The 56856-nt window shown below is 71.3% G+C and carries 48 protein-coding genes and 3 pseudogenes (1 of these 51 only partly in view); 25 read left to right on the forward strand and 26 right to left on the reverse strand.

The genetic code is table 11. The annotated features are described in order from the left end of the window. Positions 1-337 precede the first annotated feature (337 nt). From ACIBJF_RS32585 to ACIBJF_RS32600, 4 genes and pseudogenes are all read right to left on the reverse strand, one after another. Positions 338-475: pseudogene (locus tag ACIBJF_RS32585) on the reverse strand (universal stress protein); the annotation flags it as partial. A 127-nt stretch (positions 476-602) separates the two neighbouring features. Next, positions 603-1382: a pyruvate formate-lyase-activating protein gene (gene pflA / locus ACIBJF_RS32590; RefSeq protein WP_399179127.1), complete on the reverse strand. Its 780-nt coding sequence runs from the start codon at positions 1380-1382 to the stop codon at positions 603-605. Continuing rightward, complete coding sequence (gene pflB, locus ACIBJF_RS32595) at positions 1379-3640, reverse strand: formate C-acetyltransferase (protein ID WP_399179129.1); 2262 nt, start codon at positions 3638-3640, stop codon at positions 1379-1381. The genes pflA and pflB overlap by 4 nt, the downstream gene beginning before the upstream one ends. A 175-nt stretch (positions 3641-3815) precedes the next feature. Beyond that, positions 3816-4256: a pyridoxamine 5'-phosphate oxidase family protein gene (locus ACIBJF_RS32600; protein WP_399179131.1), complete on the reverse strand. Its 441-nt coding sequence runs from the start codon at positions 4254-4256 to the stop codon at positions 3816-3818. 175 nt (positions 4257-4431) lie between these two features. Between ACIBJF_RS32600 and ACIBJF_RS32605 the strand changes: the two genes are divergently transcribed. The 4 genes from ACIBJF_RS32605 to ACIBJF_RS32620 all read left to right on the forward strand — a co-directional run bounded on the left by ACIBJF_RS32605 (position 4432) and on the right by ACIBJF_RS32620 (position 8558). Beyond that, entirely contained in the window at positions 4432-4821 is a 390-nt protein-coding gene (locus ACIBJF_RS32605; protein WP_399179133.1) for an STAS domain-containing protein, read from the forward strand. 318 nt (positions 4822-5139) lie between these two features. Continuing rightward, a complete protein-coding gene (locus tag ACIBJF_RS32610; protein WP_399179135.1) occupies positions 5140-5739 on the forward strand; it encodes a hypothetical protein in 600 nt (199 codons plus the stop codon). A 481-nt stretch (positions 5740-6220) separates the two neighbouring features. Next, positions 6221-6361, forward strand: coding sequence for a hypothetical protein (locus ACIBJF_RS32615; protein ID WP_399179137.1), 141 nt, complete (start codon positions 6221-6223; stop codon positions 6359-6361). Between the two features lie 817 nt (positions 6362-7178). Continuing rightward, positions 7179-8558 carry an MFS transporter gene (locus tag ACIBJF_RS32620; RefSeq protein WP_399179139.1) on the forward strand — a complete coding sequence of 460 codons (1380 nt, stop codon included), beginning with the start codon at positions 7179-7181 and terminating at the stop codon, positions 8556-8558. Between the two features lie 287 nt (positions 8559-8845). On the opposite strand, the gene ACIBJF_RS32625 is transcribed toward ACIBJF_RS32620, so the two are convergent. The 4 genes from ACIBJF_RS32625 to lnt all read right to left on the reverse strand — a co-directional run bounded on the left by ACIBJF_RS32625 (position 8846) and on the right by lnt (position 13891). Further along, a complete protein-coding gene (locus tag ACIBJF_RS32625) occupies positions 8846-10765 on the reverse strand; it encodes a helix-turn-helix domain-containing protein (RefSeq protein ID WP_399179140.1) in 1920 nt (639 codons plus the stop codon). Between the two features lie 76 nt (positions 10766-10841). Further along, entirely contained in the window at positions 10842-11657 is an 816-nt protein-coding gene (locus ACIBJF_RS32630) for a 3-hydroxybutyrate dehydrogenase (protein ID WP_399179142.1), read from the reverse strand. A gap of 54 nt (positions 11658-11711) precedes the next feature. Beyond that, positions 11712-12191 carry an NUDIX domain-containing protein gene (locus ACIBJF_RS32635; protein ID WP_356314745.1) on the reverse strand — a complete coding sequence of 160 codons (480 nt, stop codon included), beginning with the start codon at positions 12189-12191 and terminating at the stop codon, positions 11712-11714. An 89-nt stretch (positions 12192-12280) separates the two neighbouring features. Next, positions 12281-13891 (reverse strand): apolipoprotein N-acyltransferase, encoded by a 1611-nt coding sequence (gene lnt / locus ACIBJF_RS32640; protein WP_399179144.1) that lies wholly within the window; start codon positions 13889-13891, stop codon positions 12281-12283. A gap of 397 nt (positions 13892-14288) precedes the next feature. Between lnt and ACIBJF_RS32645 the strand changes: the two genes are divergently transcribed. Continuing rightward, complete coding sequence (locus ACIBJF_RS32645; protein WP_399179146.1) at positions 14289-15260, forward strand: O-antigen ligase family protein; 972 nt, start codon at positions 14289-14291, stop codon at positions 15258-15260. Between the two features lie 48 nt (positions 15261-15308). Here ACIBJF_RS32645 and ACIBJF_RS32650 read toward each other — a convergent pair whose 3' ends face one another. Together ACIBJF_RS32650 and ACIBJF_RS32655 are read right to left on the reverse strand one after the other, a co-directional pair. Next, positions 15309-15854: a hypothetical protein gene (locus ACIBJF_RS32650; RefSeq protein ID WP_399179147.1), complete on the reverse strand. Its 546-nt coding sequence runs from the start codon at positions 15852-15854 to the stop codon at positions 15309-15311. Positions 15855-15959: 105 nt separating this feature from the next. Then, positions 15960-16745: a glutamate racemase gene (locus tag ACIBJF_RS32655; protein WP_399179148.1), complete on the reverse strand. Its 786-nt coding sequence runs from the start codon at positions 16743-16745 to the stop codon at positions 15960-15962. A gap of 39 nt (positions 16746-16784) precedes the next feature. On the opposite strand from ACIBJF_RS32655, the gene ACIBJF_RS32660 reads away from it, so the two are divergent. Beyond that, complete coding sequence (locus ACIBJF_RS32660) at positions 16785-17978, forward strand: glycosyltransferase (protein WP_399179217.1); 1194 nt, start codon at positions 16785-16787, stop codon at positions 17976-17978. Between the two features lie 6 nt (positions 17979-17984). Here the strand turns inward: ACIBJF_RS32660 and ACIBJF_RS32665 are convergent, their stop codons facing one another. After that, positions 17985-19310, reverse strand: a complete 1326-nt coding sequence (locus ACIBJF_RS32665) for a TerD family protein (protein WP_399179219.1) — start codon at positions 19308-19310, stop codon at positions 17985-17987. A 293-nt stretch (positions 19311-19603) separates the two neighbouring features. Between ACIBJF_RS32665 and ACIBJF_RS32670 the strand changes: the two genes are divergently transcribed. The 4 genes from ACIBJF_RS32670 to ACIBJF_RS32685 all read left to right on the forward strand — a co-directional run bounded on the left by ACIBJF_RS32670 (position 19604) and on the right by ACIBJF_RS32685 (position 24369). Then, positions 19604-20041 carry a DUF6643 family protein gene (locus ACIBJF_RS32670; protein WP_399179150.1) on the forward strand — a complete coding sequence of 146 codons (438 nt, stop codon included), beginning with the start codon at positions 19604-19606 and terminating at the stop codon, positions 20039-20041. 44 nt (positions 20042-20085) lie between these two features. After that, positions 20086-20910 carry an MOSC domain-containing protein gene (locus ACIBJF_RS32675; protein ID WP_399179151.1) on the forward strand — a complete coding sequence of 275 codons (825 nt, stop codon included), beginning with the start codon at positions 20086-20088 and terminating at the stop codon, positions 20908-20910. 185 nt (positions 20911-21095) lie between these two features. After that, complete coding sequence (locus tag ACIBJF_RS32680; protein ID WP_399179153.1) at positions 21096-21701, forward strand: hypothetical protein; 606 nt, start codon at positions 21096-21098, stop codon at positions 21699-21701. 232 nt (positions 21702-21933) lie between these two features. Next, on the forward strand, positions 21934-24369 hold the full coding sequence (locus tag ACIBJF_RS32685; RefSeq protein WP_399179155.1) for a right-handed parallel beta-helix repeat-containing protein: 2436 nt from the start codon (positions 21934-21936) through the stop codon (positions 24367-24369). Between the two features lie 39 nt (positions 24370-24408). On the opposite strand, the pseudogene ACIBJF_RS32690 reads toward ACIBJF_RS32685, so the two are convergent. Continuing rightward, positions 24409-26747 (reverse strand): annotated as a pseudogene (locus ACIBJF_RS32690) (hypothetical protein). Positions 26748-27038: 291 nt separating this feature from the next. Between ACIBJF_RS32690 and ACIBJF_RS32695 the strand changes: the two are divergent. Both ACIBJF_RS32695 and ACIBJF_RS32700 read left to right on the forward strand, forming a co-directional pair. Next, entirely contained in the window at positions 27039-27872 is an 834-nt protein-coding gene (locus ACIBJF_RS32695; protein WP_399179157.1) for a DeoR/GlpR family DNA-binding transcription regulator, read from the forward strand. 67 nt (positions 27873-27939) lie between these two features. Continuing rightward, positions 27940-28413 (forward strand): SRPBCC family protein, encoded by a 474-nt coding sequence (locus ACIBJF_RS32700; RefSeq protein ID WP_399179159.1) that lies wholly within the window; start codon positions 27940-27942, stop codon positions 28411-28413. Here the strand turns inward: ACIBJF_RS32700 and ACIBJF_RS32705 are convergent, their stop codons facing one another. The 8 genes from ACIBJF_RS32705 to ACIBJF_RS32740 form a co-directional block, all read right to left on the reverse strand. Continuing rightward, positions 28414-29205 (reverse strand): enoyl-CoA hydratase/isomerase family protein, encoded by a 792-nt coding sequence (locus tag ACIBJF_RS32705; RefSeq protein WP_399179161.1) that lies wholly within the window; start codon positions 29203-29205, stop codon positions 28414-28416. Next, complete coding sequence (locus ACIBJF_RS32710; protein WP_399179162.1) at positions 29202-30464, reverse strand: cytochrome P450; 1263 nt, start codon at positions 30462-30464, stop codon at positions 29202-29204. The genes ACIBJF_RS32705 and ACIBJF_RS32710 overlap by 4 nt, the downstream gene beginning before the upstream one ends. Before the next feature lie 126 nt (positions 30465-30590). Then, complete coding sequence (locus ACIBJF_RS32715; RefSeq protein ID WP_399179220.1) at positions 30591-31898, reverse strand: cytochrome P450; 1308 nt, start codon at positions 31896-31898, stop codon at positions 30591-30593. A 109-nt stretch (positions 31899-32007) separates the two neighbouring features. Beyond that, complete coding sequence (locus ACIBJF_RS32720) at positions 32008-32610, reverse strand: GTP-binding protein (protein ID WP_399179164.1); 603 nt, start codon at positions 32608-32610, stop codon at positions 32008-32010. Further along, positions 32585-32959 (reverse strand): DUF742 domain-containing protein, encoded by a 375-nt coding sequence (locus ACIBJF_RS32725; RefSeq protein WP_399179165.1) that lies wholly within the window; start codon positions 32957-32959, stop codon positions 32585-32587. The genes ACIBJF_RS32720 and ACIBJF_RS32725 overlap by 26 nt, the downstream gene beginning before the upstream one ends. After that, on the reverse strand, positions 32956-33357 hold the full coding sequence (locus tag ACIBJF_RS32730; protein ID WP_399179167.1) for a roadblock/LC7 domain-containing protein: 402 nt from the start codon (positions 33355-33357) through the stop codon (positions 32956-32958). The genes ACIBJF_RS32725 and ACIBJF_RS32730 overlap by 4 nt, the downstream gene beginning before the upstream one ends. After that, positions 33354-34556 (reverse strand): ATP-binding protein, encoded by a 1203-nt coding sequence (locus ACIBJF_RS32735; RefSeq protein WP_399179169.1) that lies wholly within the window; start codon positions 34554-34556, stop codon positions 33354-33356. The genes ACIBJF_RS32730 and ACIBJF_RS32735 overlap by 4 nt, the downstream gene beginning before the upstream one ends. 232 nt (positions 34557-34788) lie before the next feature. Next, positions 34789-35913, reverse strand: coding sequence for a PLP-dependent cysteine synthase family protein (locus ACIBJF_RS32740; protein ID WP_356314790.1), 1125 nt, complete (start codon positions 35911-35913; stop codon positions 34789-34791). Positions 35914-36263: 350 nt separating this feature from the next. Here ACIBJF_RS32740 and ACIBJF_RS32745 point away from each other — a divergent pair, with 350 nt between their 5' ends. Both ACIBJF_RS32745 and ACIBJF_RS32750 read left to right on the forward strand, forming a co-directional pair. Next, complete coding sequence (locus ACIBJF_RS32745; RefSeq protein WP_330341538.1) at positions 36264-36587, forward strand: hypothetical protein; 324 nt, start codon at positions 36264-36266, stop codon at positions 36585-36587. Positions 36588-36842: 255 nt separating this feature from the next. Further along, positions 36843-37445, forward strand: a complete 603-nt coding sequence (locus ACIBJF_RS32750; protein WP_399179171.1) for an ATP-binding protein — start codon at positions 36843-36845, stop codon at positions 37443-37445. Between the two features lie 580 nt (positions 37446-38025). Here ACIBJF_RS32750 and ACIBJF_RS32755 read toward each other — a convergent pair. The 3 genes from ACIBJF_RS32755 to ACIBJF_RS32765 are packed head-to-tail and all read right to left on the reverse strand — an operon-like array spanning position 38026 to position 41620. Beyond that, positions 38026-40587 (reverse strand): ABC transporter permease, encoded by a 2562-nt coding sequence (locus ACIBJF_RS32755; RefSeq protein ID WP_399179173.1) that lies wholly within the window; start codon positions 40585-40587, stop codon positions 38026-38028. Continuing rightward, complete coding sequence (locus tag ACIBJF_RS32760) at positions 40584-41330, reverse strand: ABC transporter ATP-binding protein (protein ID WP_351804735.1); 747 nt, start codon at positions 41328-41330, stop codon at positions 40584-40586. Before ACIBJF_RS32760 ends, ACIBJF_RS32755 begins: the two co-directional genes overlap by 4 nt. Further along, complete coding sequence (locus ACIBJF_RS32765; protein WP_399179175.1) at positions 41327-41620, reverse strand: SHOCT domain-containing protein; 294 nt, start codon at positions 41618-41620, stop codon at positions 41327-41329. The genes ACIBJF_RS32760 and ACIBJF_RS32765 overlap by 4 nt, the downstream gene beginning before the upstream one ends. 185 nt (positions 41621-41805) lie before the next feature. Between ACIBJF_RS32765 and ACIBJF_RS32770 the strand changes: the two genes are divergently transcribed. Continuing rightward, positions 41806-42396 (forward strand): TetR/AcrR family transcriptional regulator, encoded by a 591-nt coding sequence (locus tag ACIBJF_RS32770; RefSeq protein WP_399179177.1) that lies wholly within the window; start codon positions 41806-41808, stop codon positions 42394-42396. Positions 42397-42400: 4 nt separating this feature from the next. Next, positions 42401-42790, forward strand: a complete 390-nt coding sequence (locus ACIBJF_RS32775) for a cupin domain-containing protein (RefSeq protein WP_399179178.1) — start codon at positions 42401-42403, stop codon at positions 42788-42790. Between the two features lie 166 nt (positions 42791-42956). Here the strand turns inward: ACIBJF_RS32775 and ACIBJF_RS32780 are convergent, their stop codons facing one another. Beyond that, positions 42957-43358, reverse strand: a complete 402-nt coding sequence (locus ACIBJF_RS32780; protein ID WP_399179180.1) for a hypothetical protein — start codon at positions 43356-43358, stop codon at positions 42957-42959. 312 nt (positions 43359-43670) lie between these two features. On the opposite strand from ACIBJF_RS32780, the gene ACIBJF_RS32785 reads away from it, so the two are divergent. Next, complete coding sequence (locus ACIBJF_RS32785; protein ID WP_399179182.1) at positions 43671-44567, forward strand: IS5 family transposase; 897 nt, start codon at positions 43671-43673, stop codon at positions 44565-44567. After that, positions 44521-44925 (forward strand): type IV toxin-antitoxin system AbiEi family antitoxin domain-containing protein, encoded by a 405-nt coding sequence (locus ACIBJF_RS32790; RefSeq protein ID WP_399179184.1) that lies wholly within the window; start codon positions 44521-44523, stop codon positions 44923-44925. The genes ACIBJF_RS32785 and ACIBJF_RS32790 overlap by 47 nt, the downstream gene beginning before the upstream one ends. A gap of 260 nt (positions 44926-45185) precedes the next feature. Here ACIBJF_RS32790 and ACIBJF_RS32795 read toward each other — a convergent pair whose 3' ends face one another. Then, on the reverse strand, positions 45186-46403 hold the full coding sequence (locus ACIBJF_RS32795; protein WP_399179186.1) for an ROK family protein: 1218 nt from the start codon (positions 46401-46403) through the stop codon (positions 45186-45188). 240 nt (positions 46404-46643) lie between these two features. Between ACIBJF_RS32795 and ACIBJF_RS32800 the strand changes: the two genes are divergently transcribed. The 6 genes and pseudogenes from ACIBJF_RS32800 (at position 46644) to ACIBJF_RS32825 (ending at position 55001) form a co-directional block, all read left to right on the forward strand. After that, positions 46644-47993 (forward strand): ABC transporter substrate-binding protein, encoded by a 1350-nt coding sequence (locus ACIBJF_RS32800; RefSeq protein WP_399179187.1) that lies wholly within the window; start codon positions 46644-46646, stop codon positions 47991-47993. Beyond that, positions 47990-48973: a sugar ABC transporter permease gene (locus tag ACIBJF_RS32805; RefSeq protein ID WP_356314054.1), complete on the forward strand. Its 984-nt coding sequence runs from the start codon at positions 47990-47992 to the stop codon at positions 48971-48973. The genes ACIBJF_RS32800 and ACIBJF_RS32805 overlap by 4 nt, the downstream gene beginning before the upstream one ends. Beyond that, entirely contained in the window at positions 48973-49857 is an 885-nt protein-coding gene (locus ACIBJF_RS32810; RefSeq protein ID WP_399179189.1) for a carbohydrate ABC transporter permease, read from the forward strand. Before ACIBJF_RS32805 ends, ACIBJF_RS32810 begins: the two co-directional genes overlap by 1 nt. A gap of 186 nt (positions 49858-50043) precedes the next feature. Continuing rightward, entirely contained in the window at positions 50044-53040 is a 2997-nt protein-coding gene (locus tag ACIBJF_RS32815; RefSeq protein WP_399179222.1) for an alpha-mannosidase, read from the forward strand. 107 nt (positions 53041-53147) lie between these two features. Then, a pseudogene (locus tag ACIBJF_RS32820) lies at positions 53148-53734 on the forward strand (sugar-binding domain-containing protein); the annotation flags it as partial. Positions 53735-54068: 334 nt separating this feature from the next. Further along, complete coding sequence (locus ACIBJF_RS32825; protein ID WP_399179191.1) at positions 54069-55001, forward strand: phosphotransferase enzyme family protein; 933 nt, start codon at positions 54069-54071, stop codon at positions 54999-55001. A 25-nt stretch (positions 55002-55026) separates the two neighbouring features. On the opposite strand, the gene ACIBJF_RS32830 is transcribed toward ACIBJF_RS32825, so the two are convergent. After that, a complete protein-coding gene (locus ACIBJF_RS32830; RefSeq protein ID WP_399179193.1) occupies positions 55027-56406 on the reverse strand; it encodes a helix-turn-helix domain-containing protein in 1380 nt (459 codons plus the stop codon). Between the two features lie 279 nt (positions 56407-56685). On the opposite strand from ACIBJF_RS32830, the gene ACIBJF_RS32835 reads away from it, so the two are divergent. Further along, positions 56686-56856, forward strand: partial view of a bifunctional DNA primase/polymerase gene (locus ACIBJF_RS32835; RefSeq protein WP_399179223.1) — the 5' end (the start) only. The gene runs 378 nt beyond the window's last position; the window shows 171 of its 549 coding nt (coding positions 1-171); the start codon lies at positions 56686-56688; the stop codon falls past the right edge of the window.

Raw genomic sequence — 56856 nt, forward strand, 5'->3', positions numbered from 1 at the left:
TTCCATCTCCACGCTCATGCGTCCCCGCCCAGGTGGGCAGAACCCGTGTCAGACCTCACGGTCCGCACGGGATCGCTTAGCTGATTAGAGACGCTGTGCCTCGGCCGTCAGCCCCTCCTTGCACAGGACCTGGGCGACGGCTTCGGCGATCTGCGCGGTCGATCCGTTCGTCGTCGCGTACGCGACCAGGACCTCGCCGGTCACGGCGGTCCGCCTCCCCTCACAGTTTGCGCAGCCAGTCATCGACCTAGCCGTGCAGGGCCTGTTCGGCAGGCTGGACGTGGCTGTCGTCCAGGCGGTAGGTGAGGTTGTCGACCACCGCGACCACGCCGTCCAGGGGCGCGTAGAGCTGCCGTCCAAGGGCGTGGACCAAGTGCAGCGGGAGGTCTCGGAGCAGGGCTTCCCTGGCCGCCCATTCGGCGGCGGTCAGGCTCTCCGAGGATCCGTCCAGGCCTGCGGTGATGGTGCGGGGCATCCCGGCCTCCTTCAAAGTCTCGAATTCAGTGTCGAGGCCGTGTACTTGGGACAGGAGAGGCCTCAGGTCCCTGTGCGGAGGCCGTGTGGCCCACGCGTGGGTGAACGCGCGCAGGAGATGGGCCTACTCACAACGCCCGCAGCCCGTGCTCCCGGAACTGCTCGCGCACGCGTTCCGTCAGCTCCGGATCGGGCACGGGCGTGTCGCGTAGCGGGAAGTCGATACCCAGAGCGTCGTACTTGTGGGCGCCGAGTTTGTGGAAGGGCAGGACGTCCACCCGGTCGACGTTGCTCAGCCCGGCCAGGAAGGCGCCGAGAGCGTCCACGGCGGACGGGTCGTCTGTCCAGCCTGGGACGAGGACGTAACGGATGTACACGGGGACGGCCAGCCGGTCCAGGTGGGTGGCGAAGTTGAGCGTGGGGGCCAGCCGGCCGCCGGTGAGCTCGCGGTAAGTGGCGGCGTCGAACGACTTGATGTCCAGTAGCACCAGGTCTGTGTCGGCGAGGAGTTCGTCGGAGGCACGCGTGCCGAGGAAGCCGGAGGTGTCCAGGGCCGTGTGAAGTCCGGCCTCCTTGCAGCGGTGCAGGAGGGAGCCGGTGAATGCCGGCTGGAGCAGCGGCTCCCCGCCGGTGAAGGTCACCCCTCCCCCGGCAGTGGCCAGGAAACCCCGGTACTTCTCGATCTCCCCCATGACCTTGTCGACCGAGGTCTCCCGGCCGTCGCGCATGTGCCAGGTGTCCGGATTGGCGCAGTACAGGCAGCGCAGCGGGCAGCCGCTGACGAACAGGACGAACCGGGTCCCGGGACCGTCCACGCCGGTGGACAGGTCCCAGGAGTGCACCCGGCCCGTGAGCGGTCCCGTCGCCGGGACCGCCTGCCGTGCCGCTGAGGTCGCCGCGGTGTTCACAGCGACCCGTGGAAGGTGCGGCTGATCACGTCGAGCTGCTGCTCACGCGTGAGCCGGACGAAATTGACCGCGTATCCGGAGACCCGGATCGTCAGCTCGGGGTACTTCTCAGGGTGTTCCATGGCGTCCTCGAGCGTCGCCCGGTTCAGCACGTTGACGTTCATGTGGAAACCACCGAAGGTCATGTACCCGTCGAGGATGCCGACCAGGTTTCCGGCCCGCTCCGTGGGATTGTGGCCCAGTCCCTCGGGTGTGATGGTCGTGGTCAGCGAGATGCCGTCCCGGGCCTCCTCGTACGGCAGCTTCGCCACGGACAGGGCCGAGGCGACGACACCGTGCCGGTCGCGGCCGTTCATCGGGTTGGCTCCGGGGGCGAAGGGCTGTCCGGCACGCCGCCCGTCGGGGGTGTTGCCCGTGTGCTTGCCGTAGACCACGTTCGAGGTGATCGTCAGTACCGACTGGGTGTGCTCGGCGTCCCGGTAGGTGGGGTGCCTGCGCACCTTGGCCATGAAGGATTCCACCAGGCCGACGGCGAGGCGGTCGGCGCGGTCGTCGTTGTTGCCGTACGCCGGGTAGGCGCCCTCGACCTTGTAGTCCACGGCCAGCCCGGTGTCGTCCCGGACCACCTTCACGCGGGCGTACTTGACGGCTGACAGGCTGTCGGCGGCCACGGAGAGCCCGGCGATGCCGCATGCCATGTAGCGGTGGACGGGGTGGTTGTGCAGGGCCATCTCGATGCGCTCGTAGGCGTACTTGTCGTGCATGTAGTGGATGACGTTGAGCGTGTTGACGTACGTCTTCGCCAGCCAGTCCAGCATCCGGTCGTACGCCGCCGACAGTTCCTCGTAGTCCAGGTACCCCCCTGCCAGGGCGGGCATCTCGGGTGCGATCTGCTCTCCGGTCATCTCGTCCCGACCGCCGTTGATCGCGTACAGGAGCGCCTTGGCGAGGTTGACCCGGGCGCCGAAGAACTGCATCTGCCTGCCCACCGCCATCGCCGACACGCAGCAGGCGATGGCGGTGTCATCGCCGGTGCGCGGGCGCATCAGGTCGTCGGACTCGTACTGAATGGAGCTCGTGTCGATCGAGACCTGGGCGCAGAACCGCTTGAAGTCCTCGGGCAGCTGCGGCGACCACAGCACCGTGAGGTTCGGCTCCGGCGCGGGCCCGAGGTTGTAGAGGGTCTGCAGGAAGCGGAAGGAGCTGCGGGTGACGAGTGTGCGGCCGTCGGTGCCGATGCCGCCGATGGACTCCGTCACCCAGGTGGGGTCGCCGGAGAACAGTTGGTCGTACTCGGGTGTGCGCAGGAAGCGCACGATCCGCAGCTTGATCACGAAGTCGTCGATCAGCTCCTGGGCCCGGGTCTCGTCGATACGCCCCTCATCGAGGTCGCGCTGGAGGTAGATGTCCAGGAAGGTCGAGGTGCGGCCGAGCGACATCGCGGCGCCGTTCTGCTCCTTCACCGCGGCCAGGAAGCCGAGGTAGAGCCACTGCACGGCCTCGTGGGCGGTGGACGCGGGGCGGGTGACGTCACAGCCGTAGGAGGCTGCCATCCGCGCCAGCTCTCCCAACGCTCTTATCTGCTCCGCGAGTTCCTCGCGGTCACGGATGATGTGCGGGGCGGAGGGCCGGCCGTCCAGCAGGGCGCGCTCGGCCCGCTTGGCCTCGATCAGCCGGTCGGTGCCGTACAGAGCGACGCGCCGGTAGTCGCCGATGATCCGGCCCCGGCCGTAGGCGTCCGGGAGCCCGGTGATGATGCCGGCCTTGCGGGCGGCTCGCATCTCGGGGGTGTAGGCGTCGAAGACGCCGTCGTTGTGGGTCTTGCGGTGGGTACCGAAGACCTTGGTCACGAACGGGTCGGGCTCGTAGCCGTACGCCTTCAGGCCGTTCTCGACCATCCGGAGCCCGCCGTTCGGCATGATCGCGCGCTTCAACGGGGCGTCGGTCTGGAGTCCGACGATCAGCTCGCGCTCCCGGTCGATGTAGCCAGGGGCGTGCGAGGTGATCGTGGAAGGGGTGGCGGTGTCCACGTCGAGGATGCCCTTGCGGCGCTCCTCGGGGAACAGGGCGCTGACCTTGTGCCAGACGGCGAGCGTGCGCTCGGTCGGGCCGGTCAGGAACTCCGGACCGCCTTCGTACGGCGTATAGTTGGCCTGGATGAAGTCGCGTACGTCGATCCGTTCGCGCCAGCGCCGGCCGGCGAATCCACGCCAGGCCTCGGCGGGTGCGTCCACGTCCGGACGGGTTGCCACGGTCATCACTGCCTCCGCATCGTTCGCGACACCGCACACGGACGGTTCCGTGAGCGGCTCCACTGACGATGCTCCTCGCGTGCCACCGCGCCGGGCAGGGTCGGCGGGAACCCGTCGCCGCGCCGTCCGGCCCCGCACCGTTGGGCCCTTCGGGCCAGGTCACGGCGCAGATGACCAGCAGTCAGGCGGAGAGGTTGAGGCCGTACATCGTGCGGCCCCCGACGAGTTCGCGCCCGGTGACCAGTTCAGGCTCGATGCGCACGAAGACCTCCTCGGGCGAGGGAGCCCAGGAGCGCGGGCCGATCCGCTCCAGGCGGGCCGCCTCGGCCGCATCCGTCACGGTCTCGGCCCGGCCGGTGACGACGACGCTCCAGCCGGAGTGCGTCTCCACATCGGTCGCGTCCGCCTCGAACGCGACGACCGCGCCGTCGACTGCGCGGGCCAGCTCGGAGGCCATCGAGGTGCGCAGCAGTACCGCTCCGTCGGCGTCCAGGCCGAAGTTGACCGGCACGACCGCGGGCAGCGCCTTGCGCGTGTAGACGATGCGGCCGATGGGCGCCGTCGCCAGCAGGCGCAGGCACTCGTGACGACCGAGTTCGCGGAAACCATCGTTCGGGTACATGAGTCAGGCCGTCCTTCGCCCGGTGAGGGGATCACACTCCATGCTGAGCCCGCCGGCAGCCGCGGGTGAGGGCCACGGGTCCCGCCTTGGCCGGAGAGCGGCCCGAGGAAGCGTGGCGGCGAAGGGGGCCGGACGGCCCTTCCGACACGCACATCGGCCCGGATTTCCTCTGACCATGGTCGAAACCCTCATCTCGTTCGCACCCCGCCACACCGAGCGTGCCGTCGGCGGGACGACCGTCCTGGAGCTGCGCGGTGAGATCGACATCCTCACGGCAGCGCCCCTTGGAGCACGCTTGGACGATCTGACGGCCGTCGTTCTCCCCGACCTCGTGCTGGACCTCCGTGCCGTGTCCTTCGTCGACTGTGCCGGACTCGGGATGCTGTGCCGGGCGCGGAACAGGGTCATGGAACGGCACGGTCGGCTGCGGCTTGTCACTGACAGCAACCAGTTCCTTCGAATTCTTCGTGGTGCGGGGCTGGATGGCGTGTTCGAGATGTACGACCACCTGCCCGAAGCCTTGGCCGCTGTGCTCGGCGGGGTCCTCACCGCCTCAGTGGGCTGATAATTCTGAGGGCGCAACCCGCAACCGCACGAGGCCATCGGAGTGGCCGCGGCTCCAGGATCACGGCTACTCAAGCGGCCCGGTCGTTGAGCGTCACCCCACCTGATCCCGTGCACGCCGCGGAGTGGCCGGGCCTCCGGGCCGTACCCGAGGACAGCACCACGGCGGGTCAACGAGCCGTACGGGTGCTGGGCCGAACGGCCCACCATCGGCCTGGGCTTGGCCCGATCGGCCCTTCGCCTCCACCTGACCGGCCCATGTCACCGCAAGGCCGCCGCTGTCACCTTCGTGTGTGTGACGACGAGGAGGTGCGGAGAGATGCGCGAGGACAAGCCCGCGAACAGGAAGCGCAAGCGAACGAGGGTACCGCTGTGGCGATGGCGGAGTAACCCGGTCCGGCGTCGCGACGACGTCCTCGAGGCATGGCTCATGCTGGCCGTATGGGTGCTCATCGCGGTGGGTGGCACGGCGGTCGGTGTGGTGACGGCCCATGCAGCCGACCAGGTCTTCGCCCAGCAACGGGCCGAACGGACCCCCCTCCGCGCCGTTCTCCTCGATGACGTCCCGCGCACCGCGACCTCGAGGATGGGCAGAGACCTGGCATCGGCAAGGGTCCGCTGGACGAACTTCGACGGCTCCACGCGCAGCGGCATGACGCTGGTGACCACCGGGAAGAAGGCCGGCTCCACGGTCAGGATCTGGATCGATACCCGGGGGAGGCTGAGCACACAGCCCCCGACGCCCGGCAAGGCGGCGGTCGAGGCGGGGCTCTTTGGAGCCTCCGCCGCCCTCGCCCTGAGCGGCGTGGTGTTCGGGATCGGGAGCGTCGGCCGTGGGTACCTCGACCGTCGGCGCATCAAGGAGTGGGACAGGGAGTGGACCCTGGTCGGGCCGCAGTGGGGCCACAAGACCAGTTGACCGTCGAACCCCATGCTCGAGCGACCTCGGTCATGCCGTCGGAGAGGGACACCACCGCCGAGGTGGCGTCCCTCCGGGTGTTACCGCGGGGCACTCGGAAGTTCTGCCGCCAGCGCCGGCACGGTCGCCACGTCGAGGCCCGGGGAGGCGCCATCCACTACGCCTCCTGCACTCCACGGCCCTCCCGCCGATGCGAAGACTGCGGTGAGGTGATGAAAGTGAAGACGACCCGGCCCCTCGACACCCTCTGCCGCACCTGCTACCAGCCCCGCCACCGCAACCCGACCATGTTCGCGCTGCGGCACCAACCAAGGTCCGGTCGGTCGCACCGGGGACACGCCTCCCCTGGCGGCCAGCGGGCCGACGCGGAAGCACGCTTCCTCCTGCCAGGGCGGCCACCGAGTCGGCCCGGAAACGCCGCATCGATCCACTCGCTCAAGAACCAGTACGGGCTGCCCGTCCTCAGTGCGGCAACACCGCCATGATCGAGGCCGTCGCCGACCTCCCACCCATCGTCGTCAGCGACCTGTTCGGCATCCACTCCAACACCGTGCGTGCCTGGACTCGGTACGCGCAGGACAGCTGGGCGGACTATCTCGCCGCCTGCCGGGATGAGGAGTAGGGCCTCGGAGCTCTGCCTCAGACGAGTTCGGCAGGCTTGAAAGCCGGGAGGCAGGAAGTGAGGCAGAAGCAAATCGCACTCCGTAATGGTCAAGCACCTTCACCAGCACAGCCCAGAGCGCTTTCACGCCCAAGGCGACTGCAACCCGTGAAGCCGCCTTACGTAACTGGCCAGATCTCACCTGGCCAGACTCCGTAGCGACCGTTCCTGCACCTCATCTCGCTGGGCCGGAACCTACACGGACTACGCAGGCTCCCCCTAGAGCCGGGCCGATGTCATTCCACGCGTCCATAGGCCCCGGCTGCCCCTCGACCAGTCGGGAACGCGAGCGAGTTCGGCAAGGCCGGCGCTTCCGGCATCGACGGCGTGCTGCGTGCTGCGTGCTGCGTGCTGCGTACTGCCGAGCCGGAGAGGGTTCAGACACCGCTTGGCCGGCTCCTCCCAGCCAGGGGCAGACGACGTACAGACAGCACATCGACTCTCAGCCCAAGATCCGGACCGTTGCCGGTCCAGCAACTCGCCACTCGCCTCAATCATTGCTAGTTGACGTGGGCTTTCAGTCAGCCCCAAACCAGCACGGGAGTCAGCACGGGAGTCAGCACCCGCACCATCAAGTCACCCTGAACTGCGCGTCTCGGACAGTGCCGGTTTCGATCACTTGCGAGCCCCTGAACCGCTCTTCCCTGTGCCGGCATGGTGGCCACGCGCATAGTCGACCCACGAACTATGGTGGCCCACCACATGTGCCCTTGACCTGCATCTTCCTACCGTGTGCCGACACGTACCCGTCCCCACCGCACACGAGGAAGTGGCGCACATGGCATCCGAAGCAACATCCGCTCCCCCAACCCCCGCCAGTCTCCCCCGTATCGTCGCCGCCAGCCTCATCGGCACCACCATCGAGTGGTACGACTTCTTCCTCTACGGCTCCGCCGCCGCGCTGGTGTTCAACAAGCTGTTCTTCCCGGACTCCGATCCGCTCGTCGGGACGCTGCTGTCGTTCCTGACGTATGCCGTCGGTTTCGCCGCCCGCCCGCTGGGGGCGCTCGTGTTCGGGCACTACGGTGACCGGCTGGGGCGCAAGAAGCTGCTGGTGCTGAGCCTGGTGATGATGGGCGGGGCGACGTTCGCCATCGGGCTGTTGCCCACGCACGCCACGGTCGGGGCCGCCGCGCCCGTGCTGCTGACCGCGTTGCGGCTCGTCCAGGGCTTCGCGCTCGGCGGCGAGTGGGGCGGTGCCGTCCTGCTGGTGTCGGAGCACGGGGACGCGCGGCGGCGCGGTTTCTGGGCCTCGTGGCCGCAGACCGGCGCGCCGGCGGGGCAGTTGCTCGCCACCGGTGTGCTCTCGCTGCTGACCGCCGTGCTCTCCGACGACGCCTTCGGCACCTGGGGCTGGCGAATTCCGTTCCTGCTCTCCGGGGTGCTCGTGATCGTCGGTCTGTGGATCCGGCTGTCCGTCGACGAATCGCCCGTGTTCAAGGAGGCGCTGGCGCGGGCGGAGTCCCGGCGGACGCAGGAGGCGGAGAAGCTGCCGCTCGTCTCCGTGCTGCGCAACCACTGGCGGGACGTGCTGGTGGCCATGGGCGCCCGCATGGCGGAGAACATCAGCTACTACGTCATCACCGCCTTCATCCTCGTCTACGCCACCACCTCGGCCGGAGTGTCCAAGCAGACCGCGCTCAACGCCGTACTCATCGGCTCCGCCGTGCACTTCGCCGTCATCCCGGCCTGGGGCGCGCTGTCCGACCGGGTCGGGCGGCGGCCCGTGTACCTGCTCGGCGCGGCCGGTGTCGGCCTGTGGATGTTCCCGTTCTTCTCGCTCGTGGACACCGGGTCGTTCGGCTACCTGATCCTCGCCGTGACCGTCGGGCTCGTGCTGCACGGCGCGATGTACGCGCCCCAGGCCGCCTTCTTCGCCGAGATGTTCGCCACGAGGATGCGGTATTCGGGCGCGTCCATCGGCGCCCAGTTCGCCTCCGTGGCGGCCGGCGCGCCGGCCCCGCTCATCGCCACCGCACTGCTCGACGACTACGGCAGCTCCACCCCGATCGCCCTGTATGTGATCGCCGCAGCGGTACTGACCCTGATCGCCGTGGGCGTGGCGCGGGAGACGCGGCACCGGGACCTCGCCCGCGTCGAGGCCGAGGGCGGCGAGTCCGCCGCTGCCGGGCAGACCGCGCAGGCACGCACGGTCTGACCCGAAGCAACTCCGCCCGGCCGGGCGCGGCTCCGCCCAACCAGCGCGGCTCCGCCCGGCCGGCAACCCCGCCGGAACGGCACTGCTCCGCCCGACCGGCACAGCTCCGCCCGACCGGCGCAGCCCGGCACGGCTCCATCCGACCGGAGCGCGGCTCCATCGGACCAGCCCCGCTCCGCCCGGCCGGTGCGGGGCTTGGCCCGGCCGGCGCAGGGCTCCGCCGGCCGCCGTGGCTCTCCGTGAACACATCCGCTCCCCTGCCCCCGCACGGCGGGCCCGTGCGGGGGTCAGCGTCTGTTCGGGGCCGCCAACCGGTGCAGTCGCAGGGCGAGTTGGATCTCCAAGGCGCGGGCCGGGGTCTGCCAGTCCTCGCCCAGCAGCCGGCCCACCCGCTCCAGCCGCTGGGCGACCGTGTTCACGTGGACGTGCAGCGCGTCCTTGGTCCGGGCCGGGCTCATCCCGCAGTCGAAGTACGCGTCGAGGGTGCGCAGCAGTTCCGTACCCCGTCGCTCGTCGTAGGACACGACCGGGCCGATGGTGCGGTCGACGAAACCGGCGACGTCCCGATCGCCGGCGAGGAGGAGGCCGAGGAAGCCGAAGTCCTCGGCCGCCGCGCCGTCCCCGGCCCGGCCCAGCAGGTGCAGCGCGTCCAGGCAGCGGCGGCCCTCGGCATAGGCGGTGGCGATGGTCTCGGGGTGGGTGGTGAGCTCGGTGACGGGGGCGGAGGCGCCGACCGTGACCGGCTGGTGGACGGCCGTGCCCAGCTGGCGGGCGGTGCGCCGGGCCAGCTCCGTGGCGGTGTGGCCGGCGGCGAGCGGCAGCAGCAGCACGGTGCCGCCGTCACGCGCGGCGGCCAGGCCGTGCCGGGTCGCGGCGAGGTGGGAGGCGGCCGACCACAGGCGCCGGCGGGCCGCGGCCTCTTCGTCGGCGTCGGCCGCCGGGCCGTCGAGACGTGCGGCGAGGACGACATGGGTGGCGTCCAGGTCGGCGTGCAGCCGGGCGGCGCGCTCGCGCAGCAGGCGCGGATCCCGGTCGCGTGCGTCCAGCAGGTCGTCCAGCAGTTCGCCCCGCACTCGCCGTTCGGCCTCGGCCGCCGAGCGACGGGCGAGCAGCAGCAGCGAGGTGACCATGGCCGCGCGCTCCAGGGTGCGCTGGTCGACGGGGTCGAGACCGGGATGCCCGCGCAGCACCAGCGCGCCGAGGAGTTCACCGCCCGCGGCGACCGCGGCGATCCAGTCGTCGCCGTGCCGTACGGCGTGTCCCTCGGCGCGGGACGCCTCCAGCGCCTCGGCCGGTGCCGCGTCGGCCTCGCAGAACTCCACGGTGCCGTCGAGGACTTCGGAGACGGCGGCGGCCACGTCGTGCACCCCGCCGCCGCGCAGCACGAGTTCGGCGAGCCGGTCGTGGACGTCGGAGGCGCGCTCGATGACCGCGCTGCGGTCCCGGATGATCTCGTTGGCGCGCTCCAGACCGGCCAGGGCGGCCCGGGTCTCGGTGAGCAGGTTGGCGGTGTCGATCGCGGCCGCGGCGAGCGCGGCGAAGGAGCCGACCAGGGCGATCTGCTCGCGTTCGAAGACGCGTGCCCTGCGGTCGGCGGCGAAGAGGACGCCGATCACGTGCGGGCCGAGCATGAGGGGGACGCCGAGGATGGCGACCAGGCCCTCGTCGCGGACGCCGGCGTCGATGGTGCGGGTGTGCTGGAAGCGGGCGTCCTTGAAGTAGTCGTCCGTGACGTACGGCCGGGTCGTCTGGGCGACCAGTCCACCGAGGCCCTCGCCCATGCCGAGGCGCAGCTGCTGGAAGCGGGCGGAGACCGAACCCTCCGTCACGCGCATGTAGGTGTCGCCGCGCGCCGGGTCGTTCAGGGTGAGGTAGGCGACGTCCGTGCCGAGCAGGGAGCGAGCGCGCTGCACGATGGCCTGCAGGACGGCGTCGAGATCGCGCAGGCCCGCGAGGTCGTGAGCGGTCTCGAACAGTGCGGACAGCTCCGCCTCGCGGCGCCGACGCCCCTCCAGCTCGGCCCGGACCCGCAGGGCGAGCAGCTTGGCCCGCTCCAGCGCGGCGATCCGGTCGGCGAGGCCGCCCTCGGCGCGGGCGAGCAGCACCGGCTGCTCGTACGCCTCCGCGGAGGCGTCGCGGGCCAGCAGCTCGAGGTAGGCGGCCTCGGCGCTGCCGATGGGTGCCGACTGAACGTGATCGCGAGACATGGTCACAGGATTCCGCATCGGCCGGGCGGCCCGTCAGGCCTGTGGAAAACTCCCGGGCCCGGCGCCGCCGGGCGCTTCAGTGGGCCGTCCACCCGCCGTCGAGCACCAGCGAGGTGCCGGTGACGAAGGAGGCCTGCGGGCTGCACAGGTAGGCCACGGCCTCGGCGACCTCCTCCGGTTCGATGAGCCGCCGCAGCGCGCTGTCCTTCAGCAGGACCTCGGACAGCACACGCTCCTCTGGGATGCCGTGCGCCTGCGCCTGGTCGGCGATCTGCTTCTCCACCAGGGGCGTGCGCACATAGGCCGGGTTCACACAGTTCGAGGTCACCCCATGGGCGGCGCCTTCCAGCGCGGCCGTCTTCGACAGTCCCTCCAGACCATGTTTGGCGGCCACATACGCCGCCTTGAAGGCAGAGGCGCGCAGACCATGCACGGAGGACACATTGACGATCCGGCCCCAGCCCTGCGCGTACATGTGCGGCAGGGCGCCGCGGATGAGGCGGAACGGCGCCTCCAGCATCACGGTCAGCACGGTGTGGAAGACCTCGGGCGGGAACTCCTCGATGGGGCGCACCAGTTGCAGGCCGGCGTTGTTGACGAGCACATCGGCGTCGGCGGCGGCGCGTTCGGCGGCGTCGAGGTCGGTGAGGTCCACGACGTGCGGTTCGACGGTTCCCGGCAGGTCACCGGCCCGTTCCGCGTGCTGGGCCAGTTCGGCCAGACCGGCGGCGTCCCGGTCGACGGCCCGCACCTTCGCTCCGGCGGCCGCGAGCCGCAGCGCGCAGGCGCGGCCGATGCCGCTTGCGGCGCCGGTGACGAGGGCGGTACGGCCGCCGAGGTCGAGGGCGAGGGGCTGGGGGCCGAGGCCGGGCGGGAGGCTGGACGAGGTCATGTGCCGACCCTAAGCGGAGCCCACCCGCCACTACATGTGGTGACCACCCATACTTCAGCCGACAGTCGTAGGGTCAAACCATGTGGGTGCCTCGGACATCGCCTGCTTGATCCGGAAGCGGCCGAACTCGTGGAGCTCGGGCAGGGCGTCCACCGTGAACCAGCCCACTTCCAGGGACTCGTCGTCGTTGACCCGGGCCTCGCCGCCGACGGCCCGGCAGCGGATGGTGATGTCCATGTACTGGCACTGGTCACCGTTGGGGTAGGTGACCGGCTGCAGGGCCTGGACGAGGACGACCCGTTCGGCCACGCAGTGCACCGCCGTCTCCTCGAAGACCTCCCGCACGGCACAGGCCGCGGGCTGCTCACCGGGCTCCGGAATGCCCCCGATCACCGACCACTTGCGGGTGTCGGCCCGCCGGCCCAGGAGCACTCTGCCCTCGTCGTCGAAGACGATCGCGGTGACCCCGGGAAGCCAGAGCAGTTGCCGGCCGGCGGAGGCCCGGAGCGTGCGGATGAAGTCAGGAGTAGCCATGGGCCCGACCCTAACGGGCCGGACCCATGTCCTCCTGGCGGCTCAGCGGGCGTACGCACCATTTCAGGGGGCGTATGCCGGTCGTACGGCTACGCGCCACCGGCGCGCCGACGGCGCAGTCCGGACCCGATCGCCCAGCCGACGCCGCCCGCGGCGACCAGCACCAGGGCGATCTCCGGGAGGATGCCCAGCTCGGTGGCGGGGGTCTTGGACGTGCGCAGCGGCACCTTCTGGACGAGGTAGGCGGGCACGAACATGCCGGTCCGCTGGGTGATCTTCCCGTCCGGCATGATGACCGCGCTGACGCCGCTGGTCACCGGCACGGTGACGGTGCGGCTGTGCTCGACGGCGCGGATCCGGGACATGGCGAGCTGCTGGTAGGTCATCTCGCTGCGGTCGAAGGTCGCGTTGTTGCTCGGCACGGAGATCATCTCCGCGCCATGGGTGACCGTGTCCCGCACGGCCCAGTCGAACGCGGCCTCGTAGCAGGTGGCGAGGCCCACCTTGGCGCCGTCGATGTCGAACACGCCCGGGGTGCTGCCGCGGCTGAAGTCCTGCCGGACCATGCCGGTCCAGTTCTTGTTGACCGCGCCGACGAGCCCGCGCAGCGGGAGGTACTCGCCGAACGGCTGGATCTGCCGCTTGTCGTAGGTCTGCGTGGGTCCCTTGACCGGGTCCCACAGGACCTGCTCGTTGAGCAGCTTGCCGTCCTTCTCGACGACCGCGCCCACCGAGATGGGCACGCCGACCGCCTTGGCGGCGCCGTAGATGACCGTGGCGGCGTCGGGGTTGCTGAAGGGGTCGATGTCGGAGGAGTTCTCCGGCCACAGCACGTAGTCGGGCTTCGGGGCCTTGCCCGCCTTGATGTCGGCGGCGAGCCTGAGCGTCTCGCGCACGTGGTAGTCGAGCACGGCCCGCCGCTGGGCGCTGAACTCGAGCCCGGAGCGCGGCACGTTGCCCTGGATGACCGCGACGGTCCGGGTGCCTTCCTCGGCCTTGTCGCTGACCAGCGGCCGGGCCGCGACCGCGCCCGCCACCGGGACGGCCACGCTCAGCAGCGCGGCGGCGGCCGCACCGCGCCGTACGGCGTGCGTCCGGCGCCGTTCGGCGATCAGCCGGCCGGCCTCGTACAGCCCGAATCCGCACAGCACGACCGCGAAGCCCAGCACGGGCGTGCCTCCCACCGCGGCGAGCGGCAGGAAGACGCCGTCGGCCTGTCCGAAGGCGATCTTGCCCCACGGGAATCCCCGGAAGGGTACACGCGCGCGTACCGCCTCGCCCGCGATCCAGAGGGCGGCCGCCCACACCGGCCAGGCCGGCAGCCTGGACACGGCGGCGACACCGACGCCCACCAGCGCGATGAAGATCGCCTCGATGGCGACGAGGGCCAGCCAGGGACCGGGACCGACCTCCACACCGGTCCACACCAGCAGCGGCAGCAGGAAGCCCAGCCCGAAGAGGTAGCCGAGGCCGAGGGCCGACTTCCAGCCACGGCCGCGCAGCACCCAGCCGAATCCGGCGAAGGCGGGCAGCGCCAGCCACCACAGGGTGCGCGGCGGGAAGCTGACGTAGAGCAGCACTCCGCAGAGCGCGGAGGCGACGGCCGGGACCAGACGGAGCAGGCGGCCGCGGAACGCGCTGGGCGCGGGGGACGGCTGGAGCCGGTCCGGCTGGTCAACGGAAGTTGCGGTGACGGTCACCCGGGTGAGTGTACGGCGGCTGCCCTGGCCGCCGACAGCGCGGTTCGAGGGCCGGGACCGGCGCCGCCGGCCATGGTTGTCCCTGGTCGCCGCCCTCCCTGCCGGCCGGCGCGCCGGTGCCGTGCCGGGCGCCCCGTCCGGGCGGCAGGCATCGCCCCGCCACCCCCACCCTCTCCGCGACTTTCGCCGCATCTCGTGCTCAAACCGGTCATCAGCCGCTACGGTGAGCCCAGCCTCGGCAGTGCGGCCGAATCCGGCGTCGTGCCCGGCCGTGGCCTGGGGCAGGGGTGGGGACCGGGGACGAGGGGCAGCGGTGGGGTCGACGGGGACGAGGTCCGCGGCCGGTGTGGATGCGGGCGCGGTCGACGTCAGACGAAACGTTTCTGACGGTGCGGGCATGATGTTGCTGGGCGCCTGCGCCGGCTGGTCGCTGATCACCGCGGCGGCGCATGACGGACGGCCCGAGGGCGTGCTGCTCGCGGTGCTCGCCGTGGCCGCCGGCCATGCCGTCGGCCGGGTGTCCGGGGCACTGCTGCCGGTGGCCGCTCCGTGCGCCGGCGCCGCCGCAGGACTGACCCTGGCCGTGGCCCTGCCCGGTCTCTCCGCAGGTCCCCGGTACGCCGCCCCGCTCGGTCACGCCGGTGGCACGGCCGCCCTGCTGGTGCTGGCCACGGGTGCCGCGTGCTGCGCCGCATGGGCGACGTCCGTACCGGAGCTGAGGCTGGTGCTGCGGCTGCTGGCCGTCGGGATCGTGCTGGCCGGGGGCGTGCTGGGGTCGGTGGCGGGGTGCGTGTCGAGTACGGCCGTACTGCTGTGTTCGCTCGCCGCGCGCTCGGTGTCCCGCCGGGGTCTGTGGCTGCTGGGCCTGGCGGTGGCGGCGGCGCTGGCGGCCGGGACGGCCTGGGCTGTCGCCGCCGACGAGCTGCCCCACGGACTCGCCCGGGTGCTCGAAGGCCGGCTGACCGCGCACCGGGTCGCGCTGTGGCACAACGCCCTGCGTCTGGCGGGCCGGAACCGGGGGCTCGGCGTCGGTCCGGGACGGTTCGGCGAACTGGGCGGCACGGCCCCGCAGACGCCCTCCGCCGACGTCAGGCCGCACTCGGCCCTGCTGCAGCTGACGGCGGAGCAGGGTGTCGTCGGGGCGCTCCTGTTCGTCGCCGCGTTCTGCTGGGTGCTGCACGCGCTGTGGCGCTCTCCTCGCTCCACCCCGGTCGCCCTGACCGCCGGCGCGACCCTGACGGTGCTGGCCGTGTTCGCCACGGTGAGCAACGCGCTCAGCTTCACCACGGTGACCGTGGGCGCCGGGCTGCTGGCCGGCTGGGCGACGGCGCGGCCGTGGGCGCGCGACGGCGTGGAGTCCCGGCTCTGAGCGGTGTCGTGGCCCACGCCGCCCGCGCGGCGCGCGCGGCGCGCGGCCTCAGCGGGCCGAACCAGGAGTGATGGTCCGCAGCCGGGCCCTGATGACCCGTACCGCCGACTCGGCGTTGTCCACGGTGATCGTGAAGGTGTGGCCGTCCCACAGGCGCAGCACGATCCCCTCGCCACGGCGTACGACCACGGCCGTGCCCTTCTCGGGGCGCCACCGGTAGCCCCAGCCGCCCCAGTGCCGGGGGGTGACGAGGGCGGTGAAGTCGGCTCCGGCCACGTGGGAGAGCGGGATGCGGCGGCGGGGCAGCCCCATGTGGCCGCAGCGCACCTCGACGCACTCCTTGTCGAGCTTGAGGTCGACGTGCACGAAGGCGAGCGTGCCGAAGAGGACCAGCAGACCGGCGGCGATGCAGCCCACGACGGACATCGCCAGCGGCGCGATGCCGGAGGTCCATGCCGAGTCCACGGCCAACTCGATACCGAGGGCCATACAGGCCGCGCCGACCAGCGCCAGCAGCCACTGAACCCGGTTCGTGGCACGTCCGGTCCAGACCTCGGGGTTCGGGCCGTCGTCGGTGTGGCGGTGGTCCCTCATGTTTATGAGGTTACTCAGGTTTCCCTGCGCGGGTAGGGCGTGGCAGACGGTGACTGCCCCGGGTGGGCCCGAGCGGGCCGGGCGCGGTCGTCGGTGCCCGGCCGGTCAGCGGACGGGGCTGACCGCCTGCAGGAAACGGCCTTCCGCATAGGACAGCGCCGTGTCCGGGAGTGTGGCCTCGCGGCCGCTGAGCAGCACCGTGAGGGTGGTGTCGGCGACGGCGGCGGGGGCCGGCTCCGCGCCGATCCTGCGCAGGGCCTGCGCGGCCACCGCCCCGGCGGAGCCGTGCAGGGCGAGCGGCGGACGGCCGGGCCGCTGGACGGCAGCCCGGATGCGCTCGCCGACCAGCTCGTAGTTGGTGCAGCCCAGGACGACGGTGGTCACGTCCTCGGGGGTGCGGGCGGCGGCCGAGGCGATCGCGGCGTCGATCGCGCTCTCGTCCGCGTGGTGCACCGCGTCCGCGAGACCGGGGCAGGCCACCTCGGTGACGGCGACACCGTCGGCGAACTGCTCGATCAGATTCCGCTGGTACGCGCTGCCGGTGGTGGCGGGGGTCGCCCAGATCGCGACGTGCCCGCCGCCGGCCGCGGCCGGCTTGATCGCCGGGACGGTGCCGATGATCGGCAGGTCCGGTTCGAAGCGGCCCCGCAGCACCGGCAGGGAGTGCACGGACGCGGTGTTGCAGGCGACGATCAGGACATCGGGCTCATGGGCGGCGGCGGCCTCGCACACGGCGAGGGCCCGCTCGGTGATGTCCTCCGGGGTGCGCGGCCCCCAGGGCATCCCGTCCGGGTCCCAGGAGAGGACGAGATCTGCGTCGGGCCGCAGCCGCCGTACCGCCGCGGCGGCGGGGAGCAGGCCGATTCCGGAGTCCATGAGCGCGATCTTCACCCGGCCACGATAGACGATCGGGCCTTGCGGCCCCCTCCGGTGGGGCAGACTGCGGGCGTGAGCGCCCTGTCGTGGATCACCGTCGTGTCGCTGGCCGCCTGGTGCTGGCTGCTGCTGTGCCAGGGCTTCTTCTGGCGCACGGACGTCCGGCTGCCGCCTCGCCGGGAACCGGACGCATGGCCGTCGGTCTGTGTGGTCGTACCGGCCCGTGACGAGGCCGCGGTGCTGCCCGCGAGCCTGCCGTCGCTGCTGGGGCAGGACTATCCGGGGCGGGCCGAGGTCTTCCTCGTGGACGACGGGAGCACCGACGGCACCGGGGAACTGGCCCGCGAGCTGTCCCGGCGGCACGGCGGGCTGCCGCTGACCGTGGGCTCTCCGGGTGAGCCGCCGGCGGGCTGGACGGGCAAGCTGTGGGCGGTCCGGCACGGCATCGGCCTGGCACGCGCGCGTGACCCGGAGTATCTGCTGCTGACGGACGCGGACATCGCGCACGCGCCGGACAGCCTGCGCGCGCTGGTGGCGGCGGCCCACGCCGGGGGCTTCGACGTCGTGTCGCAGATGGCGCGACTGCGGGTGGAGAGCGCGTGGGAACGGCTGGTGGTCCCGGCGTTCGTCTACTTCTTCGCGCAGCTGTATCCCTTCCGGTGGATCGGCCGGAAGGGGTCGCGTACGGCCGCGGCGGCGGGCGGCTGCGTCCTGCTGCGCGCGGCGATGGCGCAGAAGGCACGCATCCCGGACGGCATCCGCCACGCCGTCATCGACGACGTGGCGCTCGCGCGCGCGGTGAAGGGGGCCGGCGGGCACGTCTGGCTGGGACTGGCCGACCGGGTGGACAGCGTGCGGCCGTATCCGCGGCTGCACGACCTGTGGCGGATGGTCTCGCGCAGTGCCTACGCCCAGTTGCGGCACAACCCGCTGCTGCTCCTCGGGACGGTCGCCGGGCTGGCGCTGGTGTACCTGGTGCCGCCCGCCGCGGTGGTCGTGGGAGCGGTGGGCGGCACTGCGGCGACGGCGGTCGCCGGCGCGCTGGCGTGGGCGGTGATGGCGGGGACGTACGTACCGATGCTGCGCTACTACCGGCAGCCGCTGTGGCTCGCTCCGCTGCTGCCGTTCACCGCGCTGCTGTACCTCCTGATGACGGTCGACTCGGCCGTGCAGCACTACCGGGGGCGCGGGGCCGCCTGGAAGGGCCGCACGTACGCGCGCCCCGATGCCGTGCCCGACGAGGGCTGAGCCCGGTCACTTGCGGCCCGGCGTCCAGTTCATCCCCCATCCGTAGGCGCGGTCCACGGTGCGCTGCGGGCTCACTCCGCGCTCCGGCACCAGATACCGCGCCTCGCGCTGCACGAGGAGGTCGCCGCCGGTGTTGGTGATCAGGGCGAGCGCGCACACCGTGGACGGCACGGTGCACTCGTCGAGGGAGAAGTCGATCGGGGCGCCGTGCTGCGGCTGGAGGGTGACGGTGGCGTGCAGGTCGGCGAAGGAGTTCGCGCCTTCGTAGATGGTGACGAAGACGAGGATCCGCCGGAAGTCCTGCCTGTGGTCGAGGTTGACGGTGAGGTTCTCCCCGCTCGCCACGCCACCGGTGCGGTCGTCGCCGTCGAGGTGGATGTACGGCGGCCGGTGCAGCGAACCGAAGGCGTTGCCGAGGGCCTGTACGACCCCTTTGCGGCCGTCGGTGAGCTCGTACAGGGCGCACAGGTCGAGGTCGATCTCTCCTCGGCCGCCGCCCCACCGGCTGCCCCAGCCGGAAAGCTGCTTGCGCATCTGCCAGTTGAGGTTCACCCGCATCGCTCCTGAGGTGCCGCCCTGCTTGGCGAGCGAGACCGAGGGTGCCGCCTTGGTGAGGGTGACCTTGGACAGGCGGACGGGCTGGGGCGCCGGAGGCGTCGCGGGCACGGCCGGGGGCGGCATGGTCGAGGACGGCATGGTCGGGAGTGACGGTGCCGGGGCCGGTGCGGTGGGCGGGGGCGGTGTCGCCGGGCGCGGTGCGGCGGGTGGGGGCGGTGTCGCCGGGCGCGGTGCGGCGGGTGGTGCGGCGTGCTGGGGTTCGTCCACGGTGATGCCGAAGTCCGTCGCCAGGCCCTCCAGTCCGCTGCTGTAGCCCTGGCCGACGGCGCGGAACTTCCAGCCGCCCTGACGGCGGTAGAACTCACCGAGTACGAAGGCCGTCTCCATGGTCGCGCCGGGGCTGTCGAAGCGGGCGACCGCCTGGCCGCTCACGGCGTCGGTCACCTCGATGTAGAGGCCGGGGACCTGTCCGAAGGTCCCGCCGTCGGCGGAGGCGGCGAGGACGATCCGCTCGATCGCGCCCTCCACGCGCGCGAGGTCGACGGAAAGGGTGTCGGTGACGCCCGCGGCGGCCGTCCTCTTGCCCTCGTGGCGCACCGCGCCGGAGGGATGGGCGGGCTGGTTGTAGAAGACGAAGTCCTCGTCGGAGCGGACCTTGCCGGTGGCGAGCAGCAGAGCTGAGGCGTCCGCGTCGGGCACGCCGGGTCCGGGGCGCCAGCCCAGTACGACGCGCAGCGCCGTGGTCGGCACCGGCGTGTTCGCCCCTTTAAGCATGGACATGCCTGCCCCCATCCGTGTCGGCTTCCGGACACCCGCGGTCGTCCAGGTCATCCCTACCCGCACAACCTATTCGCCGGTACCGCGAACTCCCCCGACGAGCGCGGGAAGATCGCCGGTCAACTGCCGGTAACCCCGCAGGAACTCCCCCTTTACACGATTAAAGCGCGGAGCGACGTCCCTTTTTGCCAAGTTCGCTCGGATTGGGGATCCCGAGTCACTGCGGACCCGGAAAACAACCCTCTTATCGGTCTCCCCAACGAGCACATCGTGGGCTTAACTTATGTGCCATGACCTCCCCCCGCTCCACTTATGGTGGCGGCTACTACTCCGCCTCCTTCCCGGACACCCCGATCTACGACTCGCTCGTCGCCGAGCGCGGCACCCCGCAGATCGCCCCGATCCGGGTCCCCGCCGCCTACGACACGGGCAGCAACCTCCCCGCCCTGCCGCCGGCCCTGCCCGCGCTCCCGGCGGCACCCTCCCCGCAGGCTCCGGCCTACGGCTACCCGCAGGCGCCGCAGCCCGCACCGCTGCAGCAGGCGCCCACGGCGTACATCCCGCAGCAGGCCGCCGCTCCTCGGGGCTACCCCGGCCCGCAGGCCCCGCAGCCGCAGCGCCCGATGGGCATGGGCACGGGTTACGAGGCCATGCGCCCGGCCGCGCCGCGGCCCGCGCCGGCTCCCTACCAGGACCCGTACAACAACCAGCAGTACCGCGGCTACTGATCGGCACACCGTCCGCTGTCGGCGCCTGATGGCACGATGGCGGCATGGGAAACGCCGTGCTGCAGTCGATCCACGTTCATCCGGTCAAGGCATTCCGGGGTCACGCGCCCCGGGAGGCCGTGGTGGAGCCCTGGGGCCTGGCCTCAGACCGGCGCTGGACGCTGATCGACGACGGGGGAAAGGTCGTCACACAGCGCGAACAGCCGCGCCTCGCGCTGGCCGCCGCCGAGCCTCGGGCCGGCGGCGGCGTTCGTCTGTCCGCGCCCGGCCAGGCGCCCCTGACGGTGTCCGTGCCCGAGCCGGCCGGGACCGTGCCCGTGAACGTCTTCGGCACCAAGGTCGAGGCGGTGCCTGCAGCCGCTGCCGCGCACGACTGGTGCAGCTCCTATCTGCGGGCGGACGTCCGCCTGGTCCACATGGACGATCCGGCCACCCGCCGCCCCGTCGATCCCGAGTACGCCCTGCCCGGCGAGACGGTGAGCTTCGCCGACGGCTACCCCTTGCTGGTCACCACGACCGCCTCCCTCGACGCCCTGAACTCGCTGATCGCCGAGGGCGCGCACGCCGCCGAGGGCCCGCTGCCGATGAACCGCTTCCGGCCGAACGTCGTCGTCGCCGGCACCGAGGCCTGGGCCGAGGACCACTGGTCACGGATCTCCATGGGCGAGGTCGTCTTCCGCGTCGCGAAGGCGAGCGGACGCTGCGTCGTCACCACCGTCGACCAGGACACGGCCGTACGCGGCCGGGAGCCGCTGCGCACCCTGGCGCGTCACCGCAAGGTCGGATCCAGGCTGCTCTTCGGCCAGAACCTCGTGCCCCTCTCGCGCGGCACGATCAGGGTCGGAGACCCGGTGCGGGTGGTGCGCTAGCGCGCGACGGCGGTTCGGCGGCAGGGGAACCGGGGGCGGGTCCCGCTCGTTGGGAGGGCATGAGAGATTCGTGAGAAGCCGCGTGCGTGACCGTCCGCGGTGGACGTGATGTCGCTCTCTCTTGCTCCGGGTCGCGGATGCGCTCCCGCGCCGGGGGTTATGACGGAGCGTAAGGGGGTGGGGACATGGGGGCGATCCGTGGCCTGTGGCGCTGGCGGCGCAATCCGCTGCGCCGTGCGACCGACCTGGCCGAGGCATGGGTGGCGCTCGCGGCGCTGGTGCTGGTCGCCGTGGCCGCGCCCGTGGTCGGCTGCCTGGCAGGCGCCGCCGCCCAGGACTCGCTGCAGCGGTCGGTGCGCGAACAGCGGCACACACGCCACCTCGTCACGGCCACGGTGGTGCGTGACCTGGGCGAGGCCCTGCTGGAGACCGACCCCGACACCACGCCGGCGCGCGAGTCCCGCAGCCGTGTCCTCGCGGACTGGACCGCGCCCGACGGCACCCACCGGCGCGGCCCGGCCCTGGCCGACCTCAAGTCACCGCACACGGGCGACCACTTCGGACTCTGGACGGACCCGCACGGCCGAATAACGACCCGCCCGCTGGACTCCCCCACCGCCACGACGCACGCGGTGCTCGCCGGGATCGGCGCGGCCCTGCTGGTCGCGGGCCTGGTCGAAGGCGGCAGGCGGCTGGCGATGTGGCGCATGGTCCGCAGCCGGTACGCACGCTGGGACCAGGCCTGGGACCGGGCGGGCCCGGACTGGGGCAAGGCGGGCACCGGCTGCTGACGGCCTTCCGGCTCTGGTCAACCCACCGTGCACGCACACGCTACGGTGGTCCGGCCGAAGTGCTTTCGGCGACAACCCGCGGGTGAGCGAACCGCAGGGGCGCGCGCAGGTTTTCGGGAGCGCGAACGCGCACCAGCCCCAGGGGCTGAGCACGGTCGCGGTCCGGCACCGGCGGCAAGGCCCCCTGAGGGAGCGAGCCATCAGTACGACGAGGTGGGGGCACAGCAACGCCATGGCACAGGGCACGGTCCAGGTGACGCACACCGGTACGTCGCGGTGGCGGCGCCGCACAGGCGAGTACGCATCGCTCGCCGCCGCCCTGGAGGCCGCCGCCGACGGCGACGTCCTCACCATCGCCCCGGGCACCTACCGGGAAAACCTCGTCGTGCAGCGGGCGGTGACGCTCCGTGGCCCGGAGGGCTCCCCCGGTTCGGTGCGGATCGCGCCCGTGGACGGTGTGCCGATCACCGTGCGCGCCTCGGCCGTGGTGCAGGACCTGCACGTGGAGGGCCAGGACGCGGCGGCGCCCGCACTGCTGGTCGAGGAGGGCACGCCCGAGCTGATGGACGTGCGGATCGTGACCCGGTCCGCCGCGGGCATCGAGGTGCGCGGGGGTGCCCGGCCGACCGTGCGCCGCTGCACCGTCGACAACCCGGCCGGCATCGGCATCGCCGTACTCGACGGCGGCAGCGGGGTGTTCGAGGAGTGCGAGGTCGTCGCGGCCGGGCAGGCGGGCGTGGCCGTCCGCGGCGGTGCGCATCCGCGTCTGGAGCGCTGCCGTGTGCACCACGCGTCGGGCACCGGGCTGACCGCCACGGGCGAGAACTCCTCGCTGGAGGCGGTGGGTTGTGAGATCTACGAGGTCCGCGGCTCCGGCGTGCAGGTGACCCAGCGGGCGACGGCGCATCTGACCGACTGCGATGTGCACCGCACCACCGCCGACGGCGTCACCCTGGACACGGACGCGGTGCTCACGCTCGCCGACTGCCACCTCCACGACATCCCGGAGAACGCGGTCGACCTGCGCTCCCGTTCGGTGCTCACACTGACCCGGACGACAGTCCGTCAGTTCGGGCGCAACGGCCTGTCGGTGTGGGACCCGGGGACCCGGGTGGACGCCCATCAGTGCGAGATCTTCGACAGCACCGGTGACTATCCGGCGGTGTGGGTCAGCGACGGTGCCACCGCCGTCCTCGACTCCTGCCGGGTGCACGACGTGCCGGACGCCCTGTTCGTACTGGACCGCGGTTCGCGCGCGGACGTCGTGGACAGCGATCTGTCGCAGGTGCGCAACACGGCGGTGTCGGTGAGCGACGGGGCGACCGCGCAGCTCGACGACTGCCGGATCCGGGAGGCGGCGACCGGAGCGTGGTTCCGCGACCACGGCAGCGGCGGCACGCTGAACAACTGCACTCTGGACGGCACCCAGACCGGCGTGATCGTCACCAAGGGCGCCGACCCGACCATCGAGCGGTGCACGGTCGACTCCCCCGCCGAGGCCGGCTTCTATGTCTCGGCGGGTGGCCGCGGCAGCTTCCTGAACTGCCGGGTCAGCGGCAGCGGCGGTTACGGCTTCCATGTGATCGACGGCTGCCGGGCGACCCTGCGCAAGTGCCGTACGGAGCGCTGCGCGCGCGGTGGTTACGAGTTCGCCGACGCGGGCCCGGACGCCGGGTCGGGGACGGGCCCGGTCGTGGAGGACTGCACCAGCGACGAGAGCGGCGGCCTGCGGCCGCCCACGATCCGCGAGACCGCCGTACAGACGGTGTCGCACTCCCCCGGGCTGCTCGGCTCGATCCCCGGCCAGCGCAGCACGGAGCAGGAGCCGCTGGTCGCCGCCGAGCCGGCGAAGCCGGTGCGGACGTCGAAGGACGTGCTCGGGGAACTCGACGCCCTGGTGGGTCTGGAGAGCGTCAAGCGCGAGGTGCGGGCGCTGACCGACATGATCGAGGTCGGGCGGCGCCGGCAGCAGGCGGGCCTGAAGGCGGCCTCGGTGAAGCGGCATCTGGTCTTCACCGGCTCCCCCGGCACCGGCAAGACGACGGTCGCCCGTCTCTACGGCGAGATCCTCGCCTCGCTCGGCGTGCTGGAGAAGGGGCACCTGGTGGAGGTGTCCCGGGTGGACCTGGTCGGCGAGCACATCGGATCCACGGCGATCCGCACCCAGGAGGCGTTCGAGAAGGCGCGCGGCGGTGTGCTGTTCATCGACGAGGCGTACGCGCTGTCCCCGGAGGACGCCGGGCGTGACTTCGGCAAGGAGGCCATCGACACGCTGGTGAAGCTGATGGAGGACCACCGGGACGCGGTGGTGGTGATCGTCGCCGGCTACACGGCGGAGATGGAGCGCTTCCTGTCCGTCAACCCCGGTGTCGCCTCCCGTTTCTCCCGCACCATCACCTTCGGCGACTACGGCCCCGACGAGCTGCTCAGGATCGTGGAGCAGCAGGCCGACGAGCATGAGTACCGGCTGACGCCGGGCGCCTGCGAGGCGCTGCTGAAGTACTTCACGGCCATCCCGAAGGGCCCGGCGTTCGGCAACGGCCGCACCGCCCGGCAGACCTTCGAGGCCATGGTGGAGCGGCACGCGAGCCGCGTCGCCCAGCTGGCGGACCCCAGCACCGACGATCTGACCCTGCTGTTCGCGGAGGACCTTCCCGAGCTGCCCTGAGCACCCCGGCCCGCCTCACGAGCGGCGGGCCGCACGGGCCTAGCCGCTGTCGGCCCGGTGCTCCGTGGGCTGCGGCCGTGGCCCCGGCAGCTCCGGGCGCAGGCGGCCCAGCAGACGTGTGCGCTCCCGGGCGAAGACGGGGTCCGCCTGGTAGTCGGAGTGGCCGAGGATGGGCGCCGGGAGGGGATGCGCGGGCGTGCGGCCGTAGGCGAGCGGGTCCCGCAGCGGGCCCTGGTCGACCTCGGGCGTGCCGTCGTCGGGGACGCGGACAGGACCGCCGATGGGGTCGGTGCTGCGGTAGAGGTCGGCCCAGCAGGCGACGTCGCGGTGCAGGGCGGCGAGCGCGGGCGGTCCGAAGTGGGCCGGGAACCAGCGGCCGTACAGGCGTTCCAGCGGGGAGCCGTAGGTCAGCAGCGCGATCCGGCCGCGCACCGACGGCGGCAGCTGCCAGGCGGCCGCCGCGGCCAGAACGCTGCCCTGGGAGTGGCCGGACAGGACCAGACGGCCCCCGGTGCGCTCGGTCCAGGTGGCCATGCGCCACGTCAGGTCCGGCACCGCGCGCTCGGCGTAGCACGGTGGGGCGAAGGGGTGCGCGGCGCGCGGCCAGAAGGTGCCGACGTCCCACAGGATGCCGATCGTGCGCCGTGCCGAGGCGTCCTTGTACGCGCGCCTGCCCCAGGTCACGAAGAGCACGAAGCCGAGGCCGACCAGCCAGGAGCCCAGTGCCTGCGAGGTCCCGGCGACGGCCTGGACCGCGTCGTAGCTGCGGCGGGCGGCTCCGTCGGGCGTCTTGCCCGTGGCCAGCGCGCCGGCCAGCGCCACAGCGCCGAGCAGCAGGGTGGTCACGGCGAGCACGGCGATCACAAGGGGTGCCCGGTCGGTGAGCGTGGCCATGGCGCGGACGTGGGCGATGGCACGGGAACGGCCCGGGTCCTCGGGTTCGCCGGGATGCTCGTGGCGGACCCGTTCGCGTTCGGCGCGGGCCGGCCGCGCGGTGCCGAGCCCGAGCCGGGCGGCGAGGAGCAGCAGGACCGCGAGGACCGGCGGGATCGTGGACGCCTGCCAGGTCAGCAGCACCGGCGGCCCGGGGAGCGCAGCGTGGCTGCCGTCGAGCCAGTCGGCGACGCGCTGCGCGACCCCGCCGGACATCACGCCGCCCAGCGCGCAGGCGAGCAGCGCGACGGCCGGTCCGCCCAGGCCCCGCGTGCAGGCGCGCGGGCCGGGGCCGCGGCGGTGGAGGCTCCCGGCCACGACGGCGAGCGCGACGACCAGCAGCCCCTGGGCGAGCATGAGGGCGCCGAAGGCCGGGTCGCCCGGAAGCCGCCCGGTGGACCGCCAGCCGGGCCGGGCCCAGCCGGCGTAGACAACGGTGAGCAGCAGCAGGGCGAGCGCGCCGAGCGGCAGGAGGCGTACGAGGTGCCGGTCGAGCCGCTGGTCGAGGCGGTTCTCGCTGCGGCCCCGGCGGCAGGCGACGCCCACGGTCGTCGCCGCCCAGGCCGGCAGGGCCGCGGTGAGCAGCCGGCCGAGGATGTCCAGGGTGACGGATCCGCCGGGCCGGTGGTCGAAACGGACCGCCGGGTCGCGATAGCGGCGGCGACGGTCAGCAGGGCCGCTGCGGTGTGCGCGGCGCGCAGCCGGGCCACGAGCCGGCGCCCGTACCAGAAGCCGGGCCTGGTCAGCGCGCTGCCGTCGGTGTCCGGCTCGGGGTCGTGGGACATCGGCCGGTGGGACTCGTACGCGCTCCAGGTCCGGCGGGAGAGGTACCACAGCAGGACCGTCAGCCCGGCCGGCACCAGTGCGGCGAGCGCGAGCCGGCGGCCCGGCAGGCTCCACCAGGTGCCGTGCCCGCCGGGGCCCGTGGACGCCGGGGGCGCGAGGAAGGCCAGCCAGGAGTTGCGGTGGGCGCAGGACCGGACACCGGCGCACTGCCAGGCCACCAGATCCAAGGCCACCTCGCAGGCGGCGGCCACCAGCAGCACGGTCAGGGTGAGGGCGGCCAGCCGGACGAGGAGGCCGTACAGGCGGACCGTGCGGTGCCGGCCGGGCGCGGCGGGGCGCATCCAGTGGGCGAGGTTGTCCACCATGAAGGGCAGCAGCAACAGCCACAGGGCGCGGCTGCTGTCGCCGGAGGTGAGGTTGCACCAGACATACGCCTCCTGGACCGGCCCCTCCCGGGCTTCTTTCCGGCCCTCGGAGTCCGCGGCCTTCTCGGCGTCCTCGGCGCGCCGGAAGACGGCGGCCGTGTCGTCGCCCGTGACCCGGACGGTACGAGGGTCGCCGAGCATCTTCTCCGGAGTGGCCCCGCCCACCCCGTGCACCAGCAACTCCAGCTCGGCGTCCGTCCGCCGCCCGCCGCGGCGTTCCTGTGCGCGGTCCACCGTGGTGGCACCCCCGTGGCGCGCCCGAAGGACTGTGTCGATGCGGGCTCAGGATCTCCGCTCCGGGGGTGTCGTACACCTCTCGTCCCGGAATCTCCCCGATCCGGGTGACGCCGGCCGGGGCGGCCGGGGCGCACGTGGCATGCGCACATCGTGACAGGTGGTGGCGCAACCGGTGCCGACCCGTGAAAAGATGGGACGCCCGCGCTACTCCGGCCGGACGGAATCTCCTGGTCGGGGCCGGTGCGCCGGGTGTCGGACGGAGATGGCGGCGAAAGGACCGGAGCGTACGTGAGTGAGAATCAGAACCTCCTCGCGGAGCAGCGCCGCGCCCTGATCCTGGACGAGGTCCGGCGCCGGGGCGGTGTGCGGGTCAACGAACTGACCCGCAAGCTCGGCGTGTCTGACATGACCGTACGCCGTGACCTGGACGCCCTCGCCCGCCAGGGCGTGCTGGAGAAGGTGCACGGCGGCGCGGTGCCGGTGGTCGAGGCCAGCACGCACGAGCCCGGCTTCGAGGCGAAGTCGGGTCTGGAGCTGACCGCCAAGGAGGACATCGCCCGCGCCGCCGCCAAGCTGGTCACCCCGGGCACGGCGATCGCCCTGTCCGGCGGTACGACGACGTACGCGCTCGCCCAGCAGCTGCTGGAGGTGCCCGACCTGACCGTGGTGACGAACTCGGTGCGGGTCGCGGACGTCTTCCACGCGGCACAGCGCACCTCGGGCAGCCAGCGGCAGGGCGCGGCCACGGTGGTGCTGACCGGCGGTGTGCGCACCCCGTCCGACTCGCTGGTGGGACCCGTGGCCGACCAGGCGATCGCCGCCCTCCACTTCGATCTGCTGTTCCTCGGTGTGCACGGCATATCGGTGGAGGCGGGTCTGTCCACGCCGAACCTCGCCGAGGCGGAGACGAACCGGCGGCTGGTGCACTCCGCACGCCGGGTCGTGGTGGTCGCCGACCACACCAAGTGGGGCACGGTGGGCCTGAGTTCCTTCGCCGCGCTGGATCAGGTGGACACGCTGGTGACCGATGCGGGCCTGCCCGCCGAGGCACGCGCGGAGATCTCCGAGCACCTGCGGGTGATGGTGGCGGGCGAGCCCGGGGAAGACGACGCAGACATCTGAGGGACTGTCAGCTATGGTGGCCGCCCGGTCGCCCGCCCTGCGGGACTGGCACAAGGGGGTTACGTCCATGGCTCGTCGTCTGCGCCCGGTGGATCTCGACTTCGTCGGGGCCGCGCCCGTGCGTCTGGTCTTCGCGCGGGAGGTCTCCGCGTCCCCCGAGCAGGTCTTCCGCGCGCTCGCGGAGGATGTGCCCGGCTGGATGCAGTGGTTCTCGGCGGTGCGGTTCGCCTGGCCCACCGACGGCGGCGCCGGGCGTGAGATCCGGCTCAGGGGCGGGACGCGGTTCGAGGAGACGGTCCTGGTGGCGAAGGCGCCCGAGGTGTACGCCTACCGCGTCGACACCACCAACGCACCGGGCGTCCGCGCCCTGGTCGAGGAGTGGCGCCTGACTCCTCGGGGCACGGGCACCCGGGTGCAGTGGACCTTCGCCGCCGACGGGCCGGCGCCGTTGCGGTTCGTCCTCGGGCTGGCCCGGCCGGGCCTCGGGCACGCCTTCCGCGACGCGGTGACGTCCCTGGACCGGCGCCTGGCGGGCCGCTGATCAGCCGGCGCCGCGGGAGAGCTGCGATTCGGCCACGACCGCGGCCATCAGTTCCGCGTCCAGTGCGGAGACGTCGGCCAGGCGCGAGGCCGCGGACAGCGAGTTGAGCAGGGTCTTGGTGACGCGCAGTGCCGCCTGGGGGCGGCGGACGATGGGCCGCGCCCAGTCGGCGACGGCCTTGTCCAGCTCGTGAGCGGGGACGACCTTCTGCAGGATGGACAGGGACTGGGCTTCCGCCGCGGTGACGGCCCGGCCGGTGAGGACGATCTCGCGGACGCGGGCGGCGCCGACCTCGTTGATGAGACGGGGCAGGAGGCCGCCCCACGCGGTGGGCAGTCCGAGTGCGAGTTCTGGCAGCCGGAAGGTCGCGTCCTCGGATCCGACCCGCAGATCGCAGGCCAGCGCGAGGGCGAAGCCCGCCCCGATGGCCTTTCCGTGGACGCGCGCGATGGTGACGGCCGGGTTCGAGGTCAGGGCCTCGCAGACGCGCCGTGCCTTGATCCCCGACATGCGGATGCCGCCGCCCGTGGGGTCGTGGTCGAGATGCCGGGCGGACTCACCGCGGTCCCCGCCGAGGCAGAAGTCGTCGCCGCTCCCGGTGAGCACGAGCACCCGGACCGCCGGGTCCTGGTTCTGGAGGACCGCCAGGAGGTCGTCCAGCAGGGCGTCGGTGACGGTGTTGCCCTGCTCGGGGGTGTTCAGCTCGACGGTGAGGACGGGACCCTCCCGGTGGGTCCGCAGGGTGCGCCGTACGGCGCCTGCCGGGAGAGTCGTGAGGGGGAGGGCGGTCATGTCGTCACTTTCAGGGAGGTGATGCGCCGGAAGACCATCCGGTTCGCGTAGGTCGGGCTCGCGGCCGGCCGCAGGGTGGGGAATCGTTCCAGAAGGTGGGTGAGCAGGAGGCGGGCCTCCAGGCGGGCCAGGCCCGAGCCGAGGCAGTAGTGAACGCCGCCGCCGAAGGTGAGGTGGGCGCCCTTGCGGCGGATGTCGAAGAGGTGGGGGTCCGGGTTGCGGCGCGGGTCGTGGTTGGCGGCGCCGTACAGGACGTGCACGGTGGTGTCCTTGGCGATGGGGACGCCGGCCAGGACGGTGTCGTCGGCGGCGAAGCGCGAGTTGAGGTGGATCGGCGGGTCGTAGCGCAGGGCTTCCTCGATCGCGTCGTCGATGCGCTCGGGGTGCCTGCGCAGCCAGTCGGCCCGGGCGGGGGCCTGGGTGAGGAACCACACGGCGTTGGTCAGCAGGGTCGCGGTGGTCTCCAGGGAGGCGATGGTGAGGAACATCGTCAGGTCGTACAGCATCTGGTCGGCCGCCGCGCGGTCGTCGGGGTACTGGGCGTCCCAGTAGCGGATCCAGCCGCTGAGGACGTCGTCGCCGGGGTGGGCGCGCCGGTCGGCGACGAGGCCGGTGAAGAAGGCCCGCATCTCGAGGGTGGCCTGGGCCGAGACGGCCAGTTCGCTCTTGGTGGGGATCAGTTCCTGGGCGTGGACCTGCCGGTGGGTGAAGTCCAGGATGTGCGGGTAGTGCTCGGCCGGGATGGCGAGCCAGTGGCCGACGGTGTGGACGGGCAGCTGGTCGCCGACCGTGGTGACGAAGTCGGCCTCGCCGTGGACGCGCAGCTGAAGATCGAGACGGTCCAGGAGCTCGCCGACGTGGGCGGTGATCCGGGGCCGCATGGCCTCGAGGGTGCCGCGGTCGAAGAGGTTGCCCAGGGCGCGGCGACGGAGGGTGTGCTCGGGCGGGTTGAGGCGGGACAGCGTCCGTGTCATTTCCCGCGTTGCCGGATCCTGCCAGCGTGCCATGTCCGGCCGGCGTTGCTGCCAGGCGAAGTCCGGCACGAGCCAGTCCCTGCCGCGCAGGATCTGGTTGCAGGCATCGAATCCGGTCACGAAGTACCCGCCCCAGGGAGCGGGGACCACTTCGCCCAGTGCGCGCAGTTCCTCCCAGACGGGGAGGGGGTTGGCTTGTCCTTCGGCGGAACGCAGACGGCGAAGGAGGGGGATGACGGCTCGGCGGTCGGGGGTGGTACCGCGTATGACGCCAACGGCGGTCACGCGAAGCTCCTTTGTGGCTGGGCGCTACCGTTACCGCCGGAACCTACCCTTCCCCTCTCCCTCGTCATGCGCCTGACAGTGTTGCTCCCGTCACATGCCACACATTCGACGACCACATCTCGGGCATCACACCCGGAAGATGTCCAGGAAGGTGCTCCAGAAGCCCTTCTTCCTGGCCGGCTCCTGACGGGCGGCGGCGACCGGGGCGGCCGTGGGCAGCGGCTGCTCCCCCGCGGCGGGGACGGTCCGGCCCTGCAGCGCGGAGGCGATATGGGTGGCCGGCGTCGGGCTGAAGGCCACGGGCAGCGCGACCAGCGCCCGGTGGAACGGGCCCGGCCGCCACTGGAGGTCCTTCTCGGGGACGGCCAGCGTCAGGTCGGGCAGGGCGTTGAGCAGCTTCTCGATCGCGGTGACGGCGATCACCTGCGCCGGATCCTTGGCCGGGCACGCGTGCGGACCGGCTCCCCAGGCCAGGTGGGCGCCCTTGCTGTGCCTGCGGCGGGCCTCGTCGAGCGCGGGGTCGGTGTTGGCGGCGGCGAAGCTGATGACGACCGGCGTGCCCGCCTCGGCCACCACGCCCCCGAGGTCCACGTCCTGGACGGGGTAGTGGGTGGCGTAGTTGGCGATCGGCGTCTGGTTCCACAGCACGTGATCGATCGCCTCCTCGATCAGCAGCCCCGAGCCGCGTCCGCTGGTGTCGGGCGACAGCAGCAGGATCAGGGCGTTGCCGATCAGGTTGCGCTCGGGTTCCACGCCGGCGCCCATCAGCATGACCAGCTGGTCCTTGAGCTCCTCGTCGGTCAGCCCCGCGGGGTGCTGGATCAGCCACGAGGTGACGTCGTCGCCGGGCTGCCGGCGCTTGAGGGCGATCAGCTGCATGAGGCAGGCGGTGAGCTCCTCGTTGGCGCGCAGGGCGTCCTTGCCGTCGAAGATCGCCGACATGGCGCTGGTGAGGGTGTCACCGATGTCCGCCGGGCAGCCGAACAGCTTGTTGAACAGCAGCAGCGGCAGCAGTTTGGCGTAGTCGTTGAGGAGGTCGGCACGACCGCGCTCGCTGAACTGGTCGATGAGGTAGTCGGCGATGGGCTCGACGTCGCGCCGGATCCGGGTGATGTTGAGCCGGGCCAGGCTGTCCGTGACGGCCTTGCGCAGCCTGAGGTGCACGGCGCCGTCGGTGAACAGGCAGTTGGGCCGGTACGCCATCATCGGCAGCACCGGGTGGTCCAGCGGGATCCGCCCTTCGCCCAGGGCCTGCCAGCGGCGGGCGTCCCGGGCGAACAGCGTGGTGTTCTGCAGCACGCGCAGGGCCGTCTCGTGCCCGACGACGAGGGTGGCGTCGATGCCGGGGGCGAGTTCGACCGGTCCGGCCGGACCGTGCGCGCGCAACCGGTCGTAGACCTGGTGGGGGTCGGCGGCGAACGCGGCGTCGTGCATGGGGCATCTGGCGCCGGCGGGGGCTTGGGCTGACTGGCGGTCCATGGGGTTCCTTCTGCTGGCTCCGGGCCGGTGGTCCGGGGGGTGACGGTCCGGGCGGATGGGCGGGTCAGGCGGCTCGGGTGAGCAGGTGACGGACGAGCGCGATCAGCGCGTGGGCGGAGGAGTGCCGGTCGCGGGCGTCGCAGTAGACGACGGGGGTGTCCGGGAGCAGGTCGAGGGCCTCGCGTACCTCCGACTCCTCGTAGACGGTGCCCGGGTCGAAGCCGTTGACCGCGATGGCGTACTCGAGGCCGTACCGCTCGACGAGGTCGATGACCGGGAAGGTTTCCTCCAGCCGGGCCGGGTCGACCAGGAGCAGTGCGCCGAGCGCGCCGCGGGCCATGTCTTCCCACAGCTGCATGAAGCGCTGCTGTCCCGGAGTTCCGAACAGGTACAGCACGAGGTCGTCGCTGAGCGTCAGACGGCCGAAGTCCAGGGCCACGGTGGTGGTGGTCTTGTCCGCCACGCCCCTGAGGTCGTCCACGTGCAGGGACGCCTGCGTCATCTTCTCCTCGGTGCGCAGCGGGGTGATCTCCGACAGCGAGCCGATGAAGGTCGTCTTGCCCACGGCGAAATGCCCGACGACCAGGATCTTGGCAGCGTTGGTCACCGCGCTGGAGACGTAGATGGATCCAGGGGCCGTCTCAGCCGATGAGGGATTGGAGTCCATTCAGAACCTTCTCGAGGGTCGCTCTGTCAACGTTCTGAGCCCGGGGCGGCTCGGCGCGGCGCAGGAGGTGGCCCTGCTCGAATAAATCGGTCAGCAGCAGCCGGGCCACCCCCACCGGCAGTCCCACATGGCCCGCGACCTCGGCGACCGACAGGTAACCGCCAGCGCACAGCCGCCAGATCGCCATCACCTCGGGGCTGGCCCCCAGCGGAGGGGTCCGCTCGGGAGCCAGGGTGACCAGGGTGTGCAGCGCCAGGTCGTCCGCGGCCGGCAGGCTCCGGCCGCCGGTGATGACGTAGGAGCGGACGAACTGGCTGGTGACGGAGGCCTCCTCGCCGGGCGTGGTCATACCCCGGCACCGTTCTCCGAGCGCGGGGCCACACTCATCGCGTTGCTCAGGGCGGCCACCGTCTTCTGCATCCGGAAGGACATGGCCTCCATGTCCACGTCCAGCGCGGCCGAGACGGCGAGGTACGAGCCCTGGCCGGCGGCGATCAGGAAGATCCAGCCGCCGTCGTACTCCAGCAGCGTCTGCTTCCAGATTCCGTGGCCCGCTCCCACGAACCCCGCGACGGCGCGGCTCAGCGACTGCATCGAACTCATCGCGGCGGCGTTCGTCTCGGCATCGTCGCGCGCGATGTCGTCCGAGCGCTGCAGCAGCAGGCCGTCTCCCGAGACGAGGATCGCGTGCCGGGCTCCGCGTACCTCGAGCACGTCGTTCAGCACCCAGGACAGGTCGATCTTCACTGGTTGTCAGGTCCTTCCGTGGAGTTCGTGGTCCGCCCGAGCTGAGTTCCGCGCGCGAACGCCCCGAGCCGCGAGGCCGTCACCTCGCTGACCGGCTCGGGAGTCTCCTCCTGGCCGTCGGTGTCGAGGGCCGGGACCACCGTGACGGGGCCGCTGCGCCGCCGGCGTTTGGGCAGACCTCCCGAGGTCGTTCCCACCACGTGCGAGGGTCCCACGACCGGGACGGGCGCCAGCCGTTGCGGGGCGGCCTCCGGTTCCGCGGCGTCCTCGGCGTCGGCCGCCGGGGAAGGAGTGTCGGCCGAGAGGAGACTTTCGGGCACACGAATCACTGCACGCACTCCGCCGTAGGGGGACACGGAACCGACGGAGACGGCGAAGCCGTAGCGGGCGGCGAGCATGCCGCACACGGCGAAGCCGAACCGCGGCGGATCGCCGAGACCGGTGATGTCGACGGGACCGTCGACGGAGAGCAGGGCTGCCGCCCGGTCCTTGGTCTCCTGGTCCATGCCCAGTCCGGCGTCGTCCACGATGAAGCAGACACCGGTCGGCACGGTCTGGATGTTGACCTCGACCGGCGTTCCGGGCGCGCTGTAGTTCGTCGCGTTGTCCAGCAGCTCGGCCAGTACGACGGCGACCGGCTCGACCGCCTTGCCGACGAGGGAGACGCTGACCTGCGAGTGGACGCTGACCCGGTTGAAGTCCTTGATCCGGCCCTGGGCGCTGCGCGCGACGTCGTAGACGGTCGCCGCGCCGTCCCGCCGGCCCAGCCATCCGCCGCACAGCACGGAGATGCCCTTGGCGCGGCGGCCGAACTGGCTGCCGGTGTGGTCGACCGTCATCAGGTCGGCCAGGACCTCCGTGGTGTCGCCGTACTTCCTCAGCAGGCTGTCCAGGAGGACCTGCTGTTCCTCGGCGAGCGACTGGAGCGTGCCCATGGCGGACTTCAGCACCGCCTTGGTCGACGCCTCCGCGTCCGCCCGTACGTCGGCGAGGTCACGCTGATGCTGTGCGGTCAGCGTGGCGACGTGCGTGTGGAGCTGCCCGATGTCGCCGCGGGCCTGTCCCAGTCCTGCTTCCAGGTCCTTTCTCGTTCTTCGGAGCGCCATGTTGGTTCTCCGGGCCCGCATCACTGCGACGACCGCAGCGACGAGCACCACCAGCAAGATCCACAGCAGTGGATCCGTGGTCAATGACGTCATGAGACTCTCTTCAAGTCGCATCGCGCCTGAAGCGTGCGAGCGCGATGGTGCCTTTGAGACTGTCCCCCCGTACGCGTTTATGACACGCCGTCAGCCCACTGAAAAGTGGGATGATCTTATCAGTCAAACAAGCGCAATCGACTTGCCCAGAACCTCAATTGAGACGTCACCAAACCCTCACAACCCCGTCACCCGCCCGTTGGGTACCGGCCGCCGAAAGGGCGGGGCCGGCTCAGTCCGGCCACACGCCCGTGGCCAGCAGGGTCTCGATCGCCGCGGTGTACGGCGCGATGTCCAGGCCCTGCCCGGCGAGCCAGGCGTCGGAGTAGTACTTGTCGAGGTAGCGATCACCTGGATCGCACAGAAGGGTGACGACACTGCCCCGGCGGCCCTCGGCCACCATCTCGGAGACGATCTTCAACGCGCTCCACAGCCCGGTGCCCGTGGAGCCGCCCGCCTTGCGGCCGATGGCCCGCTCCAGGGCCCGTACGGCGGCGACGCTGGCCGCGTCCGGGACCTTCATCATCCGGTCGATCGCGCCGGGCACGAAGCTCGGCTCCATGCGCGGCCGGCCGATGCCCTCGATCCGGGAGCCGCAGTCGCAGGTGACGTCCGGGTCGCCGGTGGTCCAGCCCTCGAAGAAGCAGGAGTTGTCCGGGTCGGCGACGCAGATACGGGTGTCGTACTGCATGTAGTGGACATAGCGTGCGAGGGTCGCGGAGGTGCCGCCGGTGCCGGCGGTGGCGACGATCCAGGCCGGCTCCGGGAAGCGCTCCAACTCCAGCTGGCGGAAGATCGATTCGGCGATGTTGTTGTTGCCGCGCCAGTCGGTGGCCCGCTCGGCGTAGGTGAACTGGTCCATGTAGTGGCCGCCGGTCTCCACCGCGAGGCGGGCCGACTCCTCGTACATCCTGCGCGAGTCGTCCACGAAGTGGCAGCGGCCGCCGTGGAACTCGATCAGACGGCACTTCTCGGCGCTGGTCGTGCGCGGCATGACCGCGATGAAGGGCACGCCGATCAGCTTGGCGAAGTAGGCCTCGGAGACGGCGGTGGAGCCGCTGGAGGCCTCGATGACCGGGCGGCCTGGGCGGATCCAGCCATTGCAGAGGCCGTAGAGGAAGAGGGAGCGGGCGAGGCGGTGCTTGAGGCTTCCGGTCGGGTGCGTCGACTCGTCCTTCAGGTAGAGGTCGATGCCCCACTGCTCGGGCAGGGGGAAGCGCAGCAGGTGCGTGTCCGCCGATCGGTTGGCGTCGGCCTGGACCTTGCGGACGGCCTCTTTCAGCCAGTCACGGTAGGCGGCGTCGCTGCGGTCGACGTCGAGGGTGGCGCCGGTCCGGGTCTGGTCGGTGGTGCTCACGGCGGTGCTCCTTAGGCTGGGCGCCGACGACGCCTCGGACGGTCGACAGCTTGAGCATAGGCATCTTTCACACCGCTTCCCACCTGCATAAACGCATCTTTGAGCCACCCAAAGCCACCCTGGGGCACGGGCGTGCGAGGCATGCGGGCGCGCATTGGCGGGAGTGCTCCGGGCGGCTTCCGCGGGCGCCTCGCGCGTACTGGTGTTCCCGGCCGCATCGGGGCAGACTGCACGCGACGGGACGATCGTCCCGAACGCAGGCGCACGCCGTCGCCGGACGCGGGCGCACACTGGATCGGACGCGAGCGCACACTGGATCGCGGGAGCACACGGCAAGGGGGCGGCGAAGGATGGCGGAGCCGGAGTTCACAGCCACGGGCGTGCGGATCGGCAAGCGGCTGCGTTCGCTCACCCGGGCCGGTCAGGTCCGGATCAACGACGGCAGGCTGGAGTTGCTCACCAGCTACGGCAGCGAGATCGACAGCGCCCCGGTGCAGGCGGTGCGCGCGTCCAGGCCGTGGTTCGGGCCGGACGACAAGGCGTTGGCCGACCTCAACGGCAAGCGGTACCTGCTGACGCTGGGCGAGCACGACCCCGCCCCCGGCGAGCCGGGTCCGCCCGCGGCGCGGCGGTTCATCGAGGCGGTGCGCCGGGCCGCCGGACGCGGCGGCTGAACGCCGTACGGCCGCCGGCCCTGGGGACGGGCCGCTCGTGTTACTCCGAGCAGCGGTCCGTCGCGGCGAGTTGCGGGACCGCATCCGCTGGGTCACGCTGGTCTCACGTCACTCTGGGTTTACCGGCGATAACGCTGCGAACCAGCCCGCCGGCCACGACAGCAGGCGGACGTTTGGACGCAAGCACCCTGCTGGATCCGTTGTTCTCCGTGTTCTTCCGGTCCGCTCGGACCTCTACATCGGGGAGTCGCAGCCGTGATCAGTCACCCAAGCAGGCACTGCACGGTGGAGCTCCAAGCCCTGCCGTCGCGGATCGGCCAGGTCCGCAGAATCGTATCTGCGCAGTTGCGCTACTGGCACATGGACGCGTTGATAGACCGGGCCGCGCTCGGTGTGACGGAGCTGCTGAGCAACGTTCACCGGCATGCCAGGCCCGACAAGTCGTGCACGGTCGAGCTGGAGCTGGCGCCGGACCGGCTCACGGTCTCGGTGCGCGACAACGACCCACGGCTTCCGGTGCCGGCCGACGTCGCGGACCTGCCGGACGGTGGTCCGCTGGCGACCTGCGGGCGGGGGCTGGCGATGGTGGCGGCGGTGAGCGAGAGCTGGGGTGCGCGGCCGGACGGCGAGAACGGCAAGGTCGTCTGGTTCACGCTGACCGCCCCGGCGGTGGTACGGCCGCAGCCGGCGCATGCCTCGCGCCGTGCCGCCGGCGTGCCTCCCGCGCCGGAGCCCGTCCGCGTCGGCACGGCGGCCAGGGCACCGGCGGGGACGCCTGTCGGCGCCGGGGTCGGGCTGAGTGCCGAAGCTCCCGTCGCGGCGGCTCCCGTGGCAGGCGCGGCTCGCTCTCCCGCCTGAGCGAGCGCAGGCTCCCGCCCGGTCGACCGTTCCCGGCCGACCGGGCGGTGACGGGGGCTCGGCCTCGCGGCGGCGCCCAACCGTCGGGTCGGTTCGGGCCGTACGCGAGTGCGGGTACGTCGTGGCCGGTCGTGTAGTTCCCCGCACCCCTGGGGAGTTGCGGCCGACGGAGCCATGGCAGCCGACGGCGCTGCAGTTCCCCGAGTGGCGCGGGGAACTACGCGACCAGCCCTTCACGCACCCGTGTTCGCCCACGATCCGGCTCGACCCGATGGGTGGGCGCCCGGCCCACGCCACGCGGTCACTCCGTCGCGATCGCCCGCAGGACGTCCAGCCGGGCCGCCCGCCGGGCCGGGTCGGTTGGACCGTGCGCGGCTGCGGGCAGGTGGCGGACCGGCCGCGCGATTCGCCACGACAACCCCAGCCGCCCAACAGACGCAGGGAACCGCGCGACCAACCCACCACGCACGCGCGGTCGCGCACGGCCCCACGCGTACGCGCGAACAGCCCACCACGCACCCGCGGTCGCCAACGGCCCGAACCGGCCCGGCGGACAAGCGCCCCGGCCCACGCGACGCAGTCACTCCGTCGCGATCGCCCGCATGACATCCAGCCGGGCCGCCCGCCGGGCCGGGCGCAGGCCTGCCAGCGCGCCGGCGAGGAGGCCGACCAGGGCCACCACCGCCAGGCGCGCGGGCGGGAGGGCGAAGGCGAACGCGGTGTCGCTCGCGCCGTCTGAGGCCTTCACCAGCACCCAGCCCAGGAAGGCGCCGAGGCCGAGGCCCCCGACCGTGCCGAACGCGGCGACCAGGACCGACTCCCAGCGGACCATGGCGCGCAACTGGGCGCGGGTCTGGCCGACGGCCCGCAGCAGGCCGAGTTCCCGGGTGCGTTCGTGCAGCGCGAGGGTCAGCGTGTTGGCGATGCCGAGCAGGGCGATGACCACCGCGAGGGCGAGCAGCGCGTAGACGAGGGTCAGCATCATGTCGATGCCGCCCGCCGAGGACTGCGCGTACTCGTCGCGAGTTTGCACAGAGGGGTTGCCGTACTGTGCGGCGACCTTCTTCACCGCCGCCTTGCCCGCGTCCGCGCTCACCCCGTGCCTGAAGGTGACGGCGATCAAGGTGTCGGCGTCCTGGGTGCGGTGCGGAGCCCATGCGGCGCGGGTGATGACATAGTCGCCGGCGAGTTCCGACTGGCCGTACAGGGCCCGGACGGTGAAGTTCCGCGTCTTGCCGTCGGTGAAGGTCAGCCTGGCCGTGTCGCCGGTGCGCAGATGCTGCCGCTCGGCCTCCTTCCGGGTGAGGGCGATGCCGTCGGAGCCGAGGCCCCGCAGGGAGCCGGTGACCGTGCCGAGGTCGAAGGTGCGGGCGAGCGCGGCCGGATCGGTGACGGTCAAGGCCCTTCCCTTCCCGTCGACTTCGGCGACCCCGCGGCCGAGTCCCACGGCCGTGTCCACCTGGGGCAACCGCTGGAGCGCTGGCGCGAGCCGGGGGCTCAGTCCGCTGCCGCCCGCGCCGAAGGACGGGCTGCTGACGGCGAGGTCGCCGGCGAACGACCGGGCCACCGTCTGGTCCATCGTGGCCTTCAGCGAGGCGCCGAAGACGGTGAACAGAGACACGACGGCCACCCCGATCATCAGCGCGCTCGCGGTGGCCGCCGTCCGCTTCGGGCTGCGCAGGGCGTTGCGCCGGGCCAGTGAGCCGGTGACCCCGCGCAGCCGGTCCAGGGGTCCGCCGAGCAGCCGTACGGCCGTGGTGGCGGCGACCGGGCCGAGGACCACGAAGGCCGCCAGGGCGAGCAGCGCGCCGAGTCCCGCCAGCCATACGGACGGGGAGACCAGGACGCCGGTCAGGGTCGTGGCGAGCGCCAGCGCGCCGAGCACACCACCGCTGACCGCACGGACGCGGGAGGCGCCGGAGGTGTCGACGGCCGTCTCGCGCAGGGCGGCGAGCGGCGCCGTCCGTCCGGCGCGCCGGGCCGGCAGGAGCGCCGATCCCAGGCAGACCACGATCCCCACGACGAGCGGCAGCACCATCGACAGGGTCTTGATCACCAGGTCGCCGTCGGGGAACGGGAATCCGATCGCCGGGAACAGCGCCTGGAGGCCCGCGGCGATGCCGATGCCGCCCGCGAGTCCGGTGAGGGACGCGGTGAGCGCGACGACGCAGGCCTCGGCGAGGGCGGCGGCGGTCACCTGGCGGCGGGCCGCGCCGAGGGCACGCAACAGGGCGTTCTCGCGGGTGCGTTGGGCGACCACGATCGCGAACGTGTTGTGGATGGAGAAGGTGGCGACGAGCAGGGCGACGCCGGAGAACACGAGCAGGAAGGTGGTGAAGATGGTCAGGAACTGGCTGGAGATCATGTCGGTGTTCTCCTGCGCCGACTGCTGACCGGTGATGGCCTCGACCCCCTTGGGCAGCACCGGAGTCAGCCGGCTGACCAGGTCCTTCTGACTCACTCCGGGCGCGGCCCGCACCGCGATGGACGCCGCCTGGCCGGGCCGCGCGGTGAGGTACTTCTCGGCGTCGGCCCGGGTCATGCCGGTGAACGTCACCTGGGCCATGCCGTCCTGGCCGCCGAAGGTGGCGAGCCCGACGATGGTGACCTTCACCGGATCCGGGGTGCGCAGGGTCGTGGTGTCACCGATCTTCAGACCGCCCTTCTTCGCGGCGCCCCGGTTCACCACGACCTCGCCCGGCCTCGCGGGAGCCCGGCCTTCGGCGAGCCGGTACGGGTTGAGGCGGGGGTCCGTGATCCAGTTCCCGGCCAGCGTGGGCGGTCCCTGGCCACCGACCGGTGTGCCGTCGGAGCCGACGAGCTGGCCGGCGCCCTGGATGTTCGGGACCGCGGCGGCCACGCCGGGCACCCGCTCGACGGTCTTCACCAGCGAGGTGTCCACCGGTCGCCGTACGCCCTGGGCCTCGCCGGGCGTGGTGATGGCGTCGGCGCCGCGTACGACGGCGTCCGTACCGCTGGTGGCCTCCCCGAACATGCTGTCGAAGCTGGCGCGCAGCGTGTCGCCCATGACGAGGGTGCCGGCCAGGAAGGCGATGCCGAGGAACACGGTGAGGAAGGTGCCGGCGAACCGGCGCCGGTGCGCGCGCAAGGACGTGAGGCTGAGCCGGAGCGACGCGTTCATGACCGCACCTCGAAGGCCTTCATGCGGTCCAGGACCCGGTCCGCGGTCGGCGCCTCCATCCGGTCGACCAGCCGTCCGTCGGCGAGGAAGAGCACCTCGTCGGCGTGCGCGGCGGCCACCGGGTCGTGCGTGACCATGACGACCGTGCGGTCCATCTCCCGCACGGCGGAGCCGAGGAGGCCGAGCACCTCGGCTCCGGAGCGGGAGTCGAGGTTTCCGGTCGGCTCGTCGGCGAAGACCACGTCGGGCTTCCCGGCGAAGGCCCGTGCCACGGCGACGCGTTGCTGCTGGCCGCCGGAGAGCTCCGAGGGACGGTGGTGCAGCCGGTCGCGCAGGCCGACGACGTCGACGAGCGCGTCGATCCACTCCCGGTCGCCGCGCCGGCCCGCCAGGTCCAGGGGCAGGGTGATGTTCTCCGCGACGGTCAGGGTCGGCACCAGGTTGAACGCCTGGAAGACGAAGCCGACCCGGTCCCGGCGCAGCAGGGTCAGGCGCCGGTCGTCCAGCGTGCCGAGTTCGGTGTCCCCGATGTAGGCGGCGCCGGAGGTGAGCGTGTCGAGGCCGGCCGCGCAGTGCATGAGGGTGGACTTGCCGGAGCCCGAGGGGCCCATGATCGCCGTGAAGCGCCCGGCGGGAAAGGAGACGTCGACGCCGTCCAGGGCGCGTACGGCGGTGTCGCCACCGCCGTACACCTTCACCGCGTCCACCACGCGGGCCGCGGCCCGCAGTGCGGTCGTGGTCATGCCGGACCTCCCTTGCCCGCACGGCCGAACTGCTCCTCCAGCACGGACAGGCGGCGCCAGTACTCGTCCTCGTCGATCTCGCCGGAGGCGAAGCGGCGGCCGAGGACCGCGAGCGGCGAGTCGCCCGCCGGGCGTGAGCCGTCCATGGGCCGCCAGGGGCCGCCGTGGCCGCGCCATCCGGTGCGGCGCAGGAAGGTGACGGCGCCGATCACGACGGCCGCCCAGATCAGCGGGAAGAACAGGATCCAGGGGCCGGGTCCGCCGCCGCCCCAGTCGGCCAGGGTCTGCATCTCGGGTCATCTCCCTCGTCGGTTCCGTGGTCCCCGTCTTCGGGGATGCCACGAGACTCCCTCTCGGACGGGGTCCGGGTCGTCGTGCGGCCGGCGGCAGTGCGGGTACCTCGCGGGGAGTACGGCGTGGGCGGCGAACTGCTCCCCCGGGACTCCCCGGGGACTGGCAGATTGTAACTACTAGTATGTACAGTAGTTGTATGAGCACCTCGGAACGACTGATCGAGTCCACCCGTGAGCTGCTGTGGGAGCGCGGGTACGTGGGCACGAGCCCCAAGGCGATCCTGGAGCACGCGGGTGCCGGCCAGGGCAGCATGTACCACCACTTCAAGGGCAAGCCGGACCTCGCCCTGGCGGCGATCCGGCGAACGGCGGAGGAGCTGCGCGCCACCGCTGAGGGGACCCTCAGCGGTCCGGGCACGCCGTACGAGCGCATCGAGGCCTATCTGCTGCGCGAGCGTGACGTCCTGCGCGGTTGCCCGGTCGGCCGGCTGACCATGGACCCCGACGTGATCGCCAGCGAGGAGCTGCGGGCACCGGTCGACGAGACGATCGCCGCCATCCGCGCGCGGATCGCCGAACTCGTCGAAGAGGGCAAGCGCCAGGGACAGTTCGCGCCGGAGCTGGACGGCGAGGAGATCGGCGCGGCCGTCCTCGCCACCGTGCAGGGCGGCTACGTCCTCGCCCGCGCCTCCGGCTCCCCCGCCGCCTTCGACGCCGGTGTCCGCGGGCTGCTCTCCCTGCTCGCGCCCCGAACGACCGGACAGGAGAACTGAGTCGGTGCACATCACCAGACGGCGTCCCGAGACACAGCAGGGTCCGGCAAAGAACTTCACCGGCACGGTCTGGCTGGACGAGATAGCCACCCCGGCCGCTCCCTCGCGCCTGCGCATGTTCAACGTCCACTTCGCTCCGGGCACCCACACGGCCTGGCACCGGCACCCGCACGGCCAGGTGCTGCACGTGCTGGAGGGCGAGGGGCTGGTGCAGCGCAAGGGCAGCGAGGTGGAGGCGATCCGCGCGGGCCACACGGTGTGGATCGAACCGGGCGAGTGGCACTGGCACGGCGCCGCGCCCCGCACCTTCATGACCCACCTCGCGGCCGTGGAGGCCGCCGAGGACGGCACGACGACCGAGTGGCACGCGCACGTGACCGACTACCCCGCCTGAGAAAGGGATGCGCGAGATGCATGCCATGCAGTACGAGTTCCCCGAACGGGCTGCCGTCGGGCGGTACTTCGGACGCTAGCGGGGGTGGAGTCGGCCGACCTCACCGGCACCCACACCCCCGCCGCGCCCTCCGCGGGCCGGACGCCGAAGCGCCTGACGCGCGGGTCTAGGGGGTGTGGGCGGGCTTGCTACGCCAGTAGTGGACGCCTGCCGCCCTGCCGTCGCGCAGGATCCTGCCGGCGTGGTCGATGCCGTCGCCGTGCGCCTCCAGTTCGCAGCGGACGACGCCGTCCGTCAACGAGTCCATGGCGCCGCATTGCGGGCCGACGGCCGCCCCTGCTTGCGTCCATCCGGGGTCCGTCGGCAGGCTGAACCGCTGGATTCTGACGATCCGGAACCGGTTCTCCCACGGGGCGCGCTGCATGAGCTCTCGGGCCACCTCGACGGGATCGTCATCGTCCTCTAGCCGTATCTGGCCGAGGCGGCCGGCGACTTCGAGATACGTCACGGCGGGGAGGTCGAGGAGTTCGTCCCCGGATTTGATCGTCGGGTACGGCCGGTCACTCATGACGACGCCTCCCCCGCCTGATGCCGCGCCATCTGTACGCGGAGATCCGACGCCTTCGACGGGTCGTAGTTCAGGTTGTTCGGGTCGTCGGCGTCCGCAATCTGGCGTGCCAGGGGCCCGCATACGTCGCATCCCGTTGTGGGCTTGGGAGGCCGATAGACCCACGGATACGTGAGCTGAATCGGGACATCCCGCAGAACCGTCTCTAAGAGGGCGTTAAGTCCCGTTCCTGATGATGTGGTGTCGCCCGTTCGTGGGTGATGGGACGGTTCCGTCCTCGTGTCATGTCGTGTGCATGATGGAGTCGCAGGCATGGAACCGATGCCGTACTCAACCGACTTGTCCGACGAGCAGTGGGCGTTGATCGAGCCGCTGGTCACCGCGTGGAAGCAGGAGCGGGTGGCGCGGTCGGCGACCGGGGACCCGGGCTCCTGCGACCTGCGCGAGGTCGTGAACGCGCTGCTCTACCAGAATCGGACGGGCTGTCAGTGGCGGCTCCTGCCACACGACTTCCCGGCCTGGTCGGCGGTGTTCTACTACTTCACCCTGTGGCGCCAGGACGGCCTCGACCAGCGGATCCAGGAGATCCTGCGCTGCCAGGTGCGGGAGCGGGCCAGACGATTAGAGGACCCGTCCCTGGTGATCATCGACACCCAGTCCGTCCGCGTGGCGGCCGGGGTGCCGAAGGAGACGACGGGACTGGACGCGAACAAGAAGACGCCCGGCAGGAAGCGGGGACTCGCCGTCGACGTGCTGGGCCTGATCATCGGTGTGGTGGTCCTGGCCGCGAGCGCGCACGACAACGAGGCCGGCATCGCCCTGCTGGACCAGGCGGCCGAGCGGTGCGGGATGCGCCTGGAGAAGGTCCTGGTCGACCAGGGCTTCAAGGACGCCGTGATCATCCACGGGGCAGTGAAGGACATCACCGTCGAGGTGGTCCGACGCAACCCCGACGACGAGGGCAAAGGCTTCGTCCCGCAACCGAAGCGGTGGGTGGTCGAGCAGGTCAACGGCACCCTCATGCTGCAGCGGCGCCTCGCCCGCGACTACGACCACCGGCCCGACAACGCGGCCTCCCGCGTCTACTGGGCCTCCACCGCCGGCATGCTCCGCCGCCTCACCACCCCCGCCCCACCTGGCGGGACGACGTGGAGCTGGCCGCGTGAACGTCTGCGAACTCCTGCGGCTGCTGCAGACCGAACACGATGAGACCGCAGCCCGCGCCGACAACCTGCGCGAGCAGATCGAGCGGCTCACCACCGACCTCGCCGAGACCGAGGCCCGCCTGGCCGAGCTCGCCGCCACCCGCAAGGTCATCGACGGCCTCACCCCTCCCGACCACGCAACGGCCCCCGCGGAGACCGCCAGTGCCACCGTCTACCAGCGCATCGTGACCGCGTTCAACGAGCACCCCGGGAAGGTGTTCCGCGTCCGCGATCTGCACGAGCACCTCGGCCTGCCCACCGACGAGCCCTCGATCAACGTCACCCGCTCCCGCCTGGGACGACTCGTCCGCCAGGGACTCCTCGAACAACCGGGACGCGGCCGCTATCAGAAACGGACTTAACGCCCTCTCAGACCATTTCTTGCCGAGACGGGGTGCGTGTCGCGCCCCGCCGACGCCGCTGCTCCGGATTCCGCGCAGAACTTCAGGTCATCCGCGGGGCGTATTCCACAGCCGTGTTGAGTGCGCGTCAACTCCGGCGCGCGGCGCGACCACCTCCGGGTCGTCGGGCGGGATGTCGACGGCCTTGCGGCGTCGGGGGGTGCGGCTGGGCGAGGAGCCGGGCCGGCCGGGTCCTGACTCCCTACCCGCTGCCATGGGCCTCAGCCCACCATCAGTGCCGATGCGTGGGGGGCGAGGAAATGGTCCATGACCAGTTCCGCGGCGCCCTGGGCCACCACTTGCTCGCCCACGGCCGAGCCCTGCACCAGGACCTTCTCACGCGCCGCCACCAGCTCGCGGGCGACGAGGTCGGGGATGACGGGGAGGAACACCGAGCTGAGCCGGTCCCACAGCGGGCCGCCCAGCACCACCCGCGGCACGTCCAGCAGGTTCACCAGCACCCCGAGGCCGACGGCGACCCGGCGCGCGGCGTGTTCGAGGATGCGGGTGGCGACGGCGTCGCCCGCGGAGGCACGGGCGCACAGCGCGGAGCAGGCGTCGTCGACCGCGATGTAGTCGTTCAGGTTCGGCAGCTGCATCAGGCCCACCCGGGCGGCCTGGAGTACGAGCGCCTCCGGCACGCACGCGGCAGCCAGACCCCCGCGGCGGCCGCTCCACTCCAGCTCTTCGGCGTCGGGGTCGACGACCAGGTCGCCGATCTCGCCGACGTTGTTCGTCGTGCCGCGGATGACCTGGTTGTCCAGCACGACCGAGGCGCCCACGCCGGATCCCAGGTAGAGGAAGACGAACGAGTTCGACGCCTCCGTGGAGGAGCGCAGCTCCGCCGTGGCGGCAGCGGTGACGTCCTTGTCGAGCAGGACCGGCAGACCGGTCGCCTCGTGCAGGTCCGCGCGCAGCTGGACGTTGCGCCAGTTGGGCAGTTGAGGCGGGTCGAGGAGCAGCCCGGCCTCGATGTCGAGCGGCCCCGGCGCCGCGATGCCCAGCCCGAGCACCCGGGCCCGGTCGATGTCGGCCTCGGTGATCAGACCGTCGACGGCGTCGGCGATGAAGGCGGTCACCTCCGACGGGTTCGTGGCCTGCGGCGTATGTTCCTGCCGTCCCAGCCGCACCTCGCCGGCGAGATCGAGGAGCACGATGGTCAGCCAGGCCGGGTCGATGTGCACGCCGACCGAGTACGCCCCGTCCGGCTCGGTGACCAGCGGAATGCTCGGGCGGCCGCGAGCGCTGCCATTTGGCGTGCTCTCGCAGATCAGCTGATCGTCTATCAGCCGCCGGGTGATGTTGGAGATGGTCTGCGAGCTCAGGCCGGACTCGCGCTGCAGGTCGGCCCGGCTGACTCCACGCGACCGGCGGACCAGCTCCAGCACCACCGCCTGGTTGAAGTCAGCCACCCGCAACTGGTTGCTACCTCGTCGCATGCACATCTCCTTGCGTCTGTCGAAGACCAGCACGATCGTCGCCGGTCTCGCTGTACTTAATCAAACCGATCGATGATCGTTTTGCAGTCTGGGCGACTCAGGGCCGACGAAGTACACGCCGCTTGCTTCCTGGTCAACACTCCTTGACGGGTTACGAATCTCCTGCTTACGATCGCCAAACTTTACCCGATCCATTTGATAAAAGCATGAAGTCGAACCACCCTCTGGAGAGGTGACGCGATGAGCCGCAATCGTGTTTTTGCCGCTGCCACGGCCGGGATATTGCTGACAGGAGGCCTCACGGCCTGCTCGAGCTCGGGCGGGGGCAACGGTGAGGACGGCCCGACGACCATCAAGCTGCTGGAGTTCCAGAAGGCCCGCGCCGATGTGGTGAAGGGCCTCCTCCCGGAGTTCGAGAAGGCGATGGCCAAGCAGGGTCGGGAGGTCAAGGTCGAGCTGGTCGCTGACCCCCTGACCGACGAGCAGTTCAAGACCAAGATCACGCAGCAGCTCCACTCCGGCACCGCGCCGGACGTCATCGACATGGGCGGCACCAACGTGACCGGCCTGGCCGGCGCCGGCTATCTGCTGAAGCTCGACGACTACCTGGACAAGTGGAACGGCTGGGATCAGTACTACGAGTCCGCGAAGGACGGCGCGCGCCAGCCCGACGGCAGCTTCTACTCCATCCCCCACGAGGCGAGCGTACAGAGCCTGTTCTACCGGAAGGACGTGCTGAAGCGGCTGGGCGTCGACACCTCGCAGCCGCGCACGTGGGACGAGCTGATCGACAGGCTGAAGCAGGTCAAGGACAAGACCGGTGAGGCCCCGATCGTCATACCTGCCGGAACTGCCTGGGGCGGCGGAACGTGGGCCGAGGGCTTCCTGCCCATCATGGCTGGCACCGGCAGCACCTTCTATGACGCCAAGTCGGCGAAGTGGAAGCTCGAGAGCACGGGCCTGTCGGCCACCTTCGGCCTCTACGACAAGCTGGTCAAGGACGGCCTGCTGCCGGTCCGGGACCTGCAGAACCCGAACCCCTGGGAGCCGACGAAGTACAAGAAGTTCCCCGAGGGCAAGCTGCCGGTCGCCGCCCAGGGCAGCTGGGGATGGAAGTACGACTGGGGCCCCGAAGGCGCGGCGCCGATCAAGGACGTCCGCGACAAGGTCGGCACCTGGGACTACCCGGCCCTGGTGCCGGGCACCAAGCCGTACTCGGTCAACGCCGGCGGCTTCGGCTACACCGTCAACGCCCACTCCAAGAGCCCTGATGCCGCCGTCGAACTGGCGAAGTGGCTGAGCACCGGGAAGGCGCTGGCCGAGCAGCTGGCCGCGGTGGGGGCGGTCGCGCCGCGCAAGGACCTCTCCGGTATCGCCCCGTACAAGGACGAGCCGTCGCTGCTCGAGGCCGAGCGCAAGCTGAAGACCAGCATCCTGCCGCCGCAGGGGGACGGCGCGGACCAGGTGTCGCAGGCGGTGCAGGGCGCGACGGCGGAGGTGCTGTCCGGCAAGGCGAACGGCGACCAGGCCGCCGCGGACTTCGCGAAAGAGGCCAAGGAACTGCTCGGCGGGAATCGGGTGGCGGAGTGACCACCGCCAAGGCCCTGCCCGACAGCCCGATTCCGCGGCGGACCAAGGTCCTGCCCGGCCGCACGGGTCCGCTGCGGGCCAAGGCATCGTCTGGCCCGCCGGGCCGGCGCTGGCGGGAGCGCGGCGTGCTGCCCCTGCTGCTCGGTCCGTCGGTCGTCCTGATAGCGGTCTTCGTGATCGCCCCTGCCTGCTACAGCGTCTATCTCGGCCTCACCAACACGCAGTTGACCGGCTTCGCCGCGCGCGACCCGCAGTTCGTCGGCCTGGAGAACTTCCGGAACCTGCTCGGCTCCGAGGACTTCCGCGCCTCGCTGGGCCGCACGGGCGAGTTCGTGTTCTGGTCGGCGATCATCGGGCAGACGGTGCTCGGCATGCTCGCCGCCCTGCTGCTGCGCCAGAAGTGGCTGCGCGGCAAGGGCGCCTTCGGGACGCTGATACTCCTGCCGATGGTGGTGCCCGAGGTCGTCGCATCGCTGACCTGGGCGAGCGTGCTGTCCTCCGATGAGGGCGGCACCTTCAACCGGCTGCTCGCCGTGTTCGGCTCCGGGGCGGCGGCTCCGCTGCAGGACCATCCGATGGCGTCGGTGATCATCATCAATGTCTGGCGCGGCATCGCGTTCGCCATGATCATGTTCCAGGCCGCGCTGGAGGACGTCCCCGACTCGCTGATCGAATCGGCGCGCATGGACGGTGCGAGCGCACTGCAGATCTTCCGGCACATCACGCTGCCGCTGATCCGCGGCCCGGTGTTCCTCTATCTGCTGCTCACCACCATCACGACGGTCGGCGTCTTCGGCCTGGTCTACTTCCTGACCCAGGGCGGCCCCGGACAGGGGACGGAGCTGACGTCCATCTACATCTTCCAGCACGCCTTCCAGTACTCCCAGATCGGCCTGGGCAGCGCCGCTTCCGTCATCCTTCTCGTCCTGCTGACGATCCTGGGCGCGACATACGCCCGGCTGGCCAAGGTGGAGGTCTGATGACAGCCACGACTACCGCCCGGCCCCAAGTGTCCGCCGGCCCCGTCCGACCGCCCCGTCGCAAGCCGACGTGGCAGATCGTCCAACGAGCGCTGCAGTACGGCCTTTTGGTGCTGCTGGCCCTGTTCTGCATCGTGCCGTTCGCGTGGGTCGTGTTCACGGCGCTGGACGCCAACGGCGGCCCTACGGTCAGGGTGCCGGCGTTCACCCTGGACAACTTCGTCCGGTTCTTCACCGACGGCGACACGCCGCGGCTGTTCCTGAACAGCTTCATCGTGTCGTTCGCGGCGACCGCGCTCAACCTGGCCTGCGGCGTCTTCGGCGCCTATGCGCTGTCCCGCTACCGGTTCCGCGGGCGCACGGCCTTCATGTACGCAATCCTGCTGATCCGAGTGATCCCGCCGCCGGCGACGATCGTGGCCCTGTACCTGCTGATGGTCAAGATGCAGCTGGACGACAGCTATCTCGGCCTGATCCTGGTCGAAGCCGCGGCCGCCCTGCCGATCACCTTGTGGCTGCTGAAGGGGACCATCGACGGCGTCCCGTATGAGCTGGAGGAGGCCGCCTGGCTCGACGGAACCACGCGGTTCGGTGCGATCCGCCGGATCATCCTTCCACTGGTCGGCCCCGGTCTCGGCGCCGCGGCGATGCTGACGTTCATGGCCGTGTGGGGCGACTTCCTCACCCCCCTGGTGCTGCTGCAGTCGCCGGACCTCTATCCGCTCTCGATCGGCCTGTTCCGCTCGTTCACCGCCTTCAACCAGGTCGACTGGGGCGTGCTCGCCGCGAGCGCACTCGTCTACATGGCGCCGCCGGCCGTGCTCTACATCTTCCTGCGGCGGCATCTGATGCGGTCGAGCCTGGGCGGCGCCATCAAGGGCTGACCGTTCCCCTCCTCCGCCTCCCCTGTCCTCGTCCGCCCCTACCCGTCACACCGCCGGCGACGGGCCGCTGTGCCCTGCCCGGCATCCCCAAGCCCCATGTTCTGCAGCAGTACGCAATGAGGAGACGCTCTCTTGACTGACGACAATCCGAATGGCCGGGTGCAGCTTGACGCCACCGCCCTGGCGATGCTTCGGGTTCGGCGGTTCACCAAGTTCCGGATCCGGCCCGCCGTCTACCGCGACACCCGCCCGACCCGGATCGCCGCGTGGACGGTCGGCGGTGAGCCCGTGCCGTTCGCCGACGCCGTGACGAAGCCGTTCGAGCCGTTCGCACTCGGCCGGTCATGGGGACGGCCCTGGGACACGACCTGGTTCGATGTCTCCGGCGAGGTACCCGAGGATTGGGCCGGGGACCAGACCGAGCTCGTCGTCGACCTGGGCTTCACCGGTGATCAGCCGGGTTTCCAGGCCGAGGCGCTCGTCTACCGACCGGACGGGGAGATAGTCAAGGCGATCGAGCCGTACAACGCCTGGGTTCCGCTGCCCGATCCCGGCCCGTTCCGGCTACTGATCGAGGCGGCCGCGAATCCGATCGTCCAGGTGCCGTACGAGTACGAGCCCACGGCGATGGGCGACAAGGCGACCGTCGGCGACGATCCGCTCTACCGGCTCACCGATCTCTCGGTCGCCCTGCGCGACCTGGAGGTGTGGGGCCTGCTGCAGGACGTGATTACCCTCGACGGCCTGGTCGACGTCCTTCCGGAGCACGGTGCACGGCGCGCGGAGATCGTGCACGCGCTGGAGCGGATGGTCGACGTTATGGATCCCGACGACGTGGCCGGGACTGCCGCGCTCGGGCGGGAGGTCCTCGCCCCGGTGCTGGCTAGCCGCGCGCCGGACAGCTCGCTGATCGTGTCGGCGGTCGGCCACGCCCACATCGACTGCGCCTGGCTGTGGCCGACCCGGGAGACCAAGCGGAAGGTGGCGCGGACGTTCGCCAACGTCCTGGATCTCAGCGAACGTCACCCGGAGTTCGTGTTCGCCGCCTCCTCGGCACAGCAGTACGCCTGGCTCAAGGACAGCCAGCCGCGCTTGTTCGAACGGGTCCGCAGAGCGGTCGCCGACGGCGTCATCCGCCCGGTCGGCGGCATGTGGGTCGAGTCCGACACCAACATGCCCGGAGGCGAGGCGCTGGCCCGCCAGTTCGTGCTCGGCAAGCGTTTCTTCGCCGAGGAGTTCGGGGTGGAGAGCGAGGAGGTGTGGCTGCCCGACTCGTTCGGCTACACGGCGGCGCTGCCGCAGATAGCCCGGGCCGCCGGCGCCCGCTACTTCCTCACCCAGAAGCCGTCCTGGAACGAGACCAACCCGATGCCCCACTCCAGCTTCCACTGGGAAGGCATCGACGGCTCCCGGGTGTTCACCCACTTCCCGCCGGCCGAGACATACAATTCCGACCTCGGCGCCGCCGACCTCGCCCGCACCGAGCGGACGTTCCGGCAGAAGGGGAAGGCGCGGCACGTCCTCGGGCTGTACGGATGGGGCGACGGCGGTGGCGGCCCCACCCGGGAGATGCTGGCCGCGGCCGAGCGCAAGCACGATCTGGACGGATCACCGCGGGTGCGGATGGCCGATCCGGACAGCTTCTTCCGCACTGCCGAGGCAGAGCTGCTCGAGCCTCCGGTGTGGGTCGGCGAGATGTATCTCGAGCTGCACCGCGGCACCCTGATCTCGCAGGCGCGGAGCAAGCGCGGCAACCGCCGCAGCGAAGCCCTGCTCCGCGAAGCCGAGCTGTGGGCGGCGACCGCGGCCGTCCGCCGCGGAGCCCCGTATCCGTACGACGAGCTGCAGCGGAGCTGGGAGACGGTGCTGCTGCTGCAGTTCCACGACATCCTGCCGGGCACGTCCATCGCCTGGGTCTACCAGGACGCCGAGCGGGATTACGGCCGGGTGGCGGACGACCTGGAGACCCTGATCGCGAACGCGCTCGACGCGCTCCGCGGCAGCGAGGAGGGCGAAGGCAGCGATCGCGGCGACACCGGCATCCCGGTCGCCGCCAACGCCGGCCCGTACCCGCTGCACGGCGTACCGGCGATGGGCCTCGGCCCGGCGACGCCGCCCGCGCCGGCCACGCCGCGCCGGGTGGACGACCGGATCGTGCTGGACGACGGAAAGCTGCACGTCGAGATCGACAGGCGTGGCACCCTTGTCTCGGTCGTCGACCTGGTCGCGGACCGGGAACTGCTGCCCCAGGGTACGGCGGGCGGCGTCCTCCAGCTCTTCCGCGACACCCCGCGGGAGTGGGATGCCTGGGACATCAACGACGAGGACAAGCGCAGCGGCCGCGACCTCGTCGAGCCGGTGTCGATCGACATCGTGGACGATGCGGTCGTGGTGCGGCACGAGCGCGGCAAGACGGTCATCACCATGTCCGTCCGGCTGTCCGAAGGCCGGATCGACTACGCCTTCGACATCGACTGGCACGAGTCGCAGAAGCTGCTCAAGCTTGCCTTCCCGCTGGACGTCCGGACGGATCGGTCCACCTCGGAGATCCAGTTCGGCCACCTGCACCGGCCGATCCACCAGAACACCTCCTGGGACGCCGCCCGGTTCGAGACCGTCGCGCACCGCTGGATCCACGTCGGCGAGCCCGGCTACGGCGTCGCCATCGCCAACGACGTGGTCTACGGCCACGACATCCGCAACGGGCAGGCCCCCAGCGGCCGCCCGATGACGACCGCACGACTGTCGCTGCTGCGGGCGCCCCGCTATCCGGACCCGTCCGCAGACCAGGGACGGCACGACTTCTCCGTCAGCCTTCGTCCCGGGGGAATCCCCGAGGCCATCGCGGACGGGTACGCGCGCCAGCTTCCGCTGCGCACGGTGCCGAGTGCCGCCGCTGAGCCGCTGCTCGAGGTCACCGATCCCGCCGTCGTCGTCGAGAGCGTCAAACTTGCCGAGGACCGCTCCGGAGATCTCGTCGTGCGCCTGTACGAGGCACATGGCAAGCGCTCGCGTGCGACGGTGAAGACCCGGTTCCGGTGGCACGAGGCCATCGCCACCGACCTGCTGGAGCGTGCCGTGGAGAGCGAGGCGGTCCGCAGCACTGCATCCGGTGCCGAGGTCGAGCTCGAACTGCGCCCGTTCGAACTCCTCACTCTCCGCTTCCGCGACCCCGTGGCCTGAGAGCGGGCCGGTGATCTCAGACATGGATGAGCACAACGGAAAGGGTCTCCACGATGTCGGTTGATCAGTCAGAGCTGCTCCCGCGGCCGGAGTAGCCCCGGCCGCGGATCCGGCGGGACCGCTGGCTGAACCTCAACGGCAGCTGGGAGTTCGAGATCGACCGGTCCGACACCGGCCGGGAGCGCGGTCTGGCCGAGCGGGAGCTGGCCGACGAGATCGTGGTGCCCTTCGCACCTGAGGCCACCCCGGCCGGAGTCGAGGAGCAGGACTTCATGCGCGCGGTCTGGTACCGCCGCATGATCACCGTCCCCCGCGAATGGGACGGCGACCGGGTGCTGCTGCACTTCGGTGTGGTCGACCACGACGCGACCGGTGGGTGAACGGGATCGAGGTCAGGCGCCACCGGGGCGGGTTCTCCGGCTTCACCTTCGACATCACCGACGCCGCCCCCGCCGGGGTGCCGGTGCCGCTCGTCCTCCGGGCCCGCGACGACCCGGAGGCCCCGCAGGCGCGCGGAAAGCAGTCGGCGCCGTACGCACCGCGCGCGGCCAAGTACTGGCGCACCACTGGCATCTGGCAGACCGTCTGGCTGGAGCCGGTGCCGTCGACCGCCATCCGTAGGCCCCGCATCACGCCGAACGTCGCGGCCGGAGCGCTCGACGTGGAGGTACCGCTTTCGGCGAACCTGCCCGGCGGTTCTTGGGGCGGGTCCCCTGAGCTGCTATCGCAGGTCTATCGCGGGCAGCGCGAAACAACGAAAAAGAGCGAGACCCAATGAGACTGGGTCCCGCCCTCTCGTGTGGGCATTCGCCCTGGTCAGAGCCGCATTGTTGCTGACTGTATGGCGGGTGCCCCCGGCAGGATTCGAACCTGCGCACACGGCTCCGGAGCCCAGATGAGCTCACTGGGCCTACACCCCTCTGACCTGCGCCGAAGCTGCCCGATCGCGAGCAGCTAACCAAGATCATTACGTCCCCATTACGCAGGTGACCTGTCGGGGTCGGGAAGCGCCCCGTATGGTCGGTCACATGATCTCGGGCAGCGACGGCAGGTGGGAAGACGGCGGCGACACGGGGTTCATGGCGGGGGGTACGGCGCCCGTCCTCCGAGACGCCTGCCGCTCCGCTGGCCTCGACCCGACCGGTGCCGAGTTGCTCCGCCTTGGCTCCAACGCCGTCTACCGCTTGGCCTCGGAACCGGTGATCGCCCGCATTGCTCGGGACCCTGCCGTTCTTCCTGAGATGGAACGAGCCGTAGACGTCGCCCGCTGGCTGGAGCAGTCCGGCTTCCCGGCTGCGCGCGTTCCGCGGGACATCGCCCAACCCGTGGTCGTCGGTGGCCGGGTCGTGACCTTCTGGGAAAGCGTCCAGGAGCGGGAGGAGTACGCCACGGTAGGCGAGCTTGCAGATCTGTTAAAGCGCCTCCACTGGCTGGAGGAGCCCGAATCCATGGGCCTGCCGTACTTCGACCCACACGTCAAGCTGGCCTCGTCCCTGGCGGGCCTGGACGGCATCTCAGACCGGGACCGAGAGTTTCTGGAGGTGCGTGCGGCCGAGCTGGTCAAGGAGTACGACCGCTTGGACTTCGTCCTTCCCTTCGGCATGATCCACGGTGACGCGAACATTGGGAACGTGCTCCGTCACCGTGACGGCCACGCCGTCCTGATCGATCTCGATGGCCTCGCCTTGGCTCCGCGTGAGTGGGACTTGATACTCACCGCGATCTACTACGAGCGGTACAGGTGGCACAGCCGTGAGGAGTATGCGGAGTTCGTCCACCGGTATGGCTTCGACCTGATGAACTGGCCCGGCTACGAGACCCTTGCGGACCTCCGTGAGCTGATGATGGTGGCGTGGATCGGGCACCAGGTGATGACGAGCGAGCGTTTCGCGGCCGAGTTCCAGAAGCGCATGCACTCCCTTCGGACCGGTGAGGGCCGGGACACGTGGGGCGCCTTCTGAACGACCTCGGACACCGCCCGCCGACTTAACGAGCGGCAGGACCGCCGGCCGCGGCTGCCACCCACAACCGGTGCTCGCCTACCTGCTCCGCGAACGCATGAGACACCGCGTTGTTCCCTGCGGCCAGCAGATTCGCCCGGAACTCGGCCAGGTAACTCACGCACCGTGCGGACTTCAGGTTCTCCCCGAGATCCAGCGCGTCCACCGCCACCCGGCAAGCCTCCTCGATGTCGTCGGCGCGTAGGTGGGCGTCGGCCAACACCATCGTGGCGAAGAAGTCGCTCCGCACGTGGCTGCCGCTCATCGCGTTCTCCGCGTGGGCGACGGCTTGCCTCGCGCTGTTGACGTCGCGGAAGCAGTGCGCTGCTTCTGCGGCCAACTCGGCCTCATCGAAATAGGCGATCCACTCGGGCTCGTCGTCGCTGTTCCGGCCCTCCAGCGCTCGCGTCGCCGCGGCCAGAGCCGCTTCACACCCTTGGACATCCCCTGTACGGGCGAGCGCGCGAGCCTCCATGGCATGGAACTGGGCCCGAAGCGTCGGTGTCGCCACCGCCGAGATGCCCATCAGGGCGGCACGCGCCAGCGTCGCTGCCTCGGTGTACCGGCCGAGGAAGGTGGCCTGATGGCTCATCGCCGACAGGATGCTTCCGGCAAGGCGCCGGTCGTTGGCGTCTTGAGCCAGCCGGAGGGCCTGGAGAAAGTACCGCTGGGCGAGTCCGTGATGGCAGGCGTCGTACGACATCCAGCCGGCGAGGAGCGTTGCCTCCGCCACAGTGGAATACAGAGCCCTGCCCACGGCGTCGCTGTAGGTGCCGCGCAGCAGCGGAACCACCTCAGCACTGAGGTACTGGATAACAGACCGACGGGCGTGGTCACCGCCGAACTGGTCGTCGAGTCTGGCGAACATGTCGGCCGTGGTCTTCACCGTTGCCACGTCCCCAAGTCCCACACGCAGTCCCACCGGCCGACCGGATCGCGGCGCCGGCTCCGGTGCCACCAGCCACCGTAAGGACGCTTCGTTCCACGCCGGCTCGGACGCCTCGGACTGCAACAGCGGTTCGTACCGATTCAGGTCGGCGGTCCACAGCCGGTCAACCGTGGCGATTGCCGCGTCAGGGCTGTCGGGGTAGCTGGCGTCCAGAAGCGCGGCGTCCTCTCTGCCGTCGTGTTCCAGCCCCAGCTCATGTGGGCTGGTGCCGTACGCGTCCCCGAGCAGCGCGCCGTAGAACCCGTCCGGCACGCTGTGCCCGTTCTCCCAGCTCGCGATGCGCCGCTTGACGCTGTCGTCGGTGGGGAGTTGGTGACCGCGCTTGGCCGCGGCCTTGCGTAGTTCCCGTACCAATCGCAGCTGGCTCCAGCCGCGTTCGGTTCGGGCCCGGCGTAAACGCTCGCTGACGGGGTCCACAGGAGACGGCCTTTCCCTCCTCGTGTCAGTGCAAAGCGGGTGGTGCGTGCTCCTTGACCACCACGAACGTACGTGATTGACAACGCCGTTGGCAGTGGCGAACGGGATTTGTCGCCACTACTTCGGGACGACGGGGGGTGACGGGCCTCCGCGGCACACGTCATCCCCCGTCACCTGTCGTCATCTGCCCTGGTCAATGCCAGTCCCGCGACGCTGAACCCACTGCGGTGCAGGCGCCGTGGGGTAGCCGACCCGAGGTGGGAAGAAGACGTGCAAACGATGACCAGGCGAGGCATCGAGTGGCTGTCGGCAGCGGCGGACGATCCGGTGATGTGTCGGGCGCTCTGGGCGGACGATCCGCGCAGCCCGTCGATGATTCCTGCCGGCCGCCTCTTCGACGTGGTGTCGGTGGAACAGCGGCTCGGCCTGGAGACGTTCGATCAGATGTGC

Origin of the sequence: Streptomyces sp. NPDC050743, assembly GCF_044456925.1 — a bacterium.
In the GTDB taxonomy this organism is placed as follows: Bacteria; Actinomycetota; Actinomycetes; order Streptomycetales; family Streptomycetaceae; genus Streptomyces.

Excerpts from the sequence above, each read along its gene's own strand:
- pflB (WP_399179129.1), bottom strand. The coding sequence starts at position 3,640 with ATGACCGTGGCAACCCGTCCGGACGTGGACGCACCCGCCGAGGCCTGG.
- ACIBJF_RS32600 (WP_399179131.1), bottom strand. The coding sequence starts at position 4,256 with ATGTACCCGAACGATGGTTTCCGCGAACTCGGTCGTCACGAGTGCCTG.
- ACIBJF_RS32605 (WP_399179133.1), top strand. The coding sequence starts at position 4,432 with ATGGTCGAAACCCTCATCTCGTTCGCACCCCGCCACACCGAGCGTGCC.
- ACIBJF_RS32610 (WP_399179135.1), top strand. The coding sequence starts at position 5,140 with ATGCGCGAGGACAAGCCCGCGAACAGGAAGCGCAAGCGAACGAGGGTA.
- ACIBJF_RS32615 (WP_399179137.1), top strand. The coding sequence starts at position 6,221 with ATGATCGAGGCCGTCGCCGACCTCCCACCCATCGTCGTCAGCGACCTG.
- ACIBJF_RS32620 (WP_399179139.1), top strand. The coding sequence starts at position 7,179 with ATGGCATCCGAAGCAACATCCGCTCCCCCAACCCCCGCCAGTCTCCCC.
- ACIBJF_RS32625 (WP_399179140.1), bottom strand. The coding sequence starts at position 10,765 with ATGTCTCGCGATCACGTTCAGTCGGCACCCATCGGCAGCGCCGAGGCC.
- ACIBJF_RS32630 (WP_399179142.1), bottom strand. The coding sequence starts at position 11,657 with ATGACCTCGTCCAGCCTCCCGCCCGGCCTCGGCCCCCAGCCCCTCGCC.
- ACIBJF_RS32635 (WP_356314745.1), bottom strand. The coding sequence starts at position 12,191 with ATGGCTACTCCTGACTTCATCCGCACGCTCCGGGCCTCCGCCGGCCGG.
- ACIBJF_RS32645 (WP_399179146.1), top strand. The coding sequence starts at position 14,289 with ATGATGTTGCTGGGCGCCTGCGCCGGCTGGTCGCTGATCACCGCGGCG.
- ACIBJF_RS32650 (WP_399179147.1), bottom strand. The coding sequence starts at position 15,854 with ATGAGGGACCACCGCCACACCGACGACGGCCCGAACCCCGAGGTCTGG.
- ACIBJF_RS32665 (WP_399179219.1), bottom strand. The coding sequence starts at position 19,310 with ATGCTTAAAGGGGCGAACACGCCGGTGCCGACCACGGCGCTGCGCGTC.
- ACIBJF_RS32670 (WP_399179150.1), top strand. The coding sequence starts at position 19,604 with ATGACCTCCCCCCGCTCCACTTATGGTGGCGGCTACTACTCCGCCTCC.
- ACIBJF_RS32675 (WP_399179151.1), top strand. The coding sequence starts at position 20,086 with ATGGGAAACGCCGTGCTGCAGTCGATCCACGTTCATCCGGTCAAGGCA.
- ACIBJF_RS32680 (WP_399179153.1), top strand. The coding sequence starts at position 21,096 with ATGGGGGCGATCCGTGGCCTGTGGCGCTGGCGGCGCAATCCGCTGCGC.
- ACIBJF_RS32685 (WP_399179155.1), top strand. The coding sequence starts at position 21,934 with ATGGCACAGGGCACGGTCCAGGTGACGCACACCGGTACGTCGCGGTGG.
- ACIBJF_RS32700 (WP_399179159.1), top strand. The coding sequence starts at position 27,940 with ATGGCTCGTCGTCTGCGCCCGGTGGATCTCGACTTCGTCGGGGCCGCG.
- ACIBJF_RS32705 (WP_399179161.1), bottom strand. The coding sequence starts at position 29,205 with ATGACCGCCCTCCCCCTCACGACTCTCCCGGCAGGCGCCGTACGGCGC.
- ACIBJF_RS32715 (WP_399179220.1), bottom strand. The coding sequence starts at position 31,898 with ATGCACGACGCCGCGTTCGCCGCCGACCCCCACCAGGTCTACGACCGG.
- ACIBJF_RS32720 (WP_399179164.1), bottom strand. The coding sequence starts at position 32,610 with ATGGACTCCAATCCCTCATCGGCTGAGACGGCCCCTGGATCCATCTAC.
- ACIBJF_RS32725 (WP_399179165.1), bottom strand. The coding sequence starts at position 32,959 with ATGACCACGCCCGGCGAGGAGGCCTCCGTCACCAGCCAGTTCGTCCGC.
- ACIBJF_RS32735 (WP_399179169.1), bottom strand. The coding sequence starts at position 34,556 with ATGACGTCATTGACCACGGATCCACTGCTGTGGATCTTGCTGGTGGTG.
- ACIBJF_RS32745 (WP_330341538.1), top strand. The coding sequence starts at position 36,264 with ATGGCGGAGCCGGAGTTCACAGCCACGGGCGTGCGGATCGGCAAGCGG.
- ACIBJF_RS32755 (WP_399179173.1), bottom strand. The coding sequence starts at position 40,587 with ATGAACGCGTCGCTCCGGCTCAGCCTCACGTCCTTGCGCGCGCACCGG.
- ACIBJF_RS32760 (WP_351804735.1), bottom strand. The coding sequence starts at position 41,330 with ATGACCACGACCGCACTGCGGGCCGCGGCCCGCGTGGTGGACGCGGTG.
- ACIBJF_RS32765 (WP_399179175.1), bottom strand. The coding sequence starts at position 41,620 with ATGCAGACCCTGGCCGACTGGGGCGGCGGCGGACCCGGCCCCTGGATC.
- ACIBJF_RS32770 (WP_399179177.1), top strand. The coding sequence starts at position 41,806 with ATGTACAGTAGTTGTATGAGCACCTCGGAACGACTGATCGAGTCCACC.
- ACIBJF_RS32780 (WP_399179180.1), bottom strand. The coding sequence starts at position 43,358 with ATGAGTGACCGGCCGTACCCGACGATCAAATCCGGGGACGAACTCCTC.
- ACIBJF_RS32785 (WP_399179182.1), top strand. The coding sequence starts at position 43,671 with ATGGAACCGATGCCGTACTCAACCGACTTGTCCGACGAGCAGTGGGCG.
- ACIBJF_RS32795 (WP_399179186.1), bottom strand. The coding sequence starts at position 46,403 with ATGCGACGAGGTAGCAACCAGTTGCGGGTGGCTGACTTCAACCAGGCG.
- ACIBJF_RS32800 (WP_399179187.1), top strand. The coding sequence starts at position 46,644 with ATGAGCCGCAATCGTGTTTTTGCCGCTGCCACGGCCGGGATATTGCTG.
- ACIBJF_RS32810 (WP_399179189.1), top strand. The coding sequence starts at position 48,973 with ATGACAGCCACGACTACCGCCCGGCCCCAAGTGTCCGCCGGCCCCGTC.
- ACIBJF_RS32815 (WP_399179222.1), top strand. The coding sequence starts at position 50,044 with ATGCTTCGGGTTCGGCGGTTCACCAAGTTCCGGATCCGGCCCGCCGTC.
- ACIBJF_RS32825 (WP_399179191.1), top strand. The coding sequence starts at position 54,069 with ATGATCTCGGGCAGCGACGGCAGGTGGGAAGACGGCGGCGACACGGGG.